The 55632-nt window shown below is 68.5% G+C and carries 54 protein-coding genes and 2 pseudogenes (1 of these 56 only partly in view); 28 read left to right on the forward strand and 28 right to left on the reverse strand.

Annotated elements, in window-relative coordinates; all coding sequences use genetic code 11:
- Positions 1-133 precede the first annotated feature (133 nt).
- From N0B51_RS14090 to N0B51_RS14105, 4 genes are read right to left on the reverse strand one after another with little or no spacing between them, the layout of a single operon-like run.
- Positions 134-1027 carry an alpha/beta fold hydrolase gene (locus N0B51_RS14090; RefSeq protein WP_259963222.1) on the reverse strand — a complete coding sequence of 298 codons (894 nt, stop codon included), beginning with the start codon at positions 1025-1027 and terminating at the stop codon, positions 134-136.
- 4 nt (positions 1028-1031) lie between these two features.
- Positions 1032-1844 (reverse strand): SDR family NAD(P)-dependent oxidoreductase, encoded by an 813-nt coding sequence (locus N0B51_RS14095; RefSeq protein WP_259963223.1) that lies wholly within the window; start codon positions 1842-1844, stop codon positions 1032-1034.
- Entirely contained in the window at positions 1841-2725 is an 885-nt protein-coding gene (locus tag N0B51_RS14100) for a pirin family protein (protein WP_259963224.1), read from the reverse strand. Before N0B51_RS14100 ends, N0B51_RS14095 begins: the two co-directional genes overlap by 4 nt.
- Positions 2722-3000, reverse strand: coding sequence for a BolA family protein (locus tag N0B51_RS14105; protein ID WP_259963225.1), 279 nt, complete (start codon positions 2998-3000; stop codon positions 2722-2724). The genes N0B51_RS14100 and N0B51_RS14105 overlap by 4 nt, the downstream gene beginning before the upstream one ends.
- Before the next feature lie 65 nt (positions 3001-3065).
- On the opposite strand from N0B51_RS14105, the gene N0B51_RS14110 reads away from it, so the two are divergent.
- Positions 3066-3656 carry a J domain-containing protein gene (locus tag N0B51_RS14110; RefSeq protein WP_259963226.1) on the forward strand — a complete coding sequence of 197 codons (591 nt, stop codon included), beginning with the start codon at positions 3066-3068 and terminating at the stop codon, positions 3654-3656.
- Between the two features lie 9 nt (positions 3657-3665).
- Here N0B51_RS14110 and N0B51_RS14115 read toward each other — a convergent pair whose 3' ends face one another.
- The 6 genes from N0B51_RS14115 to N0B51_RS14140 form a co-directional block, all read right to left on the reverse strand.
- Positions 3666-4292 (reverse strand): glutathione S-transferase family protein, encoded by a 627-nt coding sequence (locus tag N0B51_RS14115; RefSeq protein WP_259963227.1) that lies wholly within the window; start codon positions 4290-4292, stop codon positions 3666-3668.
- A 103-nt stretch (positions 4293-4395) separates the two neighbouring features.
- Positions 4396-5070: a dihydrofolate reductase family protein gene (locus tag N0B51_RS14120; protein WP_259963228.1), complete on the reverse strand. Its 675-nt coding sequence runs from the start codon at positions 5068-5070 to the stop codon at positions 4396-4398.
- A 4-nt stretch (positions 5071-5074) separates the two neighbouring features.
- Positions 5075-5554: a VOC family protein gene (locus N0B51_RS14125; RefSeq protein ID WP_259963229.1), complete on the reverse strand. Its 480-nt coding sequence runs from the start codon at positions 5552-5554 to the stop codon at positions 5075-5077.
- A 56-nt stretch (positions 5555-5610) separates the two neighbouring features.
- Positions 5611-5973: a DUF1428 domain-containing protein gene (locus tag N0B51_RS14130; RefSeq protein ID WP_259963230.1), complete on the reverse strand. Its 363-nt coding sequence runs from the start codon at positions 5971-5973 to the stop codon at positions 5611-5613.
- A gap of 108 nt (positions 5974-6081) precedes the next feature.
- Positions 6082-6924: an oxygenase MpaB family protein gene (locus N0B51_RS14135; protein ID WP_259963231.1), complete on the reverse strand. Its 843-nt coding sequence runs from the start codon at positions 6922-6924 to the stop codon at positions 6082-6084.
- Positions 6925-6956: 32 nt separating this feature from the next.
- Positions 6957-7526, reverse strand: a complete 570-nt coding sequence (locus tag N0B51_RS14140; RefSeq protein WP_259963232.1) for a TetR/AcrR family transcriptional regulator — start codon at positions 7524-7526, stop codon at positions 6957-6959.
- Between the two features lie 137 nt (positions 7527-7663).
- Here N0B51_RS14140 and cobS point away from each other — a divergent pair, with 137 nt between their 5' ends.
- Complete coding sequence (gene cobS / locus N0B51_RS14145) at positions 7664-8653, forward strand: cobaltochelatase subunit CobS (RefSeq protein ID WP_259963234.1); 990 nt, start codon at positions 7664-7666, stop codon at positions 8651-8653.
- Positions 8654-8725: 72 nt separating this feature from the next.
- A complete protein-coding gene (locus tag N0B51_RS14150; RefSeq protein WP_259963235.1) occupies positions 8726-10867 on the forward strand; it encodes a transglycosylase domain-containing protein in 2142 nt (713 codons plus the stop codon).
- Positions 10868-10870: 3 nt separating this feature from the next.
- On the opposite strand, the gene N0B51_RS14155 is transcribed toward N0B51_RS14150, so the two are convergent.
- From N0B51_RS14155 to N0B51_RS14170, 4 genes are all read right to left on the reverse strand, one after another.
- Positions 10871-11278 carry a PaaI family thioesterase gene (locus N0B51_RS14155; RefSeq protein WP_259963236.1) on the reverse strand — a complete coding sequence of 136 codons (408 nt, stop codon included), beginning with the start codon at positions 11276-11278 and terminating at the stop codon, positions 10871-10873.
- The gene (locus N0B51_RS14160; protein WP_259963237.1) at positions 11275-11727 is read right to left on the reverse strand and encodes a PaaI family thioesterase; all 453 of its coding nucleotides are present in this window, start codon (positions 11725-11727) and stop codon (positions 11275-11277) included. Before N0B51_RS14160 ends, N0B51_RS14155 begins: the two co-directional genes overlap by 4 nt.
- Before the next feature lie 152 nt (positions 11728-11879).
- Entirely contained in the window at positions 11880-12092 is a 213-nt protein-coding gene (locus tag N0B51_RS14165) for a hypothetical protein (RefSeq protein ID WP_259963238.1), read from the reverse strand.
- Between the two features lie 287 nt (positions 12093-12379).
- Positions 12380-14062: an amidohydrolase gene (locus tag N0B51_RS14170; protein WP_259963239.1), complete on the reverse strand. Its 1683-nt coding sequence runs from the start codon at positions 14060-14062 to the stop codon at positions 12380-12382.
- A gap of 90 nt (positions 14063-14152) precedes the next feature.
- Here N0B51_RS14170 and N0B51_RS14175 point away from each other — a divergent pair, with 90 nt between their 5' ends.
- The 4 genes from N0B51_RS14175 to N0B51_RS14190 all read left to right on the forward strand — a co-directional run bounded on the left by N0B51_RS14175 (position 14153) and on the right by N0B51_RS14190 (position 22758).
- On the forward strand, positions 14153-15406 hold the full coding sequence (locus N0B51_RS14175) for a threonine ammonia-lyase (protein ID WP_259963240.1): 1254 nt from the start codon (positions 14153-14155) through the stop codon (positions 15404-15406).
- Between the two features lie 173 nt (positions 15407-15579).
- Positions 15580-16422, forward strand: coding sequence for an arginyltransferase (locus N0B51_RS14180; protein WP_259963241.1), 843 nt, complete (start codon positions 15580-15582; stop codon positions 16420-16422).
- Between the two features lie 49 nt (positions 16423-16471).
- Positions 16472-18562 (forward strand): autotransporter assembly complex protein TamA, encoded by a 2091-nt coding sequence (locus N0B51_RS14185; RefSeq protein WP_259963242.1) that lies wholly within the window; start codon positions 16472-16474, stop codon positions 18560-18562.
- Positions 18562-22758 (forward strand): translocation/assembly module TamB domain-containing protein, encoded by a 4197-nt coding sequence (locus N0B51_RS14190; RefSeq protein WP_259963243.1) that lies wholly within the window; start codon positions 18562-18564, stop codon positions 22756-22758. Before N0B51_RS14185 ends, N0B51_RS14190 begins: the two co-directional genes overlap by 1 nt.
- 63 nt (positions 22759-22821) lie before the next feature.
- Here N0B51_RS14190 and N0B51_RS14195 read toward each other — a convergent pair whose 3' ends face one another.
- From N0B51_RS14195 to N0B51_RS14230, 8 genes are all read right to left on the reverse strand, one after another.
- On the reverse strand, positions 22822-23403 hold the full coding sequence (locus tag N0B51_RS14195; protein WP_259963244.1) for a fasciclin domain-containing protein: 582 nt from the start codon (positions 23401-23403) through the stop codon (positions 22822-22824).
- Positions 23404-23411: 8 nt separating this feature from the next.
- Complete coding sequence (locus tag N0B51_RS14200) at positions 23412-24428, reverse strand: hypothetical protein (protein WP_259963245.1); 1017 nt, start codon at positions 24426-24428, stop codon at positions 23412-23414.
- Positions 24429-24531: 103 nt separating this feature from the next.
- On the reverse strand, positions 24532-25155 hold the full coding sequence (locus tag N0B51_RS14205; RefSeq protein WP_259963246.1) for a lysozyme: 624 nt from the start codon (positions 25153-25155) through the stop codon (positions 24532-24534).
- Positions 25156-25270: 115 nt separating this feature from the next.
- Positions 25271-26866, reverse strand: coding sequence for a DUF1570 domain-containing protein (locus N0B51_RS14210; protein WP_259963247.1), 1596 nt, complete (start codon positions 26864-26866; stop codon positions 25271-25273).
- A 210-nt stretch (positions 26867-27076) separates the two neighbouring features.
- Positions 27077-28486, reverse strand: coding sequence for a type I glutamate--ammonia ligase (gene glnA / locus N0B51_RS14215; RefSeq protein ID WP_259963248.1), 1410 nt, complete (start codon positions 28484-28486; stop codon positions 27077-27079).
- Between the two features lie 77 nt (positions 28487-28563).
- A complete protein-coding gene (locus tag N0B51_RS14220; protein WP_259963249.1) occupies positions 28564-28902 on the reverse strand; it encodes a P-II family nitrogen regulator in 339 nt (112 codons plus the stop codon).
- 256 nt (positions 28903-29158) lie between these two features.
- On the reverse strand, positions 29159-30097 hold the full coding sequence (gene argC / locus N0B51_RS14225) for an N-acetyl-gamma-glutamyl-phosphate reductase (protein ID WP_259963250.1): 939 nt from the start codon (positions 30095-30097) through the stop codon (positions 29159-29161).
- Between the two features lie 4 nt (positions 30098-30101).
- A complete protein-coding gene (locus N0B51_RS14230; RefSeq protein ID WP_259963251.1) occupies positions 30102-30449 on the reverse strand; it encodes a hypothetical protein in 348 nt (115 codons plus the stop codon).
- A 179-nt stretch (positions 30450-30628) separates the two neighbouring features.
- Here N0B51_RS14230 and N0B51_RS14910 point away from each other — a divergent pair.
- From N0B51_RS14910 to N0B51_RS14240, 3 genes and pseudogenes are all read left to right on the forward strand, one after another.
- Positions 30629-30727 (forward strand): annotated as a pseudogene (locus tag N0B51_RS14910) (hypothetical protein); the annotation flags it as partial.
- 91 nt (positions 30728-30818) lie between these two features.
- Positions 30819-31574, forward strand: coding sequence for a fatty acid desaturase (locus N0B51_RS14235; protein ID WP_259963252.1), 756 nt, complete (start codon positions 30819-30821; stop codon positions 31572-31574).
- A 38-nt stretch (positions 31575-31612) separates the two neighbouring features.
- Positions 31613-31930, forward strand: a pseudogene (locus tag N0B51_RS14240) (diacylglycerol kinase); the annotation flags it as partial.
- Here the strand turns inward: N0B51_RS14240 and N0B51_RS14245 are convergent.
- Positions 31910-33292: a leucyl aminopeptidase family protein gene (locus N0B51_RS14245; RefSeq protein WP_259963254.1), complete on the reverse strand. Its 1383-nt coding sequence runs from the start codon at positions 33290-33292 to the stop codon at positions 31910-31912. The pseudogene N0B51_RS14240 and the gene N0B51_RS14245 overlap by 21 nt on opposite strands.
- Positions 33293-33327: 35 nt before the next feature.
- Between N0B51_RS14245 and N0B51_RS14250 the strand changes: the two genes are divergently transcribed.
- Complete coding sequence (locus tag N0B51_RS14250; protein WP_259963255.1) at positions 33328-34137, forward strand: PdaC/SigV domain-containing protein; 810 nt, start codon at positions 33328-33330, stop codon at positions 34135-34137.
- A gap of 31 nt (positions 34138-34168) precedes the next feature.
- The gene (map, locus tag N0B51_RS14255; RefSeq protein ID WP_259963256.1) at positions 34169-34996 is read left to right on the forward strand and encodes a type I methionyl aminopeptidase; all 828 of its coding nucleotides are present in this window, start codon (positions 34169-34171) and stop codon (positions 34994-34996) included.
- On the opposite strand, the gene N0B51_RS14260 is transcribed toward map, so the two are convergent.
- Both N0B51_RS14260 and ccmA read right to left on the reverse strand, forming a co-directional pair.
- Positions 34993-35649, reverse strand: a complete 657-nt coding sequence (locus N0B51_RS14260) for a heme exporter protein CcmB (protein ID WP_259963257.1) — start codon at positions 35647-35649, stop codon at positions 34993-34995. The two genes, map and N0B51_RS14260, sit on opposite strands and share 4 nt — an antisense overlap.
- Positions 35646-36218, reverse strand: a complete 573-nt coding sequence (ccmA, locus tag N0B51_RS14265) for a heme ABC exporter ATP-binding protein CcmA (protein ID WP_259963258.1) — start codon at positions 36216-36218, stop codon at positions 35646-35648. Before ccmA ends, N0B51_RS14260 begins: the two co-directional genes overlap by 4 nt.
- Before the next feature lie 68 nt (positions 36219-36286).
- Between ccmA and N0B51_RS14270 the strand changes: the two genes are divergently transcribed.
- Complete coding sequence (locus N0B51_RS14270; RefSeq protein ID WP_259963259.1) at positions 36287-36580, forward strand: 4a-hydroxytetrahydrobiopterin dehydratase; 294 nt, start codon at positions 36287-36289, stop codon at positions 36578-36580.
- Here N0B51_RS14270 and N0B51_RS14275 read toward each other — a convergent pair.
- The 3 genes from N0B51_RS14275 to N0B51_RS14285 are packed head-to-tail and all read right to left on the reverse strand — an operon-like array spanning position 36569 to position 40182.
- Entirely contained in the window at positions 36569-37387 is an 819-nt protein-coding gene (locus tag N0B51_RS14275; RefSeq protein ID WP_259963260.1) for an SDR family oxidoreductase, read from the reverse strand. The two genes, N0B51_RS14270 and N0B51_RS14275, sit on opposite strands and share 12 nt — an antisense overlap.
- A gap of 53 nt (positions 37388-37440) precedes the next feature.
- Positions 37441-39504: a S9 family peptidase gene (locus N0B51_RS14280; RefSeq protein ID WP_259963261.1), complete on the reverse strand. Its 2064-nt coding sequence runs from the start codon at positions 39502-39504 to the stop codon at positions 37441-37443.
- 60 nt (positions 39505-39564) lie between these two features.
- Positions 39565-40182, reverse strand: coding sequence for a DNA-3-methyladenine glycosylase family protein (locus N0B51_RS14285; RefSeq protein ID WP_259963262.1), 618 nt, complete (start codon positions 40180-40182; stop codon positions 39565-39567).
- Between the two features lie 105 nt (positions 40183-40287).
- On the opposite strand from N0B51_RS14285, the gene N0B51_RS14290 reads away from it, so the two are divergent.
- From N0B51_RS14290 to murC, 15 genes are all read left to right on the forward strand, one after another.
- Positions 40288-40605: a 2Fe-2S iron-sulfur cluster-binding protein gene (locus N0B51_RS14290; protein WP_259963263.1), complete on the forward strand. Its 318-nt coding sequence runs from the start codon at positions 40288-40290 to the stop codon at positions 40603-40605.
- A gap of 86 nt (positions 40606-40691) precedes the next feature.
- On the forward strand, positions 40692-41690 hold the full coding sequence (locus N0B51_RS14295; RefSeq protein WP_259963264.1) for a cysteine synthase A: 999 nt from the start codon (positions 40692-40694) through the stop codon (positions 41688-41690).
- Between the two features lie 61 nt (positions 41691-41751).
- Entirely contained in the window at positions 41752-42090 is a 339-nt protein-coding gene (locus N0B51_RS14300) for a hypothetical protein (RefSeq protein WP_259963265.1), read from the forward strand.
- Positions 42080-42826 carry a motility-associated ABC transporter substrate-binding family protein gene (locus N0B51_RS14305; RefSeq protein ID WP_259963266.1) on the forward strand — a complete coding sequence of 249 codons (747 nt, stop codon included), beginning with the start codon at positions 42080-42082 and terminating at the stop codon, positions 42824-42826. Before N0B51_RS14300 ends, N0B51_RS14305 begins: the two co-directional genes overlap by 11 nt.
- Positions 42827-43178: 352 nt before the next feature.
- A complete protein-coding gene (locus tag N0B51_RS14310) occupies positions 43179-43658 on the forward strand; it encodes a division/cell wall cluster transcriptional repressor MraZ (protein WP_259963267.1) in 480 nt (159 codons plus the stop codon).
- A complete protein-coding gene (rsmH, locus tag N0B51_RS14315) occupies positions 43655-44602 on the forward strand; it encodes a 16S rRNA (cytosine(1402)-N(4))-methyltransferase RsmH (RefSeq protein WP_259963268.1) in 948 nt (315 codons plus the stop codon). The genes N0B51_RS14310 and rsmH overlap by 4 nt, the downstream gene beginning before the upstream one ends.
- Positions 44602-45081: a hypothetical protein gene (locus N0B51_RS14320; protein WP_259963269.1), complete on the forward strand. Its 480-nt coding sequence runs from the start codon at positions 44602-44604 to the stop codon at positions 45079-45081. Before rsmH ends, N0B51_RS14320 begins: the two co-directional genes overlap by 1 nt.
- Positions 45078-46799, forward strand: coding sequence for a peptidoglycan D,D-transpeptidase FtsI family protein (locus tag N0B51_RS14325; RefSeq protein ID WP_375545965.1), 1722 nt, complete (start codon positions 45078-45080; stop codon positions 46797-46799). Before N0B51_RS14320 ends, N0B51_RS14325 begins: the two co-directional genes overlap by 4 nt.
- On the forward strand, positions 46796-48286 hold the full coding sequence (locus N0B51_RS14330; protein WP_259963270.1) for a UDP-N-acetylmuramoyl-L-alanyl-D-glutamate--2,6-diaminopimelate ligase: 1491 nt from the start codon (positions 46796-46798) through the stop codon (positions 48284-48286). Before N0B51_RS14325 ends, N0B51_RS14330 begins: the two co-directional genes overlap by 4 nt.
- Positions 48283-49740, forward strand: coding sequence for a UDP-N-acetylmuramoyl-tripeptide--D-alanyl-D-alanine ligase (locus tag N0B51_RS14335; RefSeq protein ID WP_259963272.1), 1458 nt, complete (start codon positions 48283-48285; stop codon positions 49738-49740). Before N0B51_RS14330 ends, N0B51_RS14335 begins: the two co-directional genes overlap by 4 nt.
- A gap of 12 nt (positions 49741-49752) precedes the next feature.
- Positions 49753-50823, forward strand: coding sequence for a phospho-N-acetylmuramoyl-pentapeptide-transferase (gene mraY, locus N0B51_RS14340; protein ID WP_259963273.1), 1071 nt, complete (start codon positions 49753-49755; stop codon positions 50821-50823).
- Positions 50820-52157: a UDP-N-acetylmuramoyl-L-alanine--D-glutamate ligase gene (gene murD / locus N0B51_RS14345; RefSeq protein ID WP_259963274.1), complete on the forward strand. Its 1338-nt coding sequence runs from the start codon at positions 50820-50822 to the stop codon at positions 52155-52157. Before mraY ends, murD begins: the two co-directional genes overlap by 4 nt.
- A complete protein-coding gene (locus N0B51_RS14350; protein ID WP_259963275.1) occupies positions 52154-53374 on the forward strand; it encodes an FtsW/RodA/SpoVE family cell cycle protein in 1221 nt (406 codons plus the stop codon). The genes murD and N0B51_RS14350 overlap by 4 nt, the downstream gene beginning before the upstream one ends.
- A complete protein-coding gene (gene murG / locus N0B51_RS14355) occupies positions 53371-54555 on the forward strand; it encodes an undecaprenyldiphospho-muramoylpentapeptide beta-N-acetylglucosaminyltransferase (protein WP_259963276.1) in 1185 nt (394 codons plus the stop codon). The genes N0B51_RS14350 and murG overlap by 4 nt, the downstream gene beginning before the upstream one ends.
- Positions 54552-55632 carry the 5' portion of a UDP-N-acetylmuramate--L-alanine ligase gene (gene murC, locus N0B51_RS14360; protein WP_259963277.1) on the forward strand. The gene runs 335 nt beyond the window's last position, so only the first 1081 of its 1416 coding nucleotides appear in the window; it begins with the start codon at positions 54552-54554; its stop codon lies beyond the right edge, outside the window. Before murG ends, murC begins: the two co-directional genes overlap by 4 nt.

The raw sequence follows: 55632 nt of genomic DNA on the forward strand, positions 1-55632 counted from the left end.
CTCCCGGCTGTCGGGATCATTGAATCAGCGGTTTAGTCCCTCGGCAAGGGGAGTTTTTCAACAGAATACACCCCAAAAGCCGTCATCGGGACTGCGACCCCGCAACCCCGAAACCAGCCGTTCCTGATCCTCGTCAGCCTTCCGTACGCTCAAGAAACGCGTCGAGCGCTTCATTGACCGCGTCCGGCGCCTCCCAGGTCACGAAATGGCCGCTGCCCGGCACTTCGACCAGCGTGAGGTCGTCGACCACCTCGGCCATTCCGTCGATGTTCTCGGGCGGGAGGGCAAGGTCGTCCATGCCCCACAGGACCAGCGTGGGTATCGTCAGGTTCGGTAGCGGGGGCAGGGTCCAGCCCTCGGGCAATGCGTAGGGCGCGTCGAGCGGGGGGACGTCGATCGGGCTGGCGCGGTACCAGTTGAGCATCGCGAAGGCGGCGTCGCGGTCCTGCCAGTCCTTCAGCAGCTGCGCGCGTTCCTCCGGCTCCATCGTGTCGCCGCTGTCCCAGCGGATTTCCTGCGCGAGGATGCCGTAAAGGCCCTGTTCGCGCACCAGCGCGTCGTTCGCGGTGTCGCGAAAGCCGCGCATGTACTGGCTCGATCCGCGCTGGTGCTCGTTGAGGTAGAGCAGCTTCTGGAAGATCGCCGGATGCGGCGCGTTGGCGATCACTGCACGGGTGACGCGGTCGTTCATCTGCCCGGCAATGGCGGTGCCCCAGGCGATCGCGCCACCCCAGTCGTGGCCGAGCACGGTGAACCGCTCGATGCCGAGCGCGTCGGCCAACTGGAACACGTCGCCGATCAGCTTGTCGGGGGTGTAGTCCGACACGTGAGGGGGTTTGGAGCTGCCCCGATAGCCGCGCTGGTCGGGCGCGATGCAGCGGTACCGGTCCTTGAGGTGCGCGACCTGGTGGCGCCAGGTGCGGTGGCTTTCGGGAAAGCCGTGGAGGAAGACCAGCGCGGGCGCGCCTTCCGGCCCCTCGTCGACGCAATCGAGTTCGATCCCACTTGCCAGCGTCACGCGCTTCATCGTGTCATCCTTCCTTCAGCCGCTCCATGTAGCCGCGCGCGACCATCGCCTCGACCTGGTCGAGCAGCCAGTCGGGCACCCTGCGCGCCTCGGCCATCGCGAGTTCGGCGTCCTTTGCGACGATGATCTCGCGCTGTCCCCCGGCGATCCCGTCGAGCATCCGCCCCGCCGCTTCGTCGGGGTCGAGGCCCAGTTCGATCGCCTTGTCGCTCGTGCCGCGCGCGCTCCCGTCGGCGGTCAGCGCGTTGCGGCTGATGTCGGTGCGGATCGACCCGGGGAAGATCGTGTGCACCTTGACCCCGCTCTGCGACAGTTCGGAGCGCAAGGCGTCGGCGTATCCGGCGAGGCCGAACTTCGCGGCCGAATAGGCGGTGCGCATCGGCACGCCGACCTTGCCGGCGATCGAGGAAATGAACGCCAGCGCCCCGCTGCCGCGTTCGGTCATCGGGCCGATCAGCCCCTGCGCGAAGGCGATCTGCGCGACGAGGTCGATCTCGATGATCTCGCGATAGACCTTCATGTCGGTTTCGACCGCCGCCGAACGCTGCGAGATGCCCGCGTTGGCGACCGCGAGATCGACTCCGCCCTTCCACGCGATCGCCTGCGCCGTCGCGCCGGCGAGCGCGGCATCGTCGCGCACGTCGAAGGGAAGGATCAACGTCTCGCCGTCGATTTGGTCTGCCACCTCCTGCAACCGCGCGGTGTCGCGTCCCGACAGGATCGCGTGCCCGCCGCGCGCCGCCCACTGGCGCGCGAGCGCCGCGCCGATGCCGCTCGATGCGCCGGTGATCCAGGCGACTTTTCCTTGGCTTTTCATGGGTAACTCACCGTCTTGGGGACTTCGGGTAGCGGGATGAACTCGTCGCTGTCGCCGGGGACCAGCGGGAACCTGCCCGCGCGCCAGTCCTCCTTTGCCGCGTTGATCCGCTCGCGGCTCGAACTGACGAAGTTCCACCACACGTGACGCTTGGTGGCAAACGCCTCGCCGCCGAGCAGCATGACCCGTCCTCCGCCGCCGGACGCCAGCCGCATCGCCGCGCCCGGCGCAAGCACGGTCAATGCGTAGGGCGCAAGCGGGATGCCGTCGATCGACGCCTCGCCGCCGACGAGCATGACCGCGCGCTCGTCGGCCCCGGCGTCGACTGGCAGCACGCCGCCGGGCGCGAGCGCGATCTCGGCATAGATCGTCGCCGCGTGGGTGGTGGTGGGCGCGCGAACGCCCCACAGCTCGCCCATGATGACGATCGCCTTCGTGTCGCCGTCCTCGACCTCGGGCAGGCCGGTCTGCGCCTCGAACGCGGGGTCGATCTCCTCCTGACCGTCGGGCAGCGCGAGCCAGGTCTGCATCCCGTAGAGCCGCGGCCCGTCCGCCCGCTCGGTCGCCGGCGAGCGTTCCGAATGGACGATCCCGCGACCGGCGGTCATCAGGTTGACCTGTCCCGGCCGGATGGTCGCCAAGGTGCCGAGACTGTCGCGGTGGTCGATCGCGCCCTCGAAGAGCCAGGTGACCGTCGCGAGGTTGATGTGCGGGTGGGGGCGCACGTCCATCCCGCCGCCCACATCGAGCTGCGCGGGACCGAACTCGTCGACGAAGATGAACGGGCCGATCATCGTGCGGCCGCGGCTGGGCAGCACGCGCCGGACCTGGAACTGGCCGAGGTCGTGCGTAACCGGCTGGATCGTGTCGATAACGCTCACGCGGCATCGCCCGGCGCGAAGGCGCGGATGGCGAGCGCATGGACCCGCTGGCCGGGAATGTCGCCGAGCGCGGCGTTGACCATGCGCTGGCGTTCGAGCCGCGACTTGCCGGCGAACGCGGCGCTCTCGATCACGAGGGTAAAGTGCGATTCGCCGCTTCCGTCGTCGCCCGCGTGACCGCGGTGCTTGGCGCTGTCGTTGATCACGTCGAGGCGGGTGGGGGCAAAGGCTGCGGTGAGCAGCGCTTCCATTTCGCTTTGCAAGGGGCCTGCCATGACGGAAGTCTTGGGATGTCCGGGGCGGGTTGTCCATGCCTGTCTGGGTGCCTACCTCGGGCCCGATGCGGCCAACACGTTTCCACGGGCGTCACGAAGACTCCATCCAGCAATGCCAGGCGCCCGGTTGCGGCGAGCCGGGGCAGTTCCGCGCGCCCGGGGCGCGGTCCGCCGGCTTCGACGGGCCGGGCGAAAGCCTGTGGTTCTGCCTCGACCACGTGCGCGAATTCAACGCGGCCTACGACTGGTTCGAAGGGATGAGCGCGGAGGAAATCCTCGAGGCGCAGCACCCTGCCGCGGGATGGGCGAACACCAGCACGCGGCGCGCCTTTCGCGCCGACGCGGGTGCTGGCGGGATGCCGCGGTGGGCCGACTTCGACGATCCGCTCGACGCGATCGGCGCGCGCGCGTCGGACTTGCGCCGCCGTGCGCAGGGACGGGCGCACGCCGCCCGCTTCACCCGCGCCGAACACGACGCGCTGGCAGTGATGGACCTTCCGGCAGACATCGACCGCGCCGGGCTGCGCCGTCGCTATTCCGAGCTTGTCCGGCGTTACCACCCCGACCGCAACGGCGGAGACCGCAGCCACGAAATGCGGCTGACGCGGGTGGTGGAGGCCTACCAGCTGCTGCGCAAGAGCACCGCGCTCGCCTAGCCGCTGTCGTCAGGCCTTGGCTTGCGCCTCGGCGATGAGTTCGTCGTCGATCGCTCGACCGGCCCTGCGCGCGGCGCGCTCGTCGAGGCGCTTGTCGTAGGCCTCGAAGGCGGGGCGCCGGGGCAGCGAACCGAACGCGAGTCCCCAGCCGACCTGACTGCCGACATAGACATCGGCCATGGTGAACCGGTCTCCGCAGACGAATGCGTGCTCCTGCAGCCATCCGTCGAGGGCATCGACCGTTCTCTCGAGGCTGCCGAACCCGACCATCCCGCCGCGGTCGCCGGGCACCTCCCATCCCATGCTCTTCGCCACCACCGCCTGCTCGAGCGGTCCTGCGGCGAAGAACAGCCAGCGGAAATAGTCGGCTTTCTCATGGTCGCGCGGGAGCAGTTCTGTGGCCGACATCTCCGCCAGATAGTGGCAGATCGCCGCCGCCTCGGTGACGACGTGGTCGTGGCCGCCATCGTGGTGGACCAGGGTGGGCACCTTGCCCATCGGGTTCACGCGAAGGAGTGCGCCCTTGTCCTGCCAGTCGACCAGGACCTGTTGGTAATCCGCCCCCGCTTCGTGCAGCGCCCAGCGGGCGATCTGCCCCCGGCTCATCGGGTTGGTGTAGAATGTGTAGTCGGCCATCGCTTGCCTCCATACGGTCCGGTACCAGCCTGGCGCCTTCGAAGAGAAACCCCGCGTGGGTAAGCGTCGTTGCCCGGTACGGTCGGTCGGCGAGGGCGGGGGCTCACCAGGTCCCGTCCGCCATGCGCTGCTGGCGCAGCTTTTCTCGGTCGCTCCTGGCCGGTGTCGGTGTCTCCGCCGGGTAGGAAGGCAGTGCGCCGCCGGGCCTGTAGGTGGCGATCACCGTTCCCTTGTCGGTGACGCGATTGCTCGTCATTTCGAGCATTTCGACCGGCGTGCCGTTGGCGAACATTCGCTTTCCGCCGCCAAGTATGACGGGAAACGTCATCAGGATCAGCTCGTCGACAAGGCCTGCCGCGAGCAGGTCGGGATAGATCGTGCTCGACCCCTGAATGATGATATCGGCACCGTCTTCCGCCTTGATCCGGGCGACATCTGCAATGCCCGAGAGCCTGTGGCTGTTGTGCCATTCGAGCGGCTGCCGGCCGCGGGTCAGCACGTATTTGTGGGCCCGGTCGAACGCCTCGCCCATCGGCTTGGCGTCCCCCTCGGCATAGGGCCAGTAGGCGGCGAAGATGTCATATGTGCGACGCCCGAGCAGCAGGTCGTAGTCGCCCGCAAACAGCTCGCCGAGCGTTTCTTCGATGCCGGGATCCCAGGCGCGGAACACCCAGCCGCCTTGGTCGAAACCACCCTGGGTGTCCTCGGCCGGACCCCCGGGAGCCTGCATCACTCCGTCGAGGGTGAGGAAGACAGCCCCGGTCAGCTTGCGGGCCAATTGCTCAGCACCCCCGCCGCGCGGCATCGATTGCGGCGACGTCAATCTTGCCCATCGTCATCATCGCTTCGAACGCGCGCCTGGCTTCTTCGCCTCCTGCGACCTGCGAATCGAGCAGCGTTCGCGGCGTGATCTGCCACGAAAATCCCCACTTGTCCTTGCACCAGCCGCACGCACTTTCCTGCCCGCCGTTGTCGAGTATCGCATTCCAGTAGCGGTCGGTTTCGTCCTGGTCCTCGGTCACGACCATGAAGCTCACGCTTTCGTTGGGCTTGAACAGGTCGCCGCCGTTGAGCCCGGAAAACGCACGGCCGAGCACGGTGAATTCGACAGTCAGCGCATCGCCCTTGCTGCCGCCCGGGAAATCGGACGGTGCCCTGAACACGCGCCCGACCGTGCTGTCGGGAAAGGTCTCGGCATAGAACCTGGCGGCCCGTTCGGCATCGCCATCGAACCACAGGACGGTGATCAGCTTGTCATGCATCCATGCTCTCCTGACGCGGGCCGCGCTTTCGGTTGGCGGGCGGTCGCCGGAAATGATCAGGCGGCGTTGTCGACGATCACCTCGAACCCGCCGACGACCATCCGCTTGCCGTCGAACGGCATGTCGGATCCATCCCCCCATTCCTTCATTCGTTCGTCCGCCATCATCTTCTCATGCGCCTCGTCGGCGGTCTGCTGGTCAGGCCAGACCATCCAGCTGAAGACGACCTTCTCGCCCGGCTCGAGAGCGACCGCCTTGCGGAAATCGGTCCACTGGCCGTCCTTCACGTCGGCCTCCCACGCCTCGACGTGGCCGATGCAGCCGTGATCGCGGGCGATCGGCCAGAACTTCTCGGCGACCTCGCGGTACGCTTCCTTGCTGTCCTCGGGAACGGGTACGATGAAACCGTTGACGTACATGGGCCGGCCCTCCCGCGCGGGAGCCGGGTCGCCGCGGCGACTCGCGGCTCGCGATGCCTTGGCCGAGAGTGCGGCAGATTTCGGCACCGGGCAAGGCTGCTCGCCTGTTCAGAGCTGGCGAAAGGCCCAGCGCAGACCGTCCGACATCGTTCGCGTGGCGATCCGGGCGGGCAGGGCGCTCGCCGACGGTCGGTCCAATCCGAGCATGGTGCGTGCATAGGGCGGCAACAGGTCGACTGCCGCCACGCCGAGCGCCCGCTGGATCGCGACCGGCGTGCCTGGCGGGCGCTGGTCGAGGACCAGCCGAGCCACCTCGCGCGAAGCCCCGCTGGCCGAGAGATCGGCGCGCAGATCATCGATGAGGGCGGCGGCAGCTCGCTCGGTCTCGGGCACCGGATCCGCGCCAAGCGCCCGCGCGACCACGGCGAACTGGCGAAAGTATTCGTCCCGCTCGGCAGCCGGCATTCCCGGTCGCACGTAAGTGACGTGCGCCGCGAGGAAGCTCGTCGCTTCGGCTACATGAACCCAAGCCAGCGTGCGCGGGTTGGTCGCCGAATAGGCGGTGCCATCGGGCAGGGTACCGTTGACCTGCGCGTGAATCCGGTTGACCCGTTCGATCGCCGCCATCGCCTGATCGCGATGGGCGAACGTCGTTTCCGCAATGAAGCGCGCGGTGCGGCGCAGCCGCCCGTGCATGTCGGCGCGGAAGTCCGAATGGTCGAGCACGCCCTGCAAAGCGTGGGGGTGGAGCATCTGCAGCAACAGCGAGCGGATTCCGCCGACCATCATCGACACGACGCCGGCGTGCACCATGCGGATCGGCGAATCGCGTTGGAACAGCGCCTCGTCGCTGATTTCGACCGGGCGCTGGCCGGCGGCGACGTCGTTGAAGACCGCGCGCACCTTGCCGACAATGCGTCGACGGAGGAATTCGGCGGGCGACAGCGGCATCGCGTCGTGTCTAGCGCAGGGGAAAGGCCGCGTCAGTAGGCACTCATGCGCCGATCGAGCGTGGCGAGCGCGCGGTCGAACTCCGCCACGTTGCCGCTGGCCCGCGCGGCGAGTTCGGCCCCGGCGATCTGCGCGAAGACCGCTCGGGCCTCTTCCTCGATGTCGCCGGCGACAGCGATCGTGCGGTCCCTCCTGCCGACCTGGAGCGCGTGAGCGATGTGCCGGACGAGCGTTTCCCGTGCGCTTGCAAGGCCCTCGCGCGTCGCCGGGTCTGTTACCGCCGGGTCGGCGGACATCGCGGTGACGAGGTCCACGGCGCCGCTATGGGCACATCCGGTCCGGCGGGTCTGGATGACGCTGCGGAGCAGGGCCGAGCCGCGCCGCCGATCCGTTTCCAGCGCCTCGAACGCGCGCTCGACGCGCCGGACGCACCGGTTCATGAGCGCGCGCCCGAAATCGGACTTCGAGGGAAAATGATGATGGATCGACGCCTTGCGGATTCCCGCACGATCCGCGAGCGCGCCGTAACTGAAGCCACCAAAGCCTTGGCGGCACACGATTTCCTCACCCAGATCAAGCAGCTCTTCGCGCGAGGTTTTCATCTCCCTACCTCTTAGTAGGTTTTTATCCACAGGGTCAAGGCGCGTCCCTACCTAGTGGTAGGTTTCTCCTGCTTGGTTCCGCCCAAGCGGAAATATCGTTGCGACCCCGCGCGCGCGCGTATAGGCCGCGCGGCACGATGAACGACATGACCGACGCCCTCGATACCGCCCAGCGCACCGTCCTTGCCGCGCCCGACACCTTCGTGAACGCACGCGAGGTTTTCGGGGTCGATGTCGACTGGCAGGTTCCGGCGTTCTCGAAGGCCGACCCGCGCGTGCCAGACATCGATGAAAGCTACGTGTTCGACCCGGACACCACGCTTGCCATCCTCGCGGGCTTCGCGTTCGACCGGCGCGTCATGGTGCAGGGCTATCACGGCACCGGCAAGTCGACCCACATCGAGCAGGTGGCCGCCCGGCTCAACTGGCCGTGCATCCGCATCAATCTCGATGCGCACATCAGCCGTATCGACCTTGTCGGGCGCGACGCGATCGTCCTGCGCGACGGGTTGCAGGTGACCGAGTTTCGCGAGGGCCTGCTGCCCTGGGCGCTCCAGCATCCGGTGGCGCTGGTGTTCGACGAATACGATGCCGGCCGACCTGACGTGATGTTCGTGATCCAGCGCGTGCTCGAACAGCAGGGCAAGCTGACCCTGCTCGACCAGAACCGCGTGATCCGGCCCGACCCGCATTTCCGCCTGTTCGCCACCGCGAACACCGTGGGCCTGGGCGACACGAGCGGGCTCTATCACGGCACCCAGGCGATCAACCAGGGCCAGATGGACCGCTGGAGCATGGTGGTCGCGCTGAATTACCTGCCGGCCGAAACCGAGCAGGAGATCGTGACCTCCAAGGCGCCTCAGGCCGACCCGAAGGTCGTGGCCGACATGGTCAAGGTCGCCGACCTGACCCGCCAGGGTTTCATTGGCGGCGACATCTCGACCGTGATGAGCCCGCGCACCGTGATCACCTGGGCCCAGAACGCCGCGATCTTCGGCGATGTCGGCTTCGCCTTCCGCCTGACCTTCCTCAACAAGTGCGACGAGGCGGAGCGGGTGCTGGTGGCCGAGTATTACCAGCGCGTGTTCGGCGTGGACCTGCCCGAAAGCGTGGTCGGGCGCAACTGAGCGCCTTCGCTCGGATTGCGTTCAGGCTTGACGGCCTATCCATCGCTGTGTTGACCTGCTAATACAGCTGAGATGGCGTTGCGCGACCTCTGGGGACGATCCCGAACCGGCGATGAAACCGCCCCGCAGGCGGGCTATTTCGCGCTGCACGGAGCATATGGCGACGCGCCCCCGGTGGCCGATCGGTTCGAGGACTGGGACCGCCGCCTTGACCAGGCCGAACCGGCGGGACGGTCGACGTGGCTCGGACGGCGCAAGCGGTGGTGGATCATCCGCGGTGTCGCCGCGCTCGTCGGCGTGTTCTTCCTGATCGTCGCCTGGCTGGCGGTCACCGCGCCGCTGTCCAAATCACTCGAGCCGATCGCCCCGCCGCAGCTGACGCTGCTTGCCAGCGACGGCACGCCGATCGCCCGCAACGGGGCGGTGATCGACGCGCCGGTGGCCGTCGAAAAGCTGCCCGACCATGTCGTCGAGGCCTTCCTCGCGATCGAGGATCGGCGGTTCTACGACCACTGGGGGATCGACCCGCGCGGGATAGCGCGCGCGCTTTTTACCGGGGTTGGCGGCGGATCGACGATCACCCAGCAGCTCGCCAAGTTCACCTTCCTGACCCCCGAGCAGACAATTACCCGCAAGGCGCGCGAGATGCTGATCGCGTTCTGGCTCGAAGCCTGGCTGTCGAAGGACGACATCCTTGGGCGCTATCTTTCGAACGCGTACTTCGGTGACAACGTCTACGGGCTGCGCGCAGCCAGCCTGCACTACTTCTACCGGCAGCCCGAACGGTTGAAGCCCGACCAGGCCGCGATGCTCGCCGGACTGGTGCAGGCGCCGTCGCGGTTCGCGCCGACCAGGCACTACGACCGGGCGGCGAAGCGGATGGAGATGGTGAAGAACGCGATGGTCGACGCGGGCTTTCTCACCCCGGCAGAGGCGAAAGCGATGCGGCCGCCCCGGCTCGATGTGCGCCCGGCGCCGAGCCTGCCGACGGGAACCTATTTCGCCGACTGGGCGCTGCCCGAAGGTCGCCGCCTCGCCGAGGCGGGGTATGGCGGACAGACGCTGACGACGACGCTCGATTCGCGGTTGCAGGCAATCGCCCGCAGGGTGACGGCGCGCGTGCCCGGCAAGGCGCAGGTCGCGCTGGTCGCGATGCGCCCCAACGGCGAGGTCGTCGCGATGATCGGCGGCAAGGACTACGCGAAATCGCCCTTCAACCGCGCAACTCAGGCGCGCCGCCAGCCGGGTTCCACCTTCAAGCTGTTCGTCTGGCTCGCCGCGCTGCGCGAAGGGATGGACCCGCAGGACCGCATCGACAACCGGCCGTTCGAGACCGGATCGTATCGCCCCAAGAACGCCGGCGGCCGGTATTCCGACAGCATTACGCTCGAGGACGCCTTCGCCCGGTCTAGCAATGTCGCGGCGGTCCGGTTGCTGCAGACCGTCGGGAGCGAAAAGGTGATCGCCACCGCGCGCGACCTCGGGGTGACCTCGCCGCTTGCGCAGGGCGACCCGAGCCTCGCCCTCGGCACCTCGACGATGACCCTGCTCGAACTGACGGCGGCCTATGCCGGGGTCGCCGCGAACGATTTTCCCGTGCGCCCGCGCGCGTTCGCCGAGCCGGAAAAGGGCTGGCTGGCTCGGGCCTGGGACTGGACGCGGCACGAGCGGCTGTCGGGCCGCACCCACGGGCAGATCGAGCAGATGCTCCGCGCCGCGATCAACCGCGGCACGGGCCGTGCGGCGGTCCTCTCGGTGCCAAACTACGGGAAGACCGGCACCAGCCAGGATTACCGTGACGCATTGTTCGTCGGGTACGCCGGCGACCTCGTCGTCGGAGTCTGGATCGGCAACGACGACAATAGTCCCCTCGGGGGGATCAGCGGTGGCAGCCTGCCGGCGCGGATATGGCGTGACTTCATGGTTCAGGCGCTTGGCCGCGGGGCCAATCGACCTGCGCCTGCGCCGGATGTACGGGAAGATCCGGGCGGCCCTGTCGAGCCGATGGACGTGCCGGGACCGGCGGCGCTGCCGAACGCCGAGTTTCCCCTCGACGAACGCGGCTCGCGCGTTCGGATCGGCGGTGACGGGGTGACCGTCTCGACCGATGTCGAGGGGGTTCCGGTCGACGTGCGGTTCGGCCGCGAAGGCGTGCGGCTCGAACCGGGACCGCAGCCGCCGGCATCGCCGCCGCCGTCGGCCCCGCCGCAGTAGCGTTCAGTCCGCGCCGTCCCGCTCGACCATCAGCACGTTCATCACCGCGCTGGCGATGGGGCGTTGGGGATCGTCCTGCCAGGCCTCTATCGACAGGTTGGCATTGCGCCTGCCCAGGCGGACGATGCGCCCGCGCGCGTGGCTCTCGCGCGGGCGGCCGGCCGAAAGGTACTGGACCGTCACGTTCACCGGCTTGAGGAGCGGCGCTCGGCCAAGCTCGGCGAGTGCACTGCGCAACGCCGCGTATCCGGCGGTTTCGAGTAGCCCGGCGATCGCCCCGCCGTGCCAGGCGCCGGGACGGCCTTCCAGCTCGTGCGCGAACGGCAAGGAAAGCAGGGGAGGGCAGCCGGGCGTGTCTTCGCTCACGACGACCCCCAGCGAGCGGGCATAGGCGGTCAGGTACTCGGTCACGCCGGAACCATCCGGTGGGGGTCGAGCATCATGAAGACTCCCGCCGCCTGGGCGACCGGGTCGGCGGGGTCGCCATCGTGTGCGCTGCCGCGGACGAAAGCGGCGGTGCGGGTGCGGCGATAGCAGGTCACCCGCGCACAAACCGGCGCATGCTCGCGGCTCGGGCGCAGGTAGTCGACCCTGAGGTCCAGCGTTGCGACGGGGCGGAACGCACGGGCTGAAACCCAGATCGCCATGCCTGCGGCCATGTCGAGAAGGCTTACGATCGGGCCCGATGCGAGGACCGGCATGGCCTCGTCGCCGACGAGGTCGGCTCGCCAGGGCAGCTCGAGCTCGCACCAGTCGTCCCCATGAGCCCTGTACTGCAGCCCAAGCCAGCCGGGGTGCGCGCGGGTAAGCGCCCATTCGGCGAATGTACCGGGGTCGAACTGGTCTGGGTAAGCCTGCATGGCACGTCCCGTGGAACGAACGACCGCATAGCGCAATCCCGGCCGCACCGATGGATCAACTATCGATGTACCAACTCGGCGACGGACCGGGCCCGCGCAAAAAAAAAACGGGGCCCGCAGGCCCCGTTTCAATCAATCGTGAACAACAACGATTACGGGCTGACCGGATCGTCGCTGCTGTCCGTGGCGATGATGATCGCGGCGATGATCGCGGCGAAGGCCAGGATCGCGAGGATCCAGGTGCCACCCATTTCGCTTCCCTCTTCCGCCGGAGCGGCGGCCCGCTGCGGAGCAGCCTGCGCCACGACCGGGGCCGCGGTGAGCGAAAGAGCAGCCGCGGCGGCGGCAAGCTTATGGAACGTCATATTCTATTCTCCTCGAAGATCGGATTTCTTCAATCTCGTCCCCGTCCCACTAGGCCAACGAAAGTTCACTGGCAACCCGGAAATGGACGGAAAACATCAAAACTGCGGTCGTTTGGTCCCCACTAAACAAGGCCATGCCCTACGGGAACTGCCGTCGCCGAAGCGATTGCTCCCGGTCCCCCCTCAACGCGCAAGAGCCGCGCCAGTTCCTCTTTTTAAACAAATCAATTCATTGCCTTGTCAGACTGCCTCGCGCCCGGTTTGCAATGCCGAGGGTTAAGATTCGATTAGCGGCCCCGTGCCTGCGACGAAATGGCGCCTGCGGCTTCGTAGACCCGCTCGCCGCCGACCCAGGTCTGGAGCACGCGGGTGGCGCGCAGGTCCTCGGGAGAGGCAAGCAGCGGATCGCGATCGAGGAAGACGAAGTCGGCCCGCACGCCCGGCCTGAGTTCGCCAAAGCGACCCTCGCCGAATCCGGCCCAGGCGCCGTTCGCGGTGTACGCCGAAAGGGCAGCTTCGCGGCTTACCGCCTCGGCGGGGAACCAGCCGCCGAACGGCTGGCCGTCGGGACCGGTCCGGCTGATCGCTGCCGCAAGCCCCGCAAAGGGGTCTGACGATTCGACCGGCGCATCGGTGCCGAATGCCAGCGTCGCGCCGCCCGCCGCGATGCTGCGCCAGGCATAGGCGCCCGAAAGCCGGGCCGGGCCGAGCCGCGCCTCGGCCATCAGCCGGTCCGAAGTCTGGTGGACCGGCTGCATCGAGGCGATGACCCCGAGCTGGCCGAAACGCGCGATGTCGACCGGATCGACGATCTGGGCGTGCTCGATCCGCCAGCGGCGATCGCCGCCGTAGGTGTGCGACAGCTCCTCGATGGCGTCGAGGACCTCGGCGTTGGCCCGGTCTCCGATCGCGTGGACCGCGACCTGGAACTTGTCGAGCGCCGCACGGCTCATCAGGTTGCGCAGCTGCGCGCCGTTCACCAGCGGCAGGCCGGTGTTCTTCGCGTCGTCGGCATAGGGAGCCTTGAGCCAGGCGCCGCGCGAGCCGAGTGCGCCGTCGACGTAGAGCTTGACCCCGTTGAGCCGCAGCCGATCGTCGTAGAGCCAGGGGGTGGGGCCGGGGCCGCCGATGAGCTCCATGTTCTGCGGACCCGAGGCGTAGGCCATGATGCGCATCCGCAGCCAGCCCGTGTCGCCGGCCCGGCGCATCGATTGCCAGGCCTCGATCGTGGTGCCCATGTCGGCGACCGCGGTGACCCCGTTGGCAATCAGGATCTCCTGCGCCTTGGCGAGCGCGAGGTCCCAGTCGTCGGGCCGCGGCGCGGGAACGGCCTTGGCGACGAGGTCGGCGGCGTTGTCGACGAAGACACCTGCCGGCGCACGCGAGCCCGGCAGCCGCTCGATCCGCCCGCCCGCCGGATCGGCGGTCGCCGAATCGATTCCCGCAGCCTTCAGCGCGAGCGAGTTTGCCCACTGCGCGTGGCCATCGACCCGTTCGAGCAGGACCGGTCGGTCGGCGACCGCGGCATCGAGCTCGGCCGCGGTGGGGAAACGGCCCAGGCCCCAGGTTTCCTGGTTCCAGCCGCGCCCCACGATCCACTTGCGGTCGGGAAATTGCGCCGCGTAGGCGCGGATCGCGGCCTGCGCCTCGGCGAGCGATTTCGTCTGCGAGAGATCGAGGGTGAGCGCGCCGAAACCGATTCCCATGACGTGGACGTGCGAATCGACGAGGCCCGGAATGACCGTGGCGCCCTTGCCGTCGACGGCGAAATCGGTTCTTTGCGGGCGCTTGTCCTTGCGCTGGAGCAGGGCCTTCACCCGCCCGTCGTCGTCGATCCAGATCCCGGTGAACCGGGTTACCTTGCCTGCCCGGTCGACCGAGATCCCGTCGACGTTGTCGACCAGCGTGTCGGCCGCGGCCGGAGCGGCGAACAGGAGGGCGGCGAGCGAAATGAGGTGGGTGCGCGTCATCCTGCTACCGGTTAGGCAAGTTTCTCTATGATGCAACCGGGCAACGCGCGTGTTTCCCCGCTGCGCCAATTGTCCTAGGGCACGGTCGAAATGACCCAGGCCACTTCCTTGATCGAGCCCGAAAGCGCCGCCCTGCCGCTGACCATCGACGACGTGCGCGCGGCGGCGCAGCGGATCGCGGGCGCGGTCGTCCGCACCCCGACGATGCGCTCGATCACGCTGTCCCAGATCGCCGGCGCGGACATCTGGCTCAAGTTCGAGAACCAGCAGTTCACCGCCGCCTACAAGGAACGCGGCGCCCTCAACGCGCTGCTTCAGCTGACCGACGAACAGCGCGCCCGCGGCGTGATCGCGGCATCGGCGGGCAACCATTCGCAGGGCCTCAGCTACCACGGTACCCGCCTCGGCGTGCCGGTCACGATCGTCATGCCGCGCACCACGCCGTCCGTGAAGATCATGCAGACCGAGAGCGTGGGCGGCAACGTGGTGCTCGAGGGCGAGACGTTCGACGAGGCCTATGCCCATGCGCGCCTGCTGGAAAAGGAGCGCAACCTCACCTTCGTCCACCCGTTCGACGATCCCCACGTCGCCGCGGGGGCCGGAACGGTCGCGCTCGAGATGCTCGAGGATGCGCCCGAGATCGACTGTCTCGTGGTGCCGATCGGCGGCGGCGGGCTCATTTCCGGCATGTCGACCGTCGCCAAGGCGCACGTACCCCCGATCGAGGTCGTTGGCGTTGAAGCCGCGCTGTACCCCTCGATGTACGGGCGCATCAGCGGCCGGCCCGTGAAGTGCGGCGGCGATACGCTGGCCGAGGGGATCGCGGTCAAGGACCCGGGCGAATTCACCGCCCGCGTGATCGGCGAGCGGGTCGACGAGATCGTACTGGTCGAGGAGGACGCGCTCGAGCGGGCAGTCAGCCTGCTGCTCCAGATCGAGAAGACCGTGGTCGAGGGCGCCGGCGCCGCGGGGCTGGCCGCCGTGTTGGCCCATCCCGAGCGGTTCCGGGGGCGCAAGCTCGGCCTCGTGCTGTGCGGGGGCAACATCGACACCCGCCTGCTCGCCAACGTCCTGCTGCGCGATCTCGCCCGTTCGGGCCGGCTCGCACGCCTCCGGGTCACCCTTCAGGACCGGCCGGGGGCGCTCTACAAGGTGATGCGCGAGTTCGACGCGCATTCGGTGAACATCATCGAGATCTATCACCAGCGGATCTTCACCACCTTGCCGGCCAAGGGCCTCATCACCGACATCGAGTGCGAGGCGCGCGACCGCGAGCAGATCGATGCGTTGATCGCAGCCTTGCGCGCGAAGGGGTATTCGGTGAGCCAGGTCGAGCTCAACTGAGGGCGGAAAGCGCTGGCACGGGGTTTTCAACCACTTCGCAACTGTGCAAACTAAGTTTCCGTTAACCGCGATAGATGGTTAAAGGTGTTTTACCGCCGCGCCCGAACGGGCATACGGTGGCACCGACCCCCAGCCGCGACGTCGCGGCACCGTGAGAGGACCAGCGCAAGACCGTGACGGCTCCCGTCCGCTTTCCCCGCTTTTTCGTGACGAGCCCGGCGCCGTGCCCGTATCTGCCGGGCCGCAGCGAGCGGAAGGTGTTTACCGAGCTCAAGGGGCCGCATGCCGACCAGCTCAACGAGGCGCTCGGGCGCATCGGTTTTCGTCGCAGCCAGACGGTCGCCTACCGGCCGAGCTGCCTCGATTGCCAGGCGTGCGTTTCCGTGCGCGTTCCGGTGCGCGATTTCGCGCCGTCCGGCACGCAGAAGCGCAACCTCAAGCGCAATTCCGATCTCGTCGCGACCGAATGCCGCCCCTGGGCGACCGGCGAACAGTTCGATCTCCTGCGCAAGTACCTCGGCGTCCGCCATCCCGGCGGGGGCATGGCCGCGATGGACGAGATCGATTACGCGGACATGGTGGAACACACGCCGGTTACCAGCTATGTCATTGAATACAGGGAACCTGCCGACGGGCTGATGCCGGGTCGCCTCGTCGGCGCGTGCCTCACCGATCGCCAGGGCGACGGGTTGTCGATGATCTATTCTTTCTACGACCCGGAACATGAGGCGCGGACGGGTCTTGGCAACTACATCATCCTCGACCACATCCGGCGGGCCGCACAGGACGGCCTCGGCTTCGTCTATCTCGGTTACTGGGTCGATGGCTCGGACCGGATGCAGTACAAGATCCGCTACCGGCCGATCGAGCTGCTCGGGCGCGACGGGTGGCAGCGCCTCGATCGCGATCGCCACGATGCGCTCATCGCCGCAGCCATGGCTCCCCGCTCCAGAGTGCGCGACGCGGCCAGTCCTGCCAAGGACGCCTCGCTTCCGCAGTTTGCCCAGGACGACTAGCCGCTCACTTCTCGCCCTGGCGGGTGCAGCCTTCGCGATTCTTCCCGCGATGGCGCCGGCGCAGGACCGCCAGGCGCCGCCCTCGCTCGAGGACCTGATACCCGATTCCGCGGTCGAAGACCCGGAAGGCTGGGCTGCGCAAGGGGCGCCCGCCGACCCGCCGGAAGACGCCGCGGTGGCGGCCATGGCCGAACTCGATGCCGATTCGCCGCTGGCGGACGTCCCGCCGATCGACCTGCCCTGGCCCGACGACCTTGATCTGCCGGCGATGGCGGACCTCGAACCTGACGATTCGATCGAGTTTGCAGACGCGATCGAGGACGGGCAGCCCCGACCGGGACTCGCGGATGCCGAGATCGTGCGAATCTCGTCCGAACTCGTCCTCGCCTTTCCCCCCGGCGAGGCGGCATTTCCCCAGCGGTCCGAGTTCGCCGACCGCTTCGCGCAGCTTTCCACCATCGCCGAACTCGATTCGGACGAGGACAACATCGCCCAGCTCGCCGCCCGCGCCAAGGCAGACGAGGAGCTGCTCGAGACGATGCTCAGGGTCTACGGCTACTACGACGGTCAGGTGGTGCGCACGGTCGGCGCGATCCAGCCGGGCGAGGAGGATGCCGCAAACCGGCCGAAGGTACGCTTCGACCTGATCCCGGGAGCCCGCTACCGGTTCGGCGCGATCGACCTCGGCAACCTGTCTGCCGCGCCCGATGCGTCGGCGCTGCGCAGTGCGTTCGAGATACGGTCCGGCGATCCGCTGTCGAGCGACCGGATCGTTGCCGAGCAGTTCGATCTCGACCGTGCGCTGGGCGAGCTCGGCTATCCCTTCGCCGCGATCGAAGAGCCCGAGCTGCTCGTCGATCATGCGCGCGAAGAGGGCGACCTGACGATGAAGGTCGAGCCGGGCGGCAAGTTCGCGTTCGGGGCGGTCAATTCCAACCTGCCCGAATTCCTCTCCGGCCGGCATCTCGCGACCATCGCGCGGTTCGATCCTGGCGACATCTACCAGCGGTCGCTCGAATACGACCTGCGCCGCGCGATCGTTTCGACCGGACTCGTTTCGTCGGTCACGATTACGCCGCGCAAGGTCAGCGAGCCGGTCGGCGGCCAGCCGGGCGAGGTGGCGCTCGACGTCGAGATGACCAAGGCCAAGCTGCGCACGATCGCCGGTGCCATCGGCTATGGCACCGGCGAGGGTTTCCGGCTCGAGGCGAGCTGGGAGCACCGCAACATGTTCCCGCCCGAAGGGATGCTCCGCCTGCGCGGGATCGCCGGCACGCAGCAGCAGCTCGCCGGGGTCACGTTCCGCAAGAACAACTTCGGCGGACGCGACAAGGTGCTGACGCTCGACGCGTTCGGCTCGACGATCTCGAGCCAGGCTTACGATGCGCGCACTGTTTCGTTCGTCGGGACCTACGAACGGCTGTCGACCCTGCTGTTCCAGAAGCCCCTGAGCTGGAGCGTGGGCTTTGAAGCCGTGGCGACGCAAGAGCGGCCTGCACCGATCGGCGGCGTGGTCCAGCCCCGCCAGACCTACTTCGTCGGCGCGCTGCCGGTCTATGCTCAGGTCGACACCACGGACAGCCTCCTCGATCCAAAGGAGGGTTTCCGTATCGGCGGCCGGCTTTCGCCGGAAGTCTCGCGGAGCAACGGGACCGAAAGTGTCTACCTGCGCAGCCAGGTCGACGCGTCGTATTACCAGCAGGTGACCGAAAAGGTCGTGCTCGCCGGACGGGTCCGGTTCGGTGCGATCCCGGGCACGGCGCTGGCCAACATCGCGCCCTCGCGGCGGCTCTACAGCGGCGGCGGCGGGTCCGTGCGCGGATATGGTTACCAAGCGATCGGCCCGCGCGACGCGAACGGCAATCCAACCGGGGGGCGCAGCCTCGTCGAGGGCGCGGTCGAGGCGCGCATCGGCACGAAGTTCTTCGACGGCGCGCTGTCGGTGGTTCCGTTCCTCGACGCCGGTTCGGTCAGCCGGTCGGTCACCCCCGACTTCGAAACGGTCCGGTTCGGTGCCGGAATCGGCCTGCGCTACAACACCGGCTTCGGGCCGCTGCGGTTCGACGTCGCCACGCCGGTCAACCCGGCACCGGGCGACAGCCGGATCGCGGTCTACGTCTCGCTCGGGCAGGCGTTCTGATGGCGGCCGGGGAAGCGATCGAACCCGGGGACGGACGCGAGGACGCCGCAGCCAGCCGCGCACACCCCGGGCGCACGGCGGCCAAGTGGATCTTCGGCGGACTTGCCGCAGCCGTGCTGCTGATCGTTGCTGCGCTGGCCCTGCTCAACAGCCCGATCGGGCAGCGCTGGGTGACCGACCAGATCGCCAAGGTGGCGCCTGCTTCGGGGCTGAAGATCAGCATCGGCCGGATCGAAGGCAATCTCTACGGCAAGGCGACCCTGCACGACGTCACGCTGTCCGACCCGACGGGACCGTTCCTGACCGTTCCCCTCGTCGATCTCGACTGGCGCCCGACGAGCTGGTTCGCGCGGGGTCTCGACGTTCGCGAACTGACCACCCACCGGGGCACGCTGCTGCGTCTGCCCGAACTCAACCCCGGCGATCCCGACGCACCGATCCTGCCCAATTTCGACATCCGGATCGACAAGCTGGCGATCGACGACCTGACGATCGCCAAGGGGGTGATCGATGCCGAAGCGCACAAGGTCAACCTGCGCGCGAACGCCGACATCCGCGATGGGCGTGTCCTCGTAAAGGCCGACGGGCGCCTCGGGACGCGCGACCGGATCCACGCACTCGTCGATGCCGAGCCGGACGGCGACCGCTTCGACATCGACCTCGACTACCGGGCGCCGAGGGGCGGCGTGATCGCGGGGTTGATCGGGGCCGAGGCCGGATACAGCGCGAAGGTGCGGGGCGAGGGCACCTGGAGCCGCTGGAACGGCGTCGGCCAGGTGCTGCGTGACGGCGAGAACTTCGCCGCGTTCCGGATGACCAATGCCGGCGGCGACTACACCGTCGTAGGGCAGGCGCATCCGCGGCCGGCGATTCCAGCGGGCCTGCTGCGCGACGCGCTCGGCGAAACCGTCTCCTACAAGGCGACCGGAACGCTCAACGACAGCGTGCTTGATGGGACAATCCGGCTGGTCGCGGGGGGCGTTGCGGGAACGGCAACCGGCGCGCTCGACCTGGGCAACAACGCTGCCGAGGGCCTGGCGGTCAACGCGCGGATCAGGAACCCGGCGCTGCTGGGCGCGGGCACCCGGGTCGAGGGCGCGCGGATCGGGGCCACGCTCGACGGACCCTTTCGCGACCTGACCATCGATCACAGGCTCTCGGTCGCGAAGTTTGCCAGCGGGGCGACTGAGGTCACGGGGCTGACCCAGCGGGGGACGGCGACTTACGATGGTGCGCGCTGGACCTTGCCGGTCGATGCCAAGGTGGCGCGGATCGTCACCGGCTCTGCGCAAATCGATCCGCGGCTGGTGGACGGAACGATGCGGGGGACGGTCACCTATCAGGGCAACCGCATCGCGTCCGAGGGGCTGGCGCTCGCCTTTCCCGGCGCGAGCGCGCGGCTGACGCTCGCAGGAGACACCGCGAGCGGCGACTACCGCGTCGCCGGGCCCGTGACCGCGAACGGCCTTGCGATCGAAAACGTCGGCACCGTCAACGGCGGAGCGACGATCGTCGCCACGTTCGGCAGTTCTCCATGGACCTTGCAGGCGGATTTCCGCGGCAGCATCCCGAAAGTGTCGAACGAAACGCTGGCGAACCTGGCAGGGCCGTCGATCGCCTTCAGCGGCGGGATCACCACCGGGGGTGCGCGGCCGCTCGATTTCCGGGGCGTGCGGATCGATGCGGCCAAGCTCGACCTTTCGCTCGACGGGATGATCCGGCCCGGCCGCACCAGCGTCGCCGGGCGCGGTCGGCACGTCGATTACGGCCCCTTCACGGTCGAGGGCGCCTATACCGACCGCGGGCCTGAAGCGGTGCTGGTGTTCGCCGATCCGCTGCCCGCCGCGGGGCTGAAGGACGTGCGGGTGGCGATCGTCCCAACCGACGACGGTTTTGGCATGGAAACCCGGGGCGATTCGATGCTCGGACGCTTCGAGGGGCAGATCGACCTCTTCGCGCCTTCGGACGGGCCGACGCGGCTGGCGATCCGCAAGCTCGACGTCTGGAAGACTTCGGTCACCGGTGAGCTGACCGTGGCGGATGGAGCGGCCGCCGGCACACTGGCGGTCGCGGGGGGCGGTCTCGACGGAACCATCGCGCTTTCACCGCGCGGAGGTGGACAGGCTTTCGACGTGGAACTTGCGGCCCGCGACGCGCGGTTTGCCGGCGCCACGCCGTTGTCGATCGGCCGGGCCGACATCGACGCGAGCGGGCTGCTGGTCGACGGCAACAGCACGATCGGCGGAAGCGTGTATGCGCAGGGTGTCACCTACGGCAGCCTGTTCATCGGTCGACTGGCAGCGCGCGCCGATCTCGAGAATGGCGCCGGCACGGTCACCGCATCGGTCGCCGGACGGCGCGGCAGCCGGTTCGCGATGCAGCTCAATGCCAATGTCGCGCCCCGGCGGATCGCGGTCGCCGCGCGCGGCGAATTCGCCGGGCGCGCGATCACGATGCCGCGGCGCGCGGTTCTGCTGAAGCAACCCGATGGCGGCTGGCTGCTCGAACCCGCGCAGGTGAACTTCGCCGGCGGCGGCCTGATCGGCTCGGGCGAGCTGGGTGGCGGCCGCACGGCGATGAAGCTTCAGATGGCGGACCTGCCGCTGTCGGTGGTCGACATCTTCACCGAACTGGGCCTGGGCGGGAGGATATCCGGCGTCATCGACTTTGCCAGCGGGGGCGGGGCGCCGCTGACCGGAGCGGCACGGATCAAGGTCGACGGACTGACGCGCTCGGGCCTGGTACTGACCTCGCGGCCGATGGACCTCGCGATGGTTCTGCGCCTGACCCCCGAGCGTCTCGAGACCCGGGCGGTGATGGACGAGGGGGGGCAGCGGCGCGGACGGCTTCAGGGCCGCGTTGCGGACCTGCCGCAGGACGGCGCGCTGTTCGACCGCCTGCGGGCGGGCAACCTGTTCGCCCAGCTTCGCTACAAGGGACCGGCCGACGCGCTCTGGCGGCTCGCCGCGGTCGACGCCTTCGACCTGACCGGGCCGCTCTCGGTCGCGGCCGACGTCAACGGCTCGCTCGCCGCGCCGCTGGTGCGCGGGGTCGTCGCCAGCGACAACCTTCGCCTTCGCTCCAGCCTTTCGGGCACCGACCTTGCCAACGTGAAGGCGCGCGGCACCTTTTCGGGGTCGCGGCTGCGGCTGACCGGCTTCAGCGGCACTTCGCCAAACGGCGGTTCGGTTAGCGGAAGCGGGGTGATCACCCTGGAAGACCTCGGGGTGAAGGGGCCGCAGCTCGACATCCGCGTTGCCGCTCGCAACGCCCGGCTGCTCGACGCGCAAGGGCTGAGCGCGACGGTAACCGGACCGTTGCGGATCGTGTCCGACGGGATCGGGGGGACGATTGCCGGGCGACTGCTGGTCGACCGCGCGAGCTGGCGTCTCGGCACGGCCGCCGCCGACGTGCGCCTGCCGCAGATCAGGACCCGGGAAATCAATCTTCCGTATGACGCGGGTCCGCCGCGGGTTGCCGCGCGGCCGTGGCGCTACCTGATTGACGCGCGCGCACCGAGCCGGGTGGATGTCGACGGCATGGGCCTCGACAGCGAATGGGGCGCGAACGTCGTCGTTCGGGGGACCACCGACGATCCGCGCATCGGGGGCGAGGCGCGCATGGTTCGAGGCGACTACACGTTTGCCGGCACCCGGTTCGAGCTTACCCGCGGGGTGATCCGCTTCGACGAGAACGTGCCGATCGACCCACGGCTCGACATCGTCGCCGAAAGCGAATCGCAGGGGATCGACGTGGCGGTGAAGGTCCAGGGCAGTGCGCTGCAGCCCGAGATCACCTTCCAGTCCACGCCCGCGTTGCCGGAAGAGGAAATCCTCGCGCGGCTGCTGTTCGGCGGCTCCATTACCGAGCTGTCGGCGACGGACGTGCTCCAGCTCGGCTCGGCACTCGCCTCGCTGCGCGGCGGCGGCGGCATGGACCCGATCAACCGCCTGCGCTCGGCGATCGGCCTCGACCGGCTGCGGATCGTCAGCGCGGACCCGGCGCTCGGACGGGCGACCTCGATCGCGCTCGGCAAGAACATCGGTCGCCGGTTCTACGTGGAAATCGTCACTGATGGCCGCGGGTACAGTGCCACCCAGGCGGAATTCCGCATCACCAGCTGGCTGTCGATCCTGGGCAGCATCTCGACCATCGGCCGCGAATCGATCGTGGCCGAGGTCAGCCGGGACTACTGAGCACCGGCGCCCGGACGCCCGGGAAGCCGCCGGCTCCCCGGGTGCGGCGGAAGAGGGGCAGGGTCAGGCCGCGGGCGCGACTTCAGGCTGCTTGACGAAGCCGTCGACCGGCAGGACGACGCCGTTGCTCGCGACAAGCGGATCGCCTTCGATGGTCGCCTTTGATCCGTCGCTGCCCGTCACGACGACCGACCCGCCCACTTCGGAGAAGGTGACTTCTCCATCATCGAGCGTGGTCATCGTCACCGGCCCCTTGCGATCGGCGATCGCCTTGCGGATCGCGTCGAGGGTTAGGTGGCCAGGCAGGATATGTCCGCGCAATACCGCGACCAGTTCCGCCCGGTGGGCATCGTCCTTGAGCGCGGCGGTCTCGCCGTCGGTTGATCCGAAGGCGCCGTCGTCGGGCGCGAGGATGGTGTAGCTGCCGGGACCGTCGAATATGTCGGCCAGCCCGGCCTCCGACAGTGCGCCCGACAGGGTGGTCAGGTCGGGCGCCCCGCCGATCGCCGCCGCCAGCGTGCGGTTGGCCGCAGACGTCGTCGGGCCATCGGCTTCGCTCGCGTTGTCCGACTGCGAACAGGCGGCCAGGGGCGAAAGGAGCGCGAGTGCGGCGGCTGCCGCGATGGGATTCATCTTGGGCATCATCACGTCCCTCATGTCAGCAGCTGGATGGCAGCCTGGATCAGCTGCGTGGTCGGATCGACTTGGTAAACGTACCCGTCCGAATAGCGGTAATACCTGTCGGGCGTGTCGTAGTACCGGTCGCGATAGGCGTAGGGCACGTTGTAGACATCGTAGCCCGACGGCATCGGCTGTCCGACCGCAAACTGGTCGCCGGTCAGCAGCGCCGCGATCGAAGTGATCGCCGCCGTCTCGGGATCGACGCGGTAGAGCACGTTATCGGCATAGCGGTAGCTGTTGGCGGGGCCGAGGTTGTAGTAATCGACGTAATAGTCGGGCACCGAAACCGGCTGGTAGTAGCTCGGCCACGGGTTGCCGATCGACAAGGCGCCGCCCAGCAGCGGGATGTATCCCAGGATCGAGCCGTTCGCACCGGTCCGGTAGAGGTAGCCGTCGTCGTAATAGTAACGACCGTCGCCGAGCGATCGGTAGCCGAAGTACGACGGGCGGAAATAGCGGTCTTCCCAGCCCGCGCGCTTCTTGGCGAGCCCCGGGGGCATGCAGCCGTGGTTCTTCTTGGCGAGTCCTGGGGGGCAGCCTTCTATGTAACCATAGCGGTCGCGGTCGCCGAACGACACGGTTCGCACTTCGCGATAGCCCTCGCGGCGGTAATCGCGGTCATCGCCCCGGCGATAGTCGCGGTCGGGACGGCGTTCGACCGAACGCTCGACCTTGCGCGCCTGATTGGCCTGGGACGCACGATCGGATTTCGCGGCCTTTTCCGGGGGGCCTCGGTCGGGTCTATCGGGCTTCTCGCGGGGTCCCCGCGCGTCGTTTGCCCTGGGGCCATGATCGGAATGGGCAGCTGCCTTCATCGACGCTCCCCTGTCCAGTTTTCCGCCGTCACCGTGGCCAGCTCCGTGGGCCTCCATGGCGGCGTGGCCGCCAGCCTTGTCGGCACCCTTGCCCTTGCCATTGCCGGGGTCGGCATAAGCGCCGCCCGCGGCGAGGGCGATGGCGGCCGCGCTCATCAGAAACTTGCGCATCATGCATCTCCTTTTGCTCCGCTGAACGGCGGGCGCCGCGCGACAGTTCCATGAACGACTGACAACGAATGTTAAAATACGGAAATAAAATGAAATTTTGCCTGTTTCAGGATTCCTGCGCATAGCGCCGGGCTTCTGCCTCGCGCCGCCGGACGAGGCCCTTGAGAACCCGGCCGCCGGCCCGGGTCCAGCGGCCGAACTCGCGCCGCGCCCCGGCGAAATCCCCCGCCACATGGCGCCGGGTCAGCGTTGCCCGTGCGATCGCGCCGGTGTTGTAGTGGAAGCTGACGAGCGCATCGAACTGCGGCTGGCTCGTCGGTGCATCGCCGATCGCCTTGCTGACCGCCGCGGCATGGCGGGCAAGATCGGCGACCAGGCGGGCTTCGCACTGGCTGCGGGTCCAGACCGTATCCGGACCGATGTCCGGCCCGGTCGCGCCCCATCCGATCGTCCACGGGGCGCCGCCGGAACCCGGATCCGGATAGGCCTCGACCAGCCCGTCGGACCGCAGGCGGGCGAACCCCTCGAACTGCTGGATAAGGGCGATGCCGGCTGCGCTCACGCAGCGTCGCGGGTGGTCCCGTTCCGAGGCCCGCGCGCACGGGACGACGGCAGCATCTCGGTCTTCGGTGGCGGCGTCGATCGCGGCATCGAGGAGGGCGATGTCCGCGCGCGTGAAGCCGCGCCCGAGAAGGCGTCGAACGGCATCGAAGATCGGCTTGCGGTGCATGGGCGGCCTCGTGCGCGGCGAATCGAGGCAGCGTGACTAGACAGGCCGGAGCCGTGTAGGAAAATGAAAAAACCGGGAGCCCTGCCGGCAAGGCGCCCCGGTCAGCGGCGAAGGATCAGGACGCGGTCACCTCGGCCGGCTGGGGCTTCGGCGTGATCGCGCCCGTCTTCTCGTCGAAGCGACCGTCCTTCTTCGCTTCCAGCCGGTCGAGCATATCGCGCGGAGTCTCGTAGTTGTCGATGTTGGTGTATTTCTCGGCATAGGTGGCGACCAGCTTCCCGCGGCGCTTCTTCTCTTTTTCGTCGCCGTCGAACGCGCCATAGGCGGCCGGCTCGATGATCGCGATTGCGTCGTCGACCAGGCCGCGGTTCTCGAAATCCCTGGCGAGGAGGTAGCGGATTTCCTCGTTCTGGGGGAGGAGCTGGAATGCCTCGACCATGTGGTTCTGTGCCACGAGGGACGGCAGGGCCCCTTGCTGGAGAAAGCTCTTGAACAGGGCCACCCGCGGCGCGGTGGCAACCGCTGACAGCGCGATGGCCCGGTGCAGCGGTTCGCGCGCGGCGGTCAGCTGGTCTTCGCTAGCGCCCCGCGCGAGCTGGCCGACGAGTGCCTCGCCCTTCTCGGTCAGGCCGATCACGTTGTTCGGGTCGACACGCAGCAGGTGCTCGGCGGTTTCGAGCGCCGCCGCGTGCCTGCCGGCCAGGTTTTCCAGTTGCGACTGGATTTCCAGCCCCATCACGTTTTCGGGGGCAGCCTTGCGGATATCCGCCACGGCGCTGATGATCTTGGGCAGGGCCGACACCGGATAGCCGGAATAGAGGCGGATGCGATAGCGCATCAGCTGGCTTTCCATGTCGTTCAGTTCCCGCACCGGAATCTCGCCGAAATCCATCGGCTTGAGCGACAGGCGCATCGCCTGGATATTGCTCTTGTGCTGGCGAAGTTCCTTGTCGAGCGCATCGAGGTCGCCGAACGAGTCGGTCGCCGCCTTTTCGTAGGGGACTCCGGTCGCAACCGCCTTGAGGTACCGTTGCAGCTGCGCCCCGCGCTCCTTGTTCTGCGCTCCGAGATGTGTGAGCAGCCACCCCTGGGCATAGAGCTGTCCGATATCATCTCCCACGTCGCTATACGACTTGGCGGTCAGCAGTTTTCTGGTCGGCAGCCAGGAATTGCCGCGGATCGTGTCGATGCGGAAGTAGGGCGCATGGCCGATCTCGACGACGTTCGTTTCGGGGAAGGCCATCGTGCCGTAGTATTCGGCGAACCCTTCCGAGTACCAGCTCGGGTAGTTCGCATTGAAATACTGGTACATGTAATGGTGCAGGTACTCGTGCTGGCGAACCTCCGGTCCCCAGTCGTACGACTGGCGCGACGCCTTTTTCGCGCTGTTGCGGCCGGCACGCAGGACATTGCGGAAGGTCACCAGAAACGGACCGTCGGCCGTGCTGTTGTAGTAGCCGCCCACGCCCTGCATCGGATAGGGAAAGGTCGCGTTGACCTCGTCCATGTCGGCGACTTCGAACATCGTCACCTTGACCGGGCTGGCGGGCCGCGTGTTACCGGTAAGCGCGCGGACGAGCGTGTCGAACGTCTCCATCCGGCTGACGGTCTCCACCAGCTCGTCGGCCGGCGCCTCCGAGTAGTAGATGAAGTGCTCGGTTTCGGCGACGCGCCAGTTGGCGTGTGCGGGTGTTGCGATCACGGCGGCCATGCCGCTGAGGAATGCAAGAGCTCGGGAATGATTAGGCATGGCGTCCCTGGCGAATGAATGCTGGCCCGGACCCCCCTGGCACGGGCACCATATCCAGCCCGAAGCGATCGCCCCCGGCAATGGCAGAACAGGGTTATCCCATGGAATATCGAAAGAAAAGGGGCGCCCGGCAAACCGGACGCCCCTTTCTTGCGCTCACGCCTCGATGGATCAGGCGCTGAAGTACATGTCGTATTCGACCGAGCTCGGCGTGGTCTCCCAGCGGCTGACCTCGTCCCACTTCAGTTCGACGTAGGCGTCGATCTGGTCCTTGGTGAAGACATCGCCCTTGAGCAGGAACTCGTGGTCGGCGTCGAGGCTCTCGAGCGCCTCGCGCAGGGAGCCGCACACGGTCGGGACCTCGGCGAGCTCTGCCGGCGGCAGGTCGTAGAGGTTCTTGTCCATCGCGTCGCCGGGGTGAATCTTGTTCTGGATCCCGTCGAGGCCCGCCATCAGCAGCGCGGCGTAGGCGAGGTAGGGGTTCGCCATCGCGTCGGGGAAGCGGAATTCCACCCGCTTGGCCTTTTCGCCCGCGCCGTAGGGGATCCGGCACGAGGCCGAGCGGTTGCGCGCCGAATAGGCCAGCAGCACCGGCGCCTCGAAGCCCGGGACCAGCCGCTTGTAGCTGTTGGTCGTCGGGTTGGTGAAGGCGTTCAGCGCCTTGGCGTGCTTGATCACGCCGCCGATGAAATAGAGGCACATGTCGGACAGTCCGGCATAGCCGTTGCCGGCGAACAGCGGCTTGCCACCGTCCCAGATCGACATGTGGGTGTGCATGCCGCTGCCGTTATCGTCCTTGATCGGCTTGGGCATGAAGGTCGCGGTCTTGCCATAGGCGTGGGCGACCTGGTGCACGACGTACTTGTAGATCTGCATCCGGTCGGCGGTCTCGACCAGCTTGCCGAAGGTGAGGCCGAGTTCGTGCTGCGCGGCGGCCACCTCGTGGTGGTGCTTGTCGCACGGCAGGCCCATTTCGATCATTGTGGTGACCATCTCGCCGCGGATGTCGACCGCGCTGTCCACCGGGGCGACGGGGAAATAGCCGCCCTTGGCGCGCGGACGGTGGGCGAGGTTGCCCGCCTCGTAGTCGCGCCCCGTGTTGGTCGGCAGCTCGATGTCGTCGATCCGGTAGCCGCTCGCCGCGTAGCCGTCCTCGAAGCGGACGTCGTCGAACATGAAGAACTCGGCCTCGGGGCCGACGTAGACGGTGTCGCCGATGCCGGTCGACTTGAGGAAGTTCTCGGCCCGCTTGGCGGTCGAGCGCGGGTCGCGGGCGTACCATTCGCCGGTCGACGGTTCGACGATGTCGCAGAACACGATCATCATCGGGGTCGCGCTGAACGGGTCCATGTAGACCGCGTCGAGGTCGGGCTTGAGGATCATGTCGCTCTCGTTGATGACCTTCCAGCCGGCGATCGACGAACCGTCGAACATCAGCCCGTCCTCGAGTTCGTCCTCGCCGAGGACGCTCGAAACCATTGTCAGGTGCTGCCACTTGCCCTTCGGATCGGTGAAGCGCAGGTCGACCCATTCGACCTCGTTCTCTTCGATCTGCTTGAGGACGTCCTTCGCTTTCGACATGTCATTTCCTCTTGGGTTGCCCGTTTGCGGTCGGGCGGGGATGGATCTGGCCGGCGATTGCGCCCCGGCCGCGAAACTCAGATGGCGGCGTCGTCCTTTTCGCCAGTGCGGATGCGCAGGGCGGAATCGATGGTGGAGACGAAGATCTTGCCGTCGCCGATGCGGCCCGTCTGCGCGGCGCCTGCGATCGCCTCGACCACGCGCTCGGCCTGGTCGTCGGCGACGATCACCTCGAGCTTCACCTTGGGCAGGAAGTCGACGACGTATTCCGCCCCGCGGTACAGCTCGGTGTGGCCCTTCTGGCGGCCAAAGCCCTTCGCCTCGGTGACGGTGATGCCCGAGACGCCGACTTCGTGCAGCGCTTCCTTCACCTCATCGAGCTTGAACGGCTTGATGATCGCTTCGATCTTTTTCACGTGACCCCCACATTCCGCTCGGTCTTGCGCATTCGGCCAGCCCCCGTTCGCGCCAGCGCGCGAAGGCGACCGGCCCTCGTGATGTCCATGCGTGCCCGGTCTTCAAGAATCGTGCCAAGGCCGCCCCGGTCGCCTAGGACATCGGAAGGGCGGTTGAAAGGGCGCTTTTGGACAGAAACGGCTCGCCCCAACGTAGGCTCGAGCAATTTTCTAAGCCGGCGCAAACGATGCTGCCCGTCCTCCGTGCAGCCGCTGCCTATTTTTTGGGCAACCGCAATCCCGCCGTCTCGTCGAGTCCGGCCATCAGGTTGAGCGACTGGACCGCCGCGCCGCTCGCGCCCTTGCCGAGGTTGTCGAGCACCGCGACGAGCCGCGCCTGCGATCCGTCGGCCGCGGCGAACACGTGGAGGTCCATCGCGTCAGACGGCGCGCGCGAGCCGCGCAGCAGCAGTTCGCCGTCCTGCGGGGCGGAACCCATCCGGACCACCGCGCTGCCAGCGTAAAAGGCAGCGAGGTGGGCGTGCAGCGCATCGGGCCCGGCGGCGGCGGGCATTGCCGAGAGCGGCAGCGGCACCTCGACGACCATCCCGCGGTGCGCCGGGACCACCGCAGGGGTGAACAGCGGCGCTTTCTCGAGGGCGCAAAGGGCCTGCATCTCGGGCACGTGCTTGTGTCCGAGCGCCAGCGCATAGCCGCGCCAGGCGATGTCGGGATCGTCCTCGAACCGGGCGATCAGGTTCTTGCCCCCGCCCGAATAGCCGGAGACCGCGTTGCAGGTGTACGGCCAGTCCGCGGGCAGCAGCCCGGCGCGCACCAGCGGCGCGAGGAGCGCGATGAAGCCGGTCGAATAGCAGCCGGGATTGGACACCCGCATGGCCCCGGCGACCGCCTCGCGTCCGACCACCTCGGGAAAGCCGTAGGTCCATCCCTCGGCGACGCGGTGCGCGGTCGAGGCGTCTATGACGCGCGTGCCGCTTGCCGGGTCGAGCAGGGAAACGGCTTCGCGGGCGGCTTCGTCCGGCAGGCACAGGACCGCGAAATCCGCGTCGTTCAGCGCCTCGCGACGGGCTCCGGCGTCCTTGCGCCGCGCCTCGTCCAAGGTGACGAGCTCGAACTCGGACCGTCCACCAAGCCGCTCGGCGATCTCGAGGCCGGTGGTGCCCACCGCGCCGTCGATGAAGACGCTCGACCCCATGTGGTCAGCTTTCCGAGACGAGTTCGGCGAGGTGGAGATAGCCCGACGGCCCTTCCGGGCCGAGGCAGCCCCAGCACCACGGACCGGCGTAGTCGAGCGCCTCGAACCGCGTGCCGGCCTCGAGCCGCATGACGGGATCCGATCCCTCGCGCGGCTGGCAGAGCAGGGTCGCGCCAGCCGTGCCGATCGTGCGCACCTGCGGCACCACGTAGTGCGCGCAGAGATACCGATCGGCGAGCGCGATGTGGGCAAGGTCGCCGCGGATCGCCACGGTTCCGACCGCCGGGCGCGCGACCGGGCCTGACAGCGAAAGCTGGCCTTGCGGAAGCGGATATTCGGTCGCGTCGGTCACTGTGAAGGTCGGCCCCGGGGAATTGCGTGGCGCGCGCTTAGACGCAAGCGCGTGAGCGGGCAAGTTAGCCCGCACTCGCCTAACGAAGAGTGCACCCCGGTGCATCGCGCGGCGCAAGCAGATGCATCTCCCCGCAGATCCCTTCCGAACCGATCGATCGGTCCGGAAGGGAGACCACCATGCAACCTCTGAACAAGGCGACTTTCCACCGCGATCCACACCGCGCGCGGCGGATCGCGCTGCTAAAGGCCCATCCCGAGTTGCGGGCGCTGATCGGCCTTGAGCCGCGCACGCTGCACTGGATCATCATCGTGGGCAGCACACAGGTCGCGCTCGCCGCGATAGCATCCCTCTTTCCGTGGTGGGGGAATGCTGATCCTCGCATGGTGCGTCGGCGCGTTCCTCGCGCTCGCGCTGTGGACCCTGGTTCACGAGTGCTCGCACGACCTGGTCCTGCCGCGCGTCGCCGGCAATCGGCGCCTGGGCATCATCGCCTCGCTTCCGCTCGGGCTGCCGGTCGGGGCGCCGTTCCGGACATATCACCTGCTGCACCACCGCCACCCGGGTCACGCACGGCTCGACGTCGACGTGCCGGCACGGTGGGAGTGTCGCTTCGTGCGCAACTGCGCCGTGCGAAAGGCCCTGTGGCTCGCCGCGAACCCGCTGCTGCAATCGATGCGGACGGCGCGCATCCGCGAGGTTTCGATGGCGGACCGCTGGTTTGCGCTCAACCTCGTGCTGCAGGCGATGTTCAACGCGGCGATCGTGATCGCGTTCGGTTGGCAGGCGCTGGGGTACCTGCTGGCAGCGAACTGCTTTTCGCTCGGCCTCCACCCGCTGGGCGCACGGTTCATTCAGGAGCACTGCACGCTGCGCGACAGGCAGGAGACCAACTCTTACTACGGCGTGCTCAACCGTCTGGTTTTCAACGCGGGCTATCACAACGAGCATCACGATATCGCGCGCATTCCGTGGAGCCGGTTGCCGCAGCTGCGCCTAGCGGCGCCCGAGTTCTACGACGAGCTGTACGCCGAGCGGTCGTGGGGCGCGCTGTTCGTGCGCTTCCTGACGGACGCAGACATGCGGATCGACGGGCGCGTGATTCGCGGCGAGGGCCGGCCATGAAAGGCGCCGGGATGATCAGGAGGGCGGGCTACAGCCTCGCAGGATTGCGTGCGGCCTGGCGTTCCGAGCGCAGCTTCCGGGACCACCTCGCTGCGTCGGGGCTGCTGCTGGCTTGCATGGCGGCCCTCCAGCCTGCGGGGTGGTGGTGGGCGGTGATCGTGCTGGCAATCGCATGCGGCTGGGCGTTCGAGGCGATGAACGCCGCGTTCGAGGCGCTGTGCGACTGCGTGCACCCCGGACGGAGCCCGGTGATCGGGCGGGCGAAGGATATGGCCTCGGCCGCCGCGTTCATCGTCAATTGCGCGACCGCGGTATTGGCGATGGCGATGGCGCTCTCAGCCGTAGCGGGTCTGTAGCATGTGCCATGCCGCGCGCAGGCCGAGCGCGGCGCCGCCCTTGGGCCGGCCGGGCTTTGCCGCAGGGCGCCAGGCGAAGGTATCGAAGTGCGCCCAGTCGATGCCGTCGCCAACGAACTTGTCGAGGAACAGGCCCGCCACGCTTGCCCCGGCATAGCCGTTGGTCGCCGCGTTGTTGGTATCGGCGATATCGGACTTGAGGTACTCGTTGTAGGCCTCGGGAAGCGGCAGGCGCCACGGTTCGTCGTCGTGCGCCTTGCCCGCCTCGATCAGCGCCTGCGCCGTCGCGTCGCGGCGGGCCATCAGCGCAGGTAGGTCGGGTCCCAATGCGACTCGCGCCGCTCCGGTCAGGGTGGCGAAGTCGATGATGAGGTCAGGCTTTTCCTCGCTCGCGCGTGTCAGCGCATCGCCGAGGATGAGCCGACCTTCGGCGTCGGTATTGCCGATCTCGACCGTCAGGCCCTTGCGGCTGGCGAGCACGTCGCCCGGGCGGAAGGCGTTGCCCGCGATCGCGTTCTCGACCGCGGGCACCAGCAGGTGCAGCCGCACCTTCAGCCCGGCGCCCATGATCAGGCCCGCGAGCGCGATCGCGTGCGCGGCACCGCCCATGTCCTTCTTCATCAGCGCCATGCCGGTCGCCCCCTTGATGTCGAGTCCGCCGGAATCGAAGCACACCCCCTTGCCGACGATTGCGAGGACGGGGTTCTTCTCGTCGCCCCAGGTCAGGTGGAGCAGACGCGGCGCGTGCTCGCGTGCTGCGGCGCGGCCGACGGCGTGGACCATCGGGTACTCGCGCTCGAGCGCCTCGCCCTTGGTGACCGAGAGCTTCGCCTTGTGCGCCTTGGCGAGCGCCTCGACCTCGGCCTCGAGCGCGGCGGGGCCCATGTCCTCGGCCGGCGTGTTGACGAGCGTGGCGACCTTCATCGCGGCCTGCGCCTCGGCGATCGCGGGCTCGATCGCCTTTGCGTCCCTGGTCAGCAGCACGCGTGCGCCGGCCGCCTTGTCGTCGTCCTTGTAGCGGGTGAAGCGGTACTGCGCGGTCTGCCAGCCGAACAGGGCGGAGCCGGGCTCGCCGTTCGCGCGCCGGTAGGTGCCTTCGGGAAGGACCTCGGCAAGCTTGGCCATGCACCAGCTCGACAGGCTGTCGGGGTTCGCCACCCCGCCGACCGCGAACCAGTCGTCTCCGTCGGGCACGATGCCGACCTGGTAGCCGCTACCGTCGAACTTCTGGGCTTCGAGCGCGGCGCGCTGGCCCCTGGTGAGCGATTTAGCCCAGTCGGCGAAACCGTCCTTGTTGACGAGGTGGATCGAGACGGCGTTCTGGCCGCGATCGGGCTGGATAAGTTCGGGCTGCTTGCTCATACCCGTCTCACCTAGCGACCCTTGCGAGGATTCCAATGCCGATCCGGCCGTTGCTGCCCGCGCTGCTGATGCTTGCCGCCTGCTCGTCGCCCGAAGAGATGGCCGGCAGGACGGGCGTCGAGCGAACGGCCGAGGCGAAAGCGAGCGTGGCGGCTTCGCCCGGCGACGCCAAGCGCGCGGCCTACGCCGAGTCGGAAAACAACGACCTCTTCAGCTATGCGTTTTCCTACCCGGCGCAGGTGGGAGCGCATCCCGAACTGGCGAAAAGACTGAAGGCCGCGGCCGACAAGGCGAAGGCCGACCTGATCGCAGAAGCGAGGGCGGGGCAGGCCGACGCGAAGGCGAGCGGCTATCCGTTCAATCCGCACAGCTGGCGCGAGGACTGGAAGGTCGTCGCCGACCTGCCCGGCTACCTCAGCCTGTCGGGCGCGTTCTCGACATTCAGCGGGGGCGCGCACGGGATGTACGGCCTCGAATCGCTGGTGTGGGACAAGCAGGCGAAGAATGCGATCGACGGAATCGACCTCTTCCGCTCGCCGGGCACGCTCGAGGCGGCGATGCGAGGCGACCTGTGCCGGGCGCTCGACGCCGAGCGGACCGAGCGACGCGGTACGGACTTGGGCGGTGGGGGCGGAATGTTCGATGACTGTCCCGGCCTTGACGAGGCAACTATCCTAGTCGGATCTTCGAACGGCCAGACCTTCGACCGGATCACCGTGTGGTACGGCCCCTACGTCGCCGGCCCTTATGCCGAGGGGGCGTACGAACTCGATTTCCCGATGACCTCCGAAATGCTCGGCGCGGTAAAGCCGGCCTTTGCCAGCGCGTTCAGCGCCAAGCGGTGACTTTTCGCTTGCCAGCGCCTATGTGCGCCGGATGACCGAATACCAGACCGTCACCGGCACCGAGACCGTCATCCGCGACGGCACGATCAAGCTCCACGGCCCCGAGGGTTTCGAGGGGATGCGCAAGGCCGGGCGGCTCGCGGCGGAGATTCTCGACGCGCTGGCCGACATAGTGCAGCCGGGCGTCACCACCGGCGCGCTCGACGACGTGGTGCGCCAGATGACGCTCGACGGCGGGGCGGTGCCCGCCACCCTCGGCTATCGCGGCTACACGCATTCTTGCTGCATCTCGGTGAACCACGTGGTGTGCCACGGCATTCCCGGCGACAAGGCGCTGAAGGACGGTGACATCGTCAATATCGACGTGACCCCGCTGCTCGACGGCTGGCACGGCGATACCAGCCGGATGTACCTCGTCGGCGACGTCCCGCTCAAGGCGCGACGGCTGGTCGACGTGACGCACGAATGCCTGATGATCGGGATCGAGAAGGCGCAGCCCGGTGCGCGGCTCGGCGACATCGGCGCGGCGATCCAGGCGCACGCCGAAAAGCACCGCTACGGCGTGGTGCGCGAGTTCTGCGGCCATGGCCTGGGCCGCCTGTTCCACGACGCGCCGGAAGTCGTCCATGCCGCGAAGGCGGGCACCGGCCCCGAACTTCGTCCCGGCATGTTCATGACCATCGAGCCGATGATCAACCTCGGCCGCCCGTGGGTGAAGCTGCTGAGCGACGGCTGGACCGCGGTGACCCGCGACAAGTCGCTCTCCGCGCAGTTCGAGCACTCGATCGGCATCACCGAGGACGGCAACGAGATCTTCACGCAGAGTCCGGCGGGCCGCGACAAGCCGCCCTACGCCTAGCCCTCGCGCGCCGCGCGCACCGCGGACCCGGCCGCGAAGGGCGCGATCGCGCACAACGCCAGGCTGATAGCCGCGCACAATGCCAGTCCCGCGCCGTCGGGGTTGGCGAGCGCGCCCGCGCCGAAGATCAGGATCGGTACCGCCAGCGGGATCAGCAGCAGGCCGCCCAGAGCCACACCCGTGCGCAACGTTGCCGTGAGGGCGGAAATGGTCAGGCCGATCGCGGCGAGGCCGGGGGTGCCTGCCACCAGGCCGAGGAGCAGGAGGCGGGTCGTTCCGCTCGAGAGGCCCAGCAGCGCAGCGCCGGGAAGCGCGGCGACGAGAAGCAGCGGGCCGAAGCTGAGCCAATGCGCGAGGAGCCGCACGGCGAGTACCAGCTCCTCCGATATCCCGCGAAGCGCGAACTGGTCGAAGAACCCCGCTTCGAGGTCGGGCGCGACGAGCCGGTCGATCGGCAGGATCGCGGCGAGGAGCGCGGCGACCCACAGGACGCCGCCGCCGGTCCGCGCGAGCAGCGGCGCATCCGGCCCCACGGCAAAGGGAAACAGCACCGCCACCGCGACGAAGAACAGCACCGGCAGCCACGGTCCGCCGCGGCCGCCGCCGAACAGCAGGCCGAGGTCGCGGCGGAGCAGGGCGGCCAGCAGGCTCACGGCGCGAACTCCGCCAGCGCGATCGTCCGCAGGCCCGGAAGCGCGAACGGCTGGTGCGATGCGATCACCGCGATTCCGCCGTCCGCGCAATGATCGGCGATCCGCGCCTCCAGGGACCGCGCGGCCTGGGTGTCGAGGCCGTTGAGCGGTTCGTCGAGCAGCCAGATGCCGCCGCGGCGCGGGTTCGACTGCAGCACCGCCGCGCGCTTGCGCTGGCCGGTCGAGAGAAACCGGACGGGCACATCATCGATTGCGGCGAGCCCCGCGTCGCGGCCTGAGAGAGTGCCGTCGATCCGCCCCCAGAACGCCAGGGCTTCGCTTAGCGGGAGGTGCTCGTCGAGCGGCAGGTTGCCGTCGAGCAGGGCGATCGGGCCGCTGCTTTCGACCGCGCCCGCGAAAGGGCGCAGCAGGCCTGCGAGGATGCGCAGCAGGCTCGACTTGCCGGTGCCGTTGGCGCCGCTGACCTGCAAGGCCTCGCCCGGCGTCAGCGCAAACGACAGCCCCGCGAACAGGACCCGGTCGCCCCGGCGGCAGGCGAGATCGTGTGCGGCGAGACGGGCCCCTTCCATCGTCGGCGGCGTTAGGCCATGGGCGCGTGACCGACAAGCGAGGCCGGGAAACAAAAGGAACGCACGCCATGGCGATTGCCGAACTGACCGAAACCGAACGCAACGCGGCGCTGGCGGAGCTCGCCGGCTGGAGCCTGTCCCGCGAGGGCAAGGCGATCGAACGGACTTTCACCTTCACCGACTTCAGCGAGGCGTTCGCCTTCATGACCCGCGCCGCGCTGCTTGCCGAGAAAGCCGACCATCATCCCGAATGGTTCAACGTCTACAACCGCGTCGAGGTCACGCTGACCACGCACGACGCGGGCGGGGTCAGCCAGCGCGACGTGGCGATGGCAAAGGCGATGGACGCGCTAGTGGCCTAGCGGCCGGGAAGAGGCGCGCGCGCGCTTGCGCATCCGGCCGGGCATCCACCGGCTCGCGAAGGCGGCGCGCCGGGCGGTCTTGCCGACGAGGGTGTGCAGCCTTTCGCCATGCACCGCGTCCCAAGCGGCCTGGGCGACTTCTAGCACGGGGGTTATTTCCAGACCCCCTTCGATCACGCGGGTGCGGATCGATTCGTTCGTCGCCTGGTTGGGCGTCTTGTCGATGAGCGGGGTGTCGATGAACCCCGGCATCAGGTCACGCACCTTGACGCCGTGTTCGGCCCATTCCGCGTCGAGCGCCTCGGTGATCGCGCGAACCCCGAACTTGGTCGCCGAATAGACGCTTGCCCCGCTCGTGCCGTACAGGCCCGCCGCGCTGGCGGTGTTGAGCAGGCACGATCCGGGCGCGGTCTTCTTCAGGTGCGGCAGGGCGGCCTGCGCGCCGAACAGCACGCCCTTGAGGTTGATGTCGAGGCAGCGTTCGATCTCTTCTGTCGTGTTCGTGTCGAGCGCGCCGCCGAGCGGAATGCCGGCGTTGTTGGCGACGACGTCGATGCGTCCCCCCGCGGCGGTCGAGAATGCGGACAGCGCAGTGTCCCACGCCGCCCGGTCGCGCACGTCGAAGCGATGGGCAAAGGAAAACCCGCCATGTCCGGCATCGCCGATGCGCGCCTGGGTTTCCTGCATCCCCGCCGCATCGACGTCACCGAGCCCGACGAACCAGCCGCGCCCCGCGAAGTATTCGGCAATGGCGCGGCCGATGCCCGATCCGCCGCCCGTAATGAAGATCGCCTTCCGCGTGCTCATGTCCCACTCCCGCGCCGCCGCCTCCGGGCGATAGCGCGATGGGTGGCCGATTGCTACTGGCCCTGGTCAGCAAGCCCCCGGACGTATCCCGCGCCCTCGATTACTTTCGCTGTCGAATTGGCGACCGCCTCGCCGATCGGCTCCGCCCGCCCGCCAAGGCAGGTGGCGAGGAAGTTCTCGGCAACCGCGTTGAACGCGATGTTGTTCGCCGGCCGGGCAAAGCCATGCCCTTCGTCCGGGAACAGAACGTAGGTGACCGGGATGCCCTTGGCCTTCATCGCCTCGACGATCTGGTCGCTTTCGGCCTGGTTGACACGCGGATCGTTGGCGCCCTGGCCGATCAGCAGCGGCCGCACGATGTTCCCGGCGCTGTAGAGCGGGCTGCGCTCCTTGAGCATGGCGAGGCCGTCGGGCGTGTTCGGGTTGCCCATTCGCTGGTGGAACTGGTTCACGATCGGCGTCCAGTAGGGCGGGATCGTCTTCAGCAGTGTCTCGAGGTTGGAAGGGCCGACGATGTCGACGCCGCAGGCCCACCGCTCGGGCGTGAAGGCCATGCCGGCAAGCGTGGCATAGCCGCCGTAGCTGCCGCCCATGATCGCCACCTTGTCCCTCGGCGCGATGCCCTTGCCGACCGCCCAGTCCATGGCGTCGTCGAGGTCGTCCTGCATCGCCCGGCCCCACTGGAGGTCGCCTGCCGAAATGAAGTCCTTGCCCAGCCCGGTCGAGCCGCGGAAGTTCACGCTCATCACCGCATAGCCCCGGTTGGCGAGCCACTGGTGATAGGGATTGTAGCCATAGCTGTCGCGGCCCCACGGACCGCCGTGAACCAGCACGACCAGGGGCACCGGGGTTTCGGGCAGGCCGTCGCGGTCGATATCGCTGCCGGGCGGGAGGGTGAGGTAGCTAACGAGCGTTTTGCCGTCGCGCGCCGGAATCTCGAGCGGATGCATCGGCTGGAGCGGCATCCCCACGAGGTCGGGACGGGCGGTATAGAACTCGGTGAGGGTGGACGCCTTTCGGTCGTAGAGCCATGCCTTGGCGGGCGATGTCACCGGGTCGTTCACCACGACCCACTTGGTGTCGTCGTCCGTGCGGCTGGTCACCGAGAACTGGCCTTCTAGCTTGCTCTCGAGCCAGTCGAGCGAGGCTTTCACGGCAGGATCGAGCGCGGTCCATTCGGTCTTGAGGTAATTGACCGAATACGCCTCGACCTTGCCGGTCGTCGGGTTGGACAGGGCACCGCCGATATCGGCCTTCGGGTTCTCGGCGATGATCGTCTTCTCGCCGGTCGCAGTATCTTGCGCGACCAGCGCGGCGGTATTCCGGCCGCGGCTGTCGATCCAGTAGAGGGTCTTGCCGTCGGAGGTATAGCCGGCGGGGGACGTCGTCAGCGAATCCTCGAGCGTGGTGGCTTCGGACGGCGTTGCGGCGACCGTGCCGTCGACGATCGGGAACATGTCCATGCCGCCCGCCGCGTTGGCCCGCAGCGCCATGCGAAGCGCAAGCGAATCGTCGGCGAGAAATCCGGCGTACCCTCCTTCGTTTCGCAGCACCTCGGTCATCTTTCCGCTGCCGAGGTCGAGCAGGTAGACGTCGTGGAACCGCGCGTCGCGATTGTTCACGCCGATCAGCAGCTTGTCCTTGATCGTGTTCGAGCTGCCGATCATCTGGACGGTGGTTTTCTCGAACGGGGTCAGCAGGGCTTCGCTGCCCCCCGCGATATCGACCCCGTAGAGCAGGAAGTTCTCGTCGCCGCCCTTGTCCTGGATGTAGAGCAGGCTCCTGCTGTCGGGCGCCCAGAAGTATTGCCGGATCGGCCGATCGCTCGCCGCGGTCATGGGCCTGGCGGCGTCCGGATCGCTTGCCGGGGCGAGCCAGACGTTCATGACCCCGTCGCGCGGGGCGAGCCAGCTCAGCCATTTGCCGTCCGGGCTCAGCCGGCCCGCGCTGCGGGTGGGATTGCCGAACAGGACTTCGCGCGGGATGAGGGGGGCGGCCTCTGCCGCGGCATTGACGGATGCGGGCATCGGCGCCTCTTCGATAGTGTTTGTGGTGGTGCAGGCAGTCAGCGCGAGCGCCGAGGCAGCGACGACGAGCGATGATTTGACAAGCGCCATGGCGTAGATCTCCCCAAGCTGTTTTATGGTGTTAAGACAGGAGGGCGCGGGGTCGCAACCCTAGAGCGCTGGATTGTTGTAGCAATGCCAGGTGAAAATGGCGGTGGCCCCCCGGTGCGGCCGCCAGCCTTCGGCAAGCGTGCGGGTTTCCTTTTCATCCGGGCGCGCGTCGAGGCCGAGAATCTTGCCGAGGCCCGCCTGCACCGCGAGGTCGCCGGCGGGCCAGATATCCGGCCTCCCTTCCGCGAAAAGGAGATAGATCTCGGCGGTCCAGCGACCGATGCCCTTCACCTTCGTCAGTTCGGCGATCGCCTCCTCGTCGTCTGTGGGCAGGGCGCCGAAGTCGATCGCCCCGGCGCCGACCAGCTCGCACAGCGAGCGGGCATAGCCCTGCTTCTGGCGCGATAGGCCGCAGGCGCGCAGGGTGTCGAAATCGCGCGACAGGATCGCCTCGGGGTCCATCGCCGGGCCGACCTCCGCCTCGAGCCTGGCCCACATGCTCGCGGCCGCCGCGACGCTGACCTGCTGGCCCACGATCGCCCGCAGCAGCGTCGCGTGGCCGCGCTCGCGGATGCGCGGCTCGGGATAGCCGGCGGCTTCGAGCGCGCGCGCCATGGCCGGTTCGCGCGCGGCGACCGCGTCGAGGCTCTCCCTGATCTGGCTTGCGGTGAGGCCCACCTTTCGCGTCTCCCGGATTATCGCGGCAATCTTGCCAAAGCGGCGCCCAGCCCCTAGCAGCCGCGCCGAGCGCCCGACAGGGCAAAACCGAGGACCTTGACCACCATGCCCAAGCTGATCGTCGTCAACCGCGCCGGTGAGGAAACAGCCGTCGATGTCGCCGATGGCCTGACCGTGATGGAGGCGATCCGCGACAACGGGTTCGACGAACTGCTGGCGCTGTGCGGCGGGTGCTGCTCCTGCGCCACCTGCCACGTCCACGTCGATCCGGCGTTCAAGGATAAGTTGCCGCCGATGAGCGAAGACGAAGACGACCTGCTCGAATCGAGCGATCACCGTGACGAGAACTCGCGGCTCGGCTGCCAGGTGCCGTTCACGCCGGATCTCGACGGGCTCAAGGTCACCATCGCTCAGGAAGACTGAGAGATACGGCCCCGCCAAGGCTGGGTAGCAGACCGCAAACCGGAATTGCGTTGCTGCCCGCCGGGCGCGGTCCTAGCTCGGCCCCCATGACTGCCCCTGTTCGCGCCCAGGCGCTCGACCTCATCGGAAATACCCCGCTCGTTCGGCTCGCCGGCCCCAGTGCCGAGGCGGGCTGCGACATCTTTGGAAAGTGCGAATTCCTGAACCCGGGTGGCAGCGTGAAGGATCGCGCCGCGCTTGGGATAGTCCGCGACGCGGAAGCATCGGGGGACCTCAAGCCCGGTGGCACGATCGTCGAAGGCACCGCGGGCAATACCGGCATCGGCCTCGCACTGGTCGGCAACGCGCTTGGCTACCGGACGATCATCGTGATGCCCGACAACCAGAGCCGCGAGAAGATGGCGACGCTTCGCGCGCTGGGCGCCGAACTCGTCCTCGTGCCGCCGACGAAGTACTCGGACTGCAACCACTTCGTGCACACCAGCCGCCGCCTCGCGGAAGAGACGCCGGGCGCGATCTGGGCCAACCAGTTCGACAACACCGCCAACCGCAAGGCCCACATCGAATCCACCGCGGCGGAGATCTGGGACCAGCTCGAAGGCCGGATCGACGGCTTCACCTGCGCGGTCGGCACGGGCGGCACGCTCGCGGGCGTGGCGATGGGCCTCAAGGAGCGCGACGAGAAGGTGACGATCGCGCTGACCGATCCGCACGGCGCGGCGCTCTACAGCTATTACGCCACCGGCGAACTGCAATCGGAGGGCAGCTCGGTCGCCGAGGGAATCGGCCAGGGCCGGATTACCGGCAATCTCGAAGGCGCACCGATCGACACCCAGTTCCGCGTCTCCGACGAGGAAGGCCTCGAGTGGGTCGCCCGGCTGCTGCGCGAGGAAGGGCTGTGCCTCGGCCTGTCGTCGGGCATCAACGTCGCCGGCGCGATCGCGCTGGGCAGGCAGCTGGGGCCCGAAGCGCGGGTGGCGACGATCCTGTGCGACACGGGCTTCCGCTACCTCTCCACGCTCTATTCGCCCGAATGGCTGGCGGAGAAGAAGCTGCCGGTCTTCGACTGGCTGAAGCCTGCCTGAGGTGGCCCATTCCGACCGACAGAAGTTGACTGGTTGGCGGCATAGGCTAGCCTTGCGGTCGATGGCCGGCCGACCGCCCACGCTCGTTACCCAGGACGAGGCGCCGATCTCGCCACTCGGCGGGACGCGCGCCCAGGCGGTCCAGCGCCTGCAGGTCGGCGTATCGCTGCTGCTCGGCATCGTGCTCATCGTCGGCCTTGCCAACGTGATCGAGGATCGCGCCAAGCAGAGCGACGATGCCGCCGTTCCGCAGGCGGCTGCGACGGTCGAGCCCAGTCCGGCGACCACCGCCAACGATCCGCTGGCGGACGCGGGCGTGGTCCCCGACCTTCCGGCCGAGGCCAAGCCGAACCCCAGCGCGCCGGCGGTCCAGGACCTCGAACCCGACGATGGGCCCTAGGGTCAGGCTCGCCGCCGCGGGGCTGTTCGCGGCGTTGCTGGGTGCCGGCATCGTGGGACAGATACTCCCCGACGCCCCCGCGCCGGGCGACAAACCGCCGCTCGGGCTGTTCACCTCGCTGCCGATCTACTGGGCCGAAAGCGCCGATATCGCCGATGCGCTCGACGCGGGCGCGAATGGTGGCCACTGGGCTCGCGTCGCGCTCGAACGCGACAACCGGCTGGTCCCTCTCGACACGCTCGACGGTCTCGAACTCAAGCGCCTCGGCCGGCTGGTCATGGCACAGCCGCGCCCGCTCGCCCCCGTCGAGAACGTCGCGCTCGACAACTGGGTGCGCGGCGGCGGTCGCCTGTTGCTGTTCGCCGACCCGTTCCTCACCGAACATTCCCGCTTCGTGCTGGGCGACCGGCGACGGCCGCAGGGCATGGTGCTGTTATCGCCGATCCTGAAGCGGTGGGGGCTCGAGCTCCGGTTCGACGAAGGCCAGGGCCAGGGTGAACGGAGCGAGACGGTCGATGGAATGACGATCCCGATCGACATGGCGGGCACGCTTGCGCCGGCGGAGCCTGGCGCGCCGTCGGACTGCACGATCGCCACGGGCGGCCTCCTCGCGACCTGCCGAATCGGCGCGGGAGAGGTCACCGTTGTCGCCGATGCCGCGCTGCTCGACCGCGACAGGGATGCCCGAACGGGCGTGCCGGTGCTCGCGCAACTGGTCGACCGCGCGTTCGATTGACCCGGCCCGCGCGGGGTACGGGAAATTGCGGGACGCAGCCGCAGACATCCTGAAGATTGCCGGGATTCCGCCGCTTTCCGGCCGGCAGTGCGACGTCCGCGCACACGCAAGGCCGTAGGCTTTTCCACATGTAAATGCGGTATTAACCGCTCGATCCCGTAATTTCCCGCACTTTTCCCTTCCATCCCGGCCGGTAGAAAGTTAATAGACTGTTCCATCGGACATCACGTTTCCGCCGCACCGCTACGAACGGGGGTGCGAGCCACCGGCGCTTGCGCAGGGGGATGCGGGAAAGGCGTGTCTGCGGGGGCGGCCTCTTCGGCGTTCGAAGCGGGCCCAGGGATGGGGACGGGTGGCAGCTTTGCTTTTTGGCGGCTTCAGCGGACAGGCCTTTTCGCCACTCGGCGACAAGGGGCGCTTCGTCCTGCCGCCGCTGTTCCGCAGCGCGGTCAAGGAATCGAGCGATGGGCGCGTCCTGTGCCTCGACAAGCATCCGCGCTTCACGTGCCTCGTCGGATTCGGCCTCTCGCGCCAGCACGAGCTGGAGGCCCAGCTCGACCGCGAGGAGGACCGCGCCGGACCTAACTTCGACCGCGACACGCGCGCCGCGCAGCTGTTCGGCTTCACGCGGGTGCCGTTCGACGATTCGGGCCGCTTCGTCCTGCCCGATCACCTGCGGATGCTGGGCAACATCGACGATGCGCTGTTCTTTCAGGGCGGCGGGCGCAGCTTCACGATCTGGAACCCCGCCGAACTGATGAAGATGGACGACGCCTGGGCGGCCGCGAAGGCCGCCTGCGCGCAGTTCCAGGCCGAGGGGAAGGGCAAGTGAGCGCGCCCCACGTCCCCGTCCTGCTCGAGGAAGTGGTTGCCGCGCTCGCCCCCCAGCCGGGCCACGTCATCGTCGATGCGACCTTCGGGGCGGGCGGCTACACCCGCGCGCTGCTGAACGCGGGCGCCACGGTGCACGCGTTCGACCGCGATCCCGACGCGATCGCCGCGGGCCGCGCCTGGCCGGAAACTGCGGAAAACCCGCCGCGGCTGGTTCTCCACGCCCGGCGTTTCTCCGAGATGGTTAACGCGCTCGCCGAGTCGGGGCTCGCGCGGGTCGACGGGATCGTGATGGATATCGGCGTGTCATCGATGCAGCTCGACCAGGCGGGGCGCGGGTTCGCGTTCTCGGCCGAAGGTCCGCTCGACATGCGCATGAGCCAGGACGGCCCGAGCGCGGCCGACTTCCTGAACCAAGCCGATGAGGGCGCGATCGCCGACGTGCTCTACACCTATGGCGAGGAACGCCAGAGCCGCCGGGTGGCCCGCGCGATCGTCGCGGCGCGTCCGCTTGCCACCACCGGCGACCTGGCCCGCGTGGTGCGCAAGGCGCTGGGGTATCGTCCGGGCGCTCCCAAGGATCCCGCCACCCGCAGCTTCCAGGCGATCCGCATCCATGTGAATGCCGAGCTTGACGAGCTAAACGCTGCGCTGTCGGCGTCCGAGGTCTTGCTGGGCGAAGGCGGCCGGCTCGCCGTCGTCAGTTTTCACAGCCTCGAAGATCGGATCGTCAAGCGGTTCCTGCGCGATGCGTCCGCTGTGCAGGGCGGTTCGCGCCACCTGCCGCAGTCCGAAGCCCCGCCCGCGACCTTCGCGCGGGTGTCGAAGGGCATTCGGGCATCCGAAGCCGAAGTCGCCCGCAATCCACGCGCGCGCTCAGCCACCTTGCGCCACGCGGTCCGCACCGCTGCGCCGGCGCGGCCGCAGCCGCTGAGGGCCGCGTGATGCTGGCCGGAAGCCGCCTGCGCCAGATCGGATGGGCCGTGACCCTTGCGCTGTGCTGCGCGGCGTTCGCGGCGCTGACGTTCAAGGTCAACTCGGTGCGCAGCGAAGTCCGCCTTGCCGAGCGGAGGATCCTGTCGCTCCAGCGCGAAAAGATCCTGCTCGAAACCGAGTTCGAGACCCGTGCCAGCCAGCAACAGCTGGCCCAGTGGAACGCGGTCGATTTCGGCTACCAGGCGCCAGGGCCTGGGCAGTATCTCGAAGGCGAACGTCAGCTCGCGGGCCTCGGCGAAGCGCGCCTGCCAACGGCACCGGCACCGATCCGGGTCGCCCGTGCGGCGGACGACACCAGCGAGGTCCGCTTTCCGGCCATGGTCAGCCCGCTGACCGGCAAGCCGGTCCACACCGTTGCGGACGACAGCCGCTCGCTGGCCGACCAGCTGGCGAACGGCGGGGCCTTCCTTGCCGAGGCCGGCCAGTGAACGCGTTGACCTACACCGCCGCGATCCATTCGGGGCGGGTCCAGCTCGTCACGATGCGCCAGCGGTCGCTCAGCACGGCCCGTCTGCGCGTGCTGTTCGTAGCGGTGCTGTTCGCCGTGCTGGCGGCCGCGGCGATCCTGCGCATCGGCTATCTCGGCCTCACCGGCAGCGGGCGTCCGGTGACCTCGTTCGAGGAGGCGCTGCTCCCGCCGCGGGGCGAGATCACCGACCGCAACGGCGAACCGCTCGCGCGGGCGTTTCCCGCCTTCGCGCTGTGGTACAATCCCGAAGCGCTCGGCGACGGGAGCCCGCTGGTGAAGGGGCCGCGCGCGGTCGCCCGCGAACTCGCCGCGATCTTCCCCGACGTCGACGAGACCGAGCTGGCCGACCGGCTGGCAAGGGGCAAGCCCGGCTACCTGCGCCGCCGCGTGCTGCCCGAGGAGGCCAATCGGGTCCAGGCCATCGGCGAACTCGCGCTCGAACTGCCGCAGGAGACCGACCGGCATTACCCGCAAGGTTCGATGGCGGCGCACGTCCTTGGCTACGTAGGCGCCGACGGGCACGGCCGCGTCGGCATGGAAGCCGTGCTCGACGAGCAATTGCGCGACCCGGCCACGCGCGGCCAGCCGGTGCCGCTGTCGATCGACGTGCGGGTGCAGGGCGCGCTCGAGGACGAACTGACTCGCGGGATGCGCGCGACCAATGCGATCGGCTCCGCCGGCATCGTGCTCGACGTCGACACCGGCGAAGTCCTTGCGCTCGCCTCGCTGCCGGAATTCGATCCCAACCACATCGACCAGGCCGGGGTCGACAACATGTTCAACCGGGTGACCAACCAGGTCTACGAGCTCGGCTCCACCTTCAAGCCGCTCACCGTCGCCTCGGCGATCGAGAACGGCGTGATCACTGATTTTTCGAAGCGGTACTCGGCCCGGCCGTTTCCGATCGGCGGCTTCACGATCAAGGACAGCCACGACCTCGGCGCTTCGCTCAACGTGCCCGAAATGCTGATCCATTCGTCAAACGTGGTCACCGCGCACATCGTCCAGGACCTGGGCGCCGACCGGCTGCAGAAGACGATGGCCGATCTGGGCATGGACGAGCGGCCTTACATCGAACTTCCCGCGCGTGGCTTTCCGCTGTGGGCGAAGGGCAAGTGGCCGCTGCTGCGCGGGATGACGGTCGGTTACGGCCACGGCATCGCGGTCACGCCGCTGCACCTCGCCAGCGCCTATGCCGCGATGGTCAACGGCGGCATCTGGCGACCGGCCACGATGCGCAAGGTCGAACCGGGACACGCGCCGAAGGGGCGCCGGGTGTTCAAGGCGAGCACGTCCGCGCGGATGAACCAGCTGCTGAGGATGATCGCCGTCTACGGCACCGGGCGCAACGCGAACGCGCCGGGCTTTCGCGTCGGCGGAAAGACCGGATCGGCCGAAAAGCCGGGTGCGGGCGGCTACCGCAAGAGCTCGCTCGTCTCGACCTTTGCCGCCGCGTTTCCGATGGACCGGCCGCGCTACGTGGTGATCGCAATGCTCGACGAACCGAAGGGGACCGTGGCGTCGAGTTTCCAGCGGACCGCGGCGTGGAATGCGGCGCCGATCGTCGGGCGGCTGGTCCCGCGGATCGGCCCGATCCTGGGCGTCGCGCCCGATTCGACCCGCGACGTCGACCTGACCGATCTCGACCCGCTGGTGCCACACGGAGGGGGCGAATGAAACTTGCCCGTATCGCCGCCGCCGCCGGGTTCGAAGCAGGGGTCGCCGCCGGGGAGACCGTGACGGGTTTCGCCATCGACCACCGCAAGGTCGCGCCGGGCACCGTGTTCGGCGCGTTCCAGGGCGCCTCGTTCAACGGCGAGGACTTCATCGCCGCCGCGGTCGCCGCCGGGGCGGTGGCCGTTGTGGCGCGTCCGCAGGCGAAAGTGGAGGGTGCGCTTCACATCGCCGACCCCCAGCCGCGGCGGATGTTCGCCCGCGCGGCCGCGGCGTTCTTCCAGCCTGTCCCCCCGACGGTGGTCGCGGTGACAGGGACCAACGGGAAGACCTCGACCGTCGAGATGACCCGCCAGCTGTGGCGCATGGCCGGGCTGAGCGCGGCCTCGATCGGCACGCTTGGCGTCACCACCCCCGACGAGAGCGTCTCGACCGGGCTGACCACCCCCGACATCGTGACCTTCCTGTCGAACCTGACCGGCCTCGCCCGCGAGGGGGTGACGCACGTCGCCTACGAGGCGTCGAGCCACGGCCTCAGCCAGTTCCGGAACGAGGGCCTGCACGTCGCCGCCGGGGCCTTCACCAACTTGAGCCGCGATCACCTCGACTACCACGCCGACATGGACGATTACTTCGCCGCCAAGATGCGGTTGTTCGACGAGGTCGTGGCCGACGGCGGCACGGCGGTGATCTGGCGCGACGGCGATGGATGGGCCGAACGCGCCGAGGGGCACGCGCGGAGGAGGGGGCTGCGCGTGTTCTCCGTGGGCGGCGATGGCGAGGACATACGCCTCGTCGCCCGCAACCCCGGACGTCTCGGCCAGGAACTCGAGATCGAATGCGCGGGCGCGGTGCGCAAGGTGAACCTGCCGCTGATCGGCGCCTACCAGGCCGCGAACGCGCTCGTCGCGGCGGGCCTCGCGATCGCGACCGGTGGCGATCCGACGGCGACCTTCGATGGCCTCGCGCGGCTTCAGCCGGTGCGCGGGCGGCTCGAGCGGGCGGCGCTCAACCGCGCGGGCGCGCCGATCTATGTCGATTACGCGCATACGCCCGACGCTCTCGAGGCGGCGATCGCGGCGCTGCGACCCCATGTCGGGGACGACCCGCGCGGGCGCCTGATCGTGGTGTTCGGCGCAGGTGGCGACCGCGACCAGGGCAAGCGCGCGGAAATGGGCCGGGTTGCGGCGGAACGCGCCGACGTGGTGATCGTCACCGACGACAACCCGCGCGGGGAAGACCCGGCGGCGATCCGCCGGCAGGTGATGGACGGGGCGACCGGCGCGCGCGAGATCGGCGACCGGCGGGCGGCGATCGCCACCGCGGTCGCGCTGGCGCAGGCGGGGGACATCGTCCTCGTCGCGGGCAAGGGACACGAACAGGGCCAGGTCATCGGCTCGGGAGAAAACATGAAGGTATTGCCGTTCGACGATGTGACCGTGGCGCGCGAAGCCGCCGCGGCCGGGCCCGAAGGCGGATCCGGCGAATGATCGCGCATTCGGCCTTGCGGGCATGGCCAAGGCAGAAGCGCGATGCGCTGCGCCTCGCGCTGTGGACTTCTCAGGAGATCGCCGAGGCCACCGGCGGCGTGGCGAGCGGCGCATTCCAGTGCGCCGGCGTCGAAATCGACAGCCGCGACGTGCGCTCGGGCGACCTGTTCGCGGCGCTCAAGGGCGAGGCGACCGACGGCCATCGCTTCATTGACAAGGCGTTTGCGAACGGCGCCGCCGCCGCGCTGGTCAGCCAGCCCATCGACTGGCCGCACGTGCTCGTTTCCGATACCGCTGAGGCGCTTGCGATGCTCGCCGCCGCGGCCCGGAATCGCGCCGAAGCCGTGCGCATCGGCGTCACCGGATCGGTCGGCAAGACCGGGGTCAAGGAAGCCATCTTCACCGCGCTTGACCGCACCAGCAGGGGTGCCGCGCACCGCAGCGTCCGCAGTTACAACAACCATGTCGGCGTGCCGCTCAGCCTCGCCCGGATGCCCGCCCGCGCGAAGTTCGGCGTGTTCGAGATGGGCATGAACCACGCCGGCGAGATCGAGGGACTGACCGCCCACGTCCGCCCGCACGTCGCGGTCGTCACCACCATCGCGCCCGCGCACATCGAGAATCTGGGTTCGATGGAAGCGATCGCCGACGCGAAAGCCGAAATCTTCGCTGGGCTCGCCGCGGGCGGTACCGCGGTTATCCCTGCCGACAGCGAATTCGCGGATCGCCTGCGCGGCCATGCCGAGGCGCGGGGCGCGCGCGTGATGACGTTCGGGCGCGCCGCCGGATCGGACGCCCGGCTGCTCGACGCGATTCCTTCGGCCAACGGCGGCTCGCTGGTGACCGCCGACATCGACGGGACGCGGCTGTGCTATTCGGTCGCCGAACCGGGCGATCACTGGATCATGAACTCGCTCGCCGTCATGGCGGCGGTCAAGGCGGCGGGCGGCGATCTTGCCGCCGCCGGTCTCGCGCTCGCCGAGATGGGCGGCCTCAAGGGCCGCGGCGCGCGGCACCGGATCGCGGTGCCGGGAGGTCACGCGCTGGTGATCGACGAAAGCTACAACGCCAACCCCGCGTCGATGCGCGCGACGCTGCGTCAGCTCGGCCAGACCCCGGCCACCCGGCGGATCGCGGTGCTCGGCAGCATGAAGGAACTGGGCGACTTCGCTCCCACCATGCACGCCGGGCTGGTCGAACCGGTAAGCGAAGCGCACATCGACCATCTGGTACTGGTGGGCGACGAGATGCGTTTTCTGGCGCGCGAACTGGGGAAAGGCATCGCCGGCGCGCTTGCCGCTCCTGTCAGCTTCGCGCATTGCGATGGACCCGGCGAAGCAATCGCGGCGCTGGAGGAGTTCGGGCTCGCAGGCGGCGATGCGGTGTTGGTCAAGGGATCGAATTCGGTCGGTCTCGGGAGGCTGGTGGCGCACCTCGTCGACCGCGGTCGTTAGGCGAAGGCACGAATGCTGTACTTGCTCGCCGAGTGGATGGGTTTCGAGGGTCTGTTCAACCTCGTCCGCTACCAGACCTTCCGCGCGGGCGCGACGATCATGACCGCGCTGGTCATCGGCCTCGTTATCGGCCCGCGGATGATCGATATGCTGCGCGTGCGCCAGGGCAAGGGGCAGCCGATCCGCGAAGACGGGCCGCAGACCCACCTCGCCAAGCGCGGCACGCCGACGATGGGCGGGTTGATGATCCTTACCAGTTTGCTGCTCGCCTCGCTGATCTGGATGGACCTTTCCAACCCCTTCGTCTGGGCCTGCATCGCGGTGACGGTCGGCTTCGGCGCGATCGGCTTCCTCGACGACCTCGACAAGGTCCGCAAGGCGAGCCACAAGGGCGTCTCGGGCAAGGTCCGGCTGCTGATGGAATTCATCGTCGCCGGGATCGCCAGCTACATCATCGTCAGCCAGATCAGCACGTTCCTCTACGTGCCGTTCCTCGTCGGCAAGGGCATCCCGCTGGGACCGTTCTACTTCCTGTTCGCCGCGCTGGTGATGGTCGGCGCAGGGAACGCGGTGAACCTGACCGACGGGCTCGACGGGCTCGCGACGATGCCGGTGATCATCGCGGCGGGCGCGTTCGCGATTATCGCCTACCTCGCCGGGCGCGCGGACTATTCGGCCTACCTCGGCATCCCGCACGTGCCGGGTGCGGGCGAGCTGGCGATCTTCTGCGCATCGATCATGGGGGCGGGGCTCGCCTTCCTGTGGTTCAACGCGCCCCCGGCGGCCGTGTTCATGGGCGATACCGGCAGCCTTGCGCTTGGCGGCGCGCTCGGCGCGATCGCGGTCGCCAGTCACCACGAGATCGTGCTTGCGGTCGTCGGCGGGCTGTTCGTATTCGAGGCGCTCTCGGTCATCATCCAGGTCTTCTGGTTCAAACGCACCGGCCGGCGGGTGTTCCGCATGGCGCCGATCCACCATCACTTCGAACAGCTCGGCTGGTCCGAGAGCAAGGTCGTGATCCGGTTCTGGATCGTCTCGATCGTGCTCGCGCTGCTCGGCCTGGCGACGCTGAAGCTGCGATGATCACCAGCCCCGCCTTTGCCGGCAAACGCTACGCCGTTCTCGGCCTCGCGCGCAGCGGGCTGGCGGCGGTGGAGGCGCTGGTGGCAAGCGGGGCGCGGGTGACCGCGTGGGACCGTCAGGACAACGCGCGGGCGCGGGTCGATCCGGCCAACGTCCTGCTCGCCGACCCGCTCGAGATTGACCTGACGGGCTACGACGGGGTGGTCGTATCTCCCGGCGTGCCGCTCAACATCCACCCCATCGCCAAGCGCGCCGCGCAGTACGGCGTGCCCGTGATCGGCGACATCGAGCTCTTCGCGCAGTCCCGCGCCGCCCTGCCGCCGCACACGGTCGTCGGGATCACCGGCACCAACGGCAAGAGCACCACGACCGCGCTCGTGCACCACATCCTTCAGACAGCGGGCGTGCCGACCACGATGGGCGGCAACATCGGCCTGCCGATCCTCGCCCAGGACCCGCTGCCCGAGGGCGGAGTCTACGTACTGGAACTGTCGAGCTACCAGATCGACCTGACGCAGAGCCTCGACTGCGACGTGGCGGTCCTGCTCAACGTGACGCCCGATCATCTCGACCGGTACGACAGCTTCGCGGCCTATGCAGCGTCCAAGAATCGCCTGCTCGAGATGCAGGGCGAGGAGCACTTCGCACTGGTCGACTGGTCGGCCTTCCAGAGTGGCCTCATCCACCGCGGTCCCGCGGCGTTCAACCGCATCGTCGAGGCCGACGCCGGGGCGCAGCGCAACTGGCCTTCGCTGCAGGGGCCGCACAACGCTCAGAATGCCGGCGCGGCCATGGCTGCCTGCGCGTGGCTGGGCCTTTCGGCAGACCGGATCGAGCAGGGGCTTCGCAGCTTCACCGGCCTGCCGCACCGCATGGAGCGCGTCGCCACCCACAACGGCGTCCTGTTCGTCAACGACAGCAAGGCGACCAACACCGACAGCTCGGCTCCCGCGCTCGCGGCTTTCCCGCCCGAGAGCGAGGCTCCGCGGATCCACTGGATCGTCGGCGGGCTTCCCAAGGAGGACGGTCTCGGCGCGACCGAACAGCATCTGGCCAACGTCAAGGCCGCCTACACCATCGGCGAAGCCGGGCCCCGGTTCGCCGAACTCCTGTCGTCCCGAGTTCCGGTCGTGCGTGCCGAGATGATGTGCACCGCCGTGCGCGAGGCAATTGCGGCGGCCGCGCCGGGGGATGTGGTTCTGCTTTCGCCGGCCTGTGCCAGCTTTGACCAGTTCAAGGATTACGAGCAGCGCGGGATGCGCTTCCGCCAGTTCGTCGAGGCGCTTACCGCTGACGACGAGGCCGAGGTCTGCTGCACGGAGGGCGGCGCATGAACGAGCGGCCGTACATCCCGCGCGTCAGCGCCGCGGCGCCCCAGCATCGCTATCCCGTGTCGACCGGCGCGCAGGTGAAGATCTGGTGGCGCGAGGTCGACCGCGTGCTGGTCGCGCTCGTGCTGCTGCTGATGGCGGTCGGCACTGCGGCGGTATTCGCCGCCAGCCCGGCGAGCGCGCACCGGCTGTCGACCCGCTCGGTCACGCTTCCCGAGCTCTATTTCTACTGGGCGCACCTGCGCTGGCAGGCGCTCGGGCTGGTGTTCCTGTTCGGCGCCTCGGCGCTTTCCCGCGAAAACGCGCGGCGCGTCGGCATCGTGCTCGCCGGGGCGATGCTGGTGTTCCTGCTGCTGGTCCCGGTGATCGGCAGTGAGGTCAACGGCGCGAAACGGTGGATCAACCTCGGCATCGCGGGGTTCCAGCCGTCCGAGTTCCTGAAACCCGGTTTCGCGATCCTGCTGGCGTGGATCGTCAGCTGGCGGCTGCGCGATCCGAACCTTCCTGTGCTGGTCATCGTCTCCGCCACGATGGGCCTCGTCGCCGGGCTGATGATGATGCAGCCCGACTTCGGCGGGACGATCCTGTTCGCGGGCGTCTGGTTCGTGATCATGTTGCTGGCGGGTATTCCCCTGAAGCGCGTCGGCATGCTCGCGGGCGCGGGGGTGATCGCGATCACCGCGACCTATTTCCTCTACGACAACGCGCGCCACCGGATCGACGCCTTCCTGGGCGGCGGCACCGCGTTCGACCAGGTCGACCTCGCCAGCCGCACCCTCCTTGACGGCGGGTGGACCGGCACCGGCCTCTGGCTCGGCGTGCGCAAGATGAACCTGCCCGAGGCGCACACCGACTACATCTTCTCGGTCATCGGCGAGGAGTTCGGGCTGATCGTCTGCGCGGCCGTCGTGGCGCTGTACCTCGCGATCGTGGTGCGCGTGCTGGTGCGTCTCGCGGACGAGGAGGACCTCTTCACGCTGCTCGCCGCCGCCGGCCTGACGACGCAGATCGGCGGACAGGCGTTCATCAACATCCTCGTCAACCTGCAGCTGTTCCCGTCGAAGGGGATGACGCTACCGCTGGTGAGCTACGGCGGTTCGTCGACGATAGCGGTCTGCCTGGCGGTCGGGCTGCTGATCGCTTTGACGCGGCGCAATCCCTTCCTCTACCGGGAGACCCCCGGCCTCAAGGCGCTGATTACCAAGGAGCTGTCCGCGTGACCCGCGCGACCCGTCATTACGTTCTCGCCGCGGGGGGCACCGGAGGCCACCTGATCCCGGCCTTCGCACTCGCCGCCGAGCTATCGCAACGCGGACATCACGTCGCGCTCGTCACCGACGACCGCGGCGCCGCGCTACCAGGCAAGCCCGATTTCCTGCCCGCGCACGTAATCCCAGCCTCGAAACTCGGCAGGAACCCGTTGAAATGGCCCGCGGGCCTCGGCGCGATCCTCGAGGGTCGACGCATGGCGATGCGATTGTACGAGAGCTTCCAGCCCTCGGCGGTGATCGGGTTCGGCGGCTACCCGGTATTCCCCGCGCTCCTGGGCGCGATGGCGTGCGACATTCCCACGCTCGTGCACGAACAGAACGCGGTGCTGGGCCGGGTCAATCGGTTCTTCGCGTCGCGGGTCGATGCGATCGCAACCGCCTACCCCGAGGTCGCCCGGCTCGACGAGAAACACGCGGCCAAGGTGCACCTGGTCGGTAACCCGGTGCGGGCCGAGGTTCTTTCCCTGCGCGACGAGCCGTTCCCTGCGTTCACCGCCGACGGACTCCTGCGCGTACTCGTGACCGGCGGCAGCCAGGGCGCGCGCGTGCTCAGCGAAATCGTCCCCGACGGTCTGGCGATGCTTCCCCCCGCGATCCGCCAGCGGTTGCAGGTGACCCAGCAATGCCGGGCGGAGGATCTCGAGGCGGTTCGCCAGCGCTATCGCAGCCACGACATCCCGGCCGAGCTTGGCAGCTATTTCGAGGACATGGCGGAACGGCTCGCCGATGCGCACCTGTTCATCGGGCGCGCCGGCGCCAGCACGATCGCCGAATTGACCGCGGTCGGCCGTCCGGCGATCCTGGTCCCCCTGCCGATCGCCACCGACGACCACCAGGCAGCCAACACCCGCGAGATCGTCAAGTCGGGCGGCGCGCGGATGATCCGGCAGGAGAAGTTCACCGCGAAGGAGCTTGCCAAGCAGATTCAGGCGCTCGCGCAGCGCCCCGAGACGCTTGCGACGGCCGCTCACGCCGCCTGGAACTGCGGCCGCCCCCGGGCGGTCAAGGACCTGGCCGACCTCGTCGAGAGCTTCGGCGCCAACGAACTGATGGACGTCATTCGGGTCGGCGCGAACAACGCGCGCGGCGCAAGCCAGGGCGAGGCCGTGGGCCAGGGAGCCGGCGCGTGAAGGGCGTTCCCACGGACATCGGCACCGTGCATTTCGTTGGCATCGGGGGAATCGGGATGTCCGGCATCGCGGAGGTCATGCAGAACCTCGGCTACAGCGTGCAGGGCTCGGACCTCAACGAGAGCGCCAGCGTCGAGCGGCTGCGCGGGCGGGGGATCACGGTGCGCATCGGGCACGCGGCGGAAAACGTCGAGGGCGCGGGGGTCGTCGTCACCTCGACCGCGGTCAAGCGCACCAATCCCGAGGTCGTCGCGGCGCTGGAGCAGCGCATTCCCGTGGTCCGCCGCGCGGAGATGCTGGCCGAGCTGATGCGGTTGAAGAACACCGTCGCGGTCGCCGGCACCCACGGCAAGACTACCACGACCAGCATGATCGCCGCGCTGCTCGATGCCGGCGGCGTCGATCCGACCGTGATCAACGGCGGCGTGATCGAGCAGTACGGGTCGAACGCGCGGCTCGGCGACAGCGACTGGATGGTGGTCGAGGCCGACGAGAGCGACGGCAGTTTCCTGCGCCTCGACGGGACGATCGCGGTCGTCACCAACATCGATCCCGAGCATCTCGACCACTACGGCGACTTCGACGCGGTGCGCCGCGCCTTCGTCGAGTTCATTCACAACGTGCCGTTCTACGGCGCGGCGGTGCTGTGCATCGATCATCCGGAAGTGCAGGCGGTGATGGGCCAGGTGCGCGACCGCAAGGTGGTGACCTACGGCTTCTCGCTCCAGGCAGATGTCTGCGCGGTCAACGTCGAACCCGAGGCGGGCGGGAGCCGGTTCGACGTGATCGTCCGGCGCCGCGGCGAGGAGGACCGGCGGATCGCCGGAGTCCGCCTGCCGATGCCGGGCCGGCACAACGTCCAGAATGCGCTCGCCGCGATCGCCGTCGCGCTCGAGATGAGCTGCGCCGACGAGACGATCCGCGAAGGCTTCGCGCAGTTCGGCGGGGTCCGACGCCGGTTCACCCGGGTTGGTGAAGTATCCGGGGCCACCGTGATCGACGATTACGCCCACCACCCGGTCGAGATCCGCGCCGTGCTGGCGGCCGCGCGCGACAGCGCCGCCGCCAGCGGCGGGC

The sequence above is a fragment of the Tsuneonella litorea genome, assembly GCF_025154015.1.
In the GTDB taxonomy this organism is placed as follows: domain Bacteria; phylum Pseudomonadota; class Alphaproteobacteria; order Sphingomonadales; family Sphingomonadaceae; genus Tsuneonella; species Tsuneonella litorea.

Coding starts and splice junctions, on each gene's coding strand:
- N0B51_RS14090 (WP_259963222.1), bottom strand. CDS start 1,027: ATGAAGCGCGTGACGCTGGCAAGTGGGATCGAACTCGATTGCGTCGAC.
- N0B51_RS14095 (WP_259963223.1), bottom strand. CDS start 1,844: ATGAAAAGCCAAGGAAAAGTCGCCTGGATCACCGGCGCATCGAGCGGC.
- N0B51_RS14105 (WP_259963225.1), bottom strand. CDS start 3,000: ATGGCAGGCCCCTTGCAAAGCGAAATGGAAGCGCTGCTCACCGCAGCC.
- N0B51_RS14110 (WP_259963226.1), top strand. CDS start 3,066: ATGCGGCCAACACGTTTCCACGGGCGTCACGAAGACTCCATCCAGCAA.
- N0B51_RS14115 (WP_259963227.1), bottom strand. CDS start 4,292: ATGGCCGACTACACATTCTACACCAACCCGATGAGCCGGGGGCAGATC.
- N0B51_RS14125 (WP_259963229.1), bottom strand. CDS start 5,554: ATGCATGACAAGCTGATCACCGTCCTGTGGTTCGATGGCGATGCCGAA.
- N0B51_RS14130 (WP_259963230.1), bottom strand. CDS start 5,973: ATGTACGTCAACGGTTTCATCGTACCCGTTCCCGAGGACAGCAAGGAA.
- N0B51_RS14135 (WP_259963231.1), bottom strand. CDS start 6,924: ATGCCGCTGTCGCCCGCCGAATTCCTCCGTCGACGCATTGTCGGCAAG.
- N0B51_RS14140 (WP_259963232.1), bottom strand. CDS start 7,526: ATGAAAACCTCGCGCGAAGAGCTGCTTGATCTGGGTGAGGAAATCGTG.
- cobS (WP_259963234.1), top strand. CDS start 7,664: ATGAACGACATGACCGACGCCCTCGATACCGCCCAGCGCACCGTCCTT.
- N0B51_RS14150 (WP_259963235.1), top strand. CDS start 8,726: ATGGCGTTGCGCGACCTCTGGGGACGATCCCGAACCGGCGATGAAACC.
- N0B51_RS14160 (WP_259963237.1), bottom strand. CDS start 11,727: ATGCAGGCTTACCCAGACCAGTTCGACCCCGGTACATTCGCCGAATGG.
- N0B51_RS14165 (WP_259963238.1), bottom strand. CDS start 12,092: ATGACGTTCCATAAGCTTGCCGCCGCCGCGGCTGCTCTTTCGCTCACC.
- N0B51_RS14170 (WP_259963239.1), bottom strand. CDS start 14,062: ATGACGCGCACCCACCTCATTTCGCTCGCCGCCCTCCTGTTCGCCGCT.
- N0B51_RS14175 (WP_259963240.1), top strand. CDS start 14,153: ATGACCCAGGCCACTTCCTTGATCGAGCCCGAAAGCGCCGCCCTGCCG.
- N0B51_RS14185 (WP_259963242.1), top strand. CDS start 16,472: ATGGCGCCGGCGCAGGACCGCCAGGCGCCGCCCTCGCTCGAGGACCTG.
- N0B51_RS14190 (WP_259963243.1), top strand. CDS start 18,562: ATGGCGGCCGGGGAAGCGATCGAACCCGGGGACGGACGCGAGGACGCC.
- N0B51_RS14195 (WP_259963244.1), bottom strand. CDS start 23,403: ATGATGCCCAAGATGAATCCCATCGCGGCAGCCGCCGCACTCGCGCTC.
- N0B51_RS14200 (WP_259963245.1), bottom strand. CDS start 24,428: ATGATGCGCAAGTTTCTGATGAGCGCGGCCGCCATCGCCCTCGCCGCG.
- N0B51_RS14205 (WP_259963246.1), bottom strand. CDS start 25,155: ATGCACCGCAAGCCGATCTTCGATGCCGTTCGACGCCTTCTCGGGCGC.
- N0B51_RS14210 (WP_259963247.1), bottom strand. CDS start 26,866: ATGGCCGCCGTGATCGCAACACCCGCACACGCCAACTGGCGCGTCGCC.
- glnA (WP_259963248.1), bottom strand. CDS start 28,486: ATGTCGAAAGCGAAGGACGTCCTCAAGCAGATCGAAGAGAACGAGGTC.
- argC (WP_259963250.1), bottom strand. CDS start 30,097: ATGGGGTCGAGCGTCTTCATCGACGGCGCGGTGGGCACCACCGGCCTC.
- N0B51_RS14235 (WP_259963252.1), top strand. CDS start 30,819: ATGCTGATCCTCGCATGGTGCGTCGGCGCGTTCCTCGCGCTCGCGCTG.
- N0B51_RS14245 (WP_259963254.1), bottom strand. CDS start 33,292: ATGAGCAAGCAGCCCGAACTTATCCAGCCCGATCGCGGCCAGAACGCC.
- N0B51_RS14250 (WP_259963255.1), top strand. CDS start 33,328: ATGCCGATCCGGCCGTTGCTGCCCGCGCTGCTGATGCTTGCCGCCTGC.
- map (WP_259963256.1), top strand. CDS start 34,169: ATGACCGAATACCAGACCGTCACCGGCACCGAGACCGTCATCCGCGAC.
- ccmA (WP_259963258.1), bottom strand. CDS start 36,218: ATGGAAGGGGCCCGTCTCGCCGCACACGATCTCGCCTGCCGCCGGGGC.
- N0B51_RS14270 (WP_259963259.1), top strand. CDS start 36,287: ATGGCGATTGCCGAACTGACCGAAACCGAACGCAACGCGGCGCTGGCG.
- N0B51_RS14275 (WP_259963260.1), bottom strand. CDS start 37,387: ATGAGCACGCGGAAGGCGATCTTCATTACGGGCGGCGGATCGGGCATC.
- N0B51_RS14280 (WP_259963261.1), bottom strand. CDS start 39,504: ATGGCGCTTGTCAAATCATCGCTCGTCGTCGCTGCCTCGGCGCTCGCG.
- N0B51_RS14290 (WP_259963263.1), top strand. CDS start 40,288: ATGCCCAAGCTGATCGTCGTCAACCGCGCCGGTGAGGAAACAGCCGTC.
- N0B51_RS14295 (WP_259963264.1), top strand. CDS start 40,692: ATGACTGCCCCTGTTCGCGCCCAGGCGCTCGACCTCATCGGAAATACC.
- N0B51_RS14300 (WP_259963265.1), top strand. CDS start 41,752: ATGGCCGGCCGACCGCCCACGCTCGTTACCCAGGACGAGGCGCCGATC.
- N0B51_RS14305 (WP_259963266.1), top strand. CDS start 42,080: ATGGGCCCTAGGGTCAGGCTCGCCGCCGCGGGGCTGTTCGCGGCGTTG.
- N0B51_RS14320 (WP_259963269.1), top strand. CDS start 44,602: ATGCTGGCCGGAAGCCGCCTGCGCCAGATCGGATGGGCCGTGACCCTT.
- N0B51_RS14330 (WP_259963270.1), top strand. CDS start 46,796: ATGAAACTTGCCCGTATCGCCGCCGCCGCCGGGTTCGAAGCAGGGGTC.
- N0B51_RS14335 (WP_259963272.1), top strand. CDS start 48,283: ATGATCGCGCATTCGGCCTTGCGGGCATGGCCAAGGCAGAAGCGCGAT.
- mraY (WP_259963273.1), top strand. CDS start 49,753: ATGCTGTACTTGCTCGCCGAGTGGATGGGTTTCGAGGGTCTGTTCAAC.
- murD (WP_259963274.1), top strand. CDS start 50,820: ATGATCACCAGCCCCGCCTTTGCCGGCAAACGCTACGCCGTTCTCGGC.
- N0B51_RS14350 (WP_259963275.1), top strand. CDS start 52,154: ATGAACGAGCGGCCGTACATCCCGCGCGTCAGCGCCGCGGCGCCCCAG.